Here is a 55,566-nt window from a genome sequence, read left to right on the forward strand (position 1 = left end):
TTAGGTGTAACGATAGGGCCGACCGGCCTTCAGCATCTCGGCGTTGTAACGCTTGAAGATGTCGACAACTTTCGCTTTGGTCTCGGACTCAGCTGCAACTTCGTCCCAGAACTTCACGGCAGCTTCCTCAACGGTCACCCATTCTTCGTCCGGGATAGAGGTCAATTGCATCTTCGTGCCGTTGACGCGCAGGTTGGCCTCACCACCCCAATACCACCACTGACGGTAGTAATGTGACTGATCACAGCAGACCTTGAACAGGGTCTGCAGGTCTTCGGGCAGTTCGTTCCAGCGATCCATGTTGGCAAAGAAGTGACCCGCCCAGGCGCCCGACACGTTGTTGGTCAGGAAATAGTTGGTCACATCGGCCCAGCCAACAGTGTAGTCTTCGGTGATGCCCGACCAAGCGATGCCATCCAGTTCGCCCGTTTGAACTGCAACCTCGATGTCTTCCCACGGCAGGGTGACCGGCACGACGCCAAACTGTGACAGGAAGCGACCCGCAGTCGGGAATGTGAAGATGCGCTTGCCCTTCATATCCGCCAGCGAGTTGATCGGATCTTTGGTCGCAAAGTGGCATGGGTCCCATGCACCGGCGCTGATGTGCTTGACGCCGACCTTGGAATATTCTTCGTCCCAGATCTCGTTCAGGCCCCACTGGTTGAACAGCACGGGCACGTCCAGTGAATACCGCGAAGCGAATGGGAAATAGCCGCCGAACACGGTGACTTCGGTCGGTGATGCCATCGAGTCATCGTCCGACTGAACCGCGTCGATGGTGCCTTTCTGCATCGCGCGGAACAGCTCACCCGTCGGTACCAGCTGATCAGCATAGAACAGCTCGATCTGCATCCGGTCACCGGCGATCTGGTTGAACATCTTGATCGCAGGATCAATTACATGCTCAGCTAGCGCAGGACCTGCATAGGTCTGCATCCGCCATGTGATCGTGTTCTGCGCCAAGGCAGGCGTCGCCAGTGGTGCGGCAGCAACGCCAACCCCAGCGGTTTTCAGAAACTTACGTCTTGTCGTCATGTCAATTCCTCTCCGTTAAAGTTTCTGTGCCCGTTCACCGAGCATTCTTGTTAATTTCCATAGACATACCCGGGCAACCACAGTGCGATTTCCGGGAAAATCATGATGATTGTCAGCGCCAGCACCATCACCGCGACAAAAGGAAAGATCGAGCCATAGATGTCCCGCAGGGTGATCTCGGGCGGGGCCATCGCGCGCATCAGGAACAGGTTGTACCCGAAGGGCGGCGTCATATAAGCGATCTGAGTCGTGATCGTATAAAGCACCCCGTACCAGATCAGATCAAAGCCCAACTCGCCGACCAGCGGGACATACAGCGGTGCCACGATGACCAGCATTGCCGTGTCATCCAGGAACGTGCCCATGACGATAAAGCTCAGCTGCATCAGGATCAGGATCATCCAGGGCGACAAGCCAAGTTGATCGGTGAACAGATTGTCGATGGCTTTCACCGCGCCGAGACCGTCAAATACGGCCCCAAAGCCCAGCGCGGCCAGAATGATCCACATGAACATGCAGGAAATGGCCAACGTCTGCTTGGTGCAGTCTTCGAAAATCTTCCAGGTCATGCGGCGCTTGATGACGGACACAGCCAGAGCGGTCAGCGCTCCGATCGCCGAGCTTTCGACCAGTGACGTCCAGCCATTCACAAACGGCACCATCATGGCCGCAAAGATGATCAGCGGCAGCGCCCCTGCCCCCAGAAGCCGGATCTTCTCGGCCCGCGGCACCTCATGCGCGTCTTCCATTGCGGGTCCCAGCTCGGGCTGAATGCGGCAGCGGATCCAGATGTAGAGAATGAACATCGCAGCCATCAGCAGACCCGGGATAATCCCCGCCAGCCACAGTTGCCCAACAGGCTGGCGCGCGATCATCGCATAGAGGACCAGAACGACCGAGGGAGGAACCAGAATACCAAGACTGGACCCGGCCTGAATGACCCCGGTCACCATCGTCTTGTCGTAGCCGCGCCGAAGCAGTTCCGGCAGCGCAATGGTCGCGCCAATGGCCATACCTGCAACGCTCAGGCCATTCATGGCCGAGACCAGCACCATAAGACCGATGGTGCCGATGGCCAGACCACCATTGATAGGCCCCATCCAGACGTGGAACATCTTATACAAGTCATCCGCCAGCCGGCTTTCGCTGAGCACATACCCCATGAAAATAAACATCGGCAGCGTCAGCAGCGGATACCATTTCATTAGCTTCATCGCGGCCGAGAACGTAATGTCCTGCCCGCCTGTGCCCCAAAGCGCCAGCGCGGCAATGGTAGCCACCGCGCCAATCGCGCCAAAGACGCGCTGACCTGTGAACAACATCAGCATCATCAACGCGAACATGAAGATGGCGATATATTCCTGGCTCATGCCCGCACGACCCCGATTTCCTGCCCGTTGATCCGGGCTATGTCTTTGAAGAATTCCGATATCGCCTGCAGCAGCATCAGGAAGAAGCCGAACACCATGATGGTTTTTACTGGCCAGATATAAGGCCGCCACGCCGTTGATGAGCGTTCAAGCCGCCCGATTTCCTCTGTGCCTGTCAGAAGGCCAATGAAGTAGGAAACCGGTTCATCGCCCCAATAGCCAAGGCTGTAGGCCGTTGACCCGAGCCCACCGTAAAACAAGACGCCCAGGTAGAAGATCAGCAGCAGCACCGTGAAGGCATCAAACCACGCTTTCCGGTGTGGGCTCCAGTTGTGATAAAACAGGTCCATACGTACGTTCGATCCCAACTGGATCGAATACGGTCCGCCCATAATGTAATAGGTCACCATCGCGAACTGCGCCATTTCCAGCGTCCAATGCGATGGCACGAAAAACGTCTTCGAGATCGAGGACCACAGCAGGATGCCCATCATCACGAACAGGCCCCACATCATGACCCGTCCGATCCGGTAGTTGACCGCATCGACGATCCGGACATATGACGCCATCGCTTTGATCACGCCGCGCCCCCTTTCTGAAACTCTGCAAGGGTCCGCGCGATCCATGACGCCAGACAGTCGGCCATCGCCTCTTGCTGCTCGGGCGTTTGTATCAGGTCATTACGGATCTCGATCATGACGTTCAACAGCCCGTTCGGCAGCGCCTGCGCGTCAAGGGTATGAGCAACTCCGTCCGCCGCCGAATACGGCTCATTCAAGCGAGTCTCATAGGGTTGGTCGGCGGGTGCTGTCATCATCATTGCCTGGGCGAACCGGTCGTCCGTCCCGTGTAATATGCCCAGTTCCACCTCACGCGTCTGACCATGATAGACTGGTGTAAAGCTGTGGACCGTGACCATAAGTTCAAGCGTATCCCCGTTTTGAGAGATTAGTTCAGACAGCGCCCTGCTGAAGGGCCGGTAGATGCTCTCAATCCTGCTTTCGCGCTCTTCCTCGGACAGATCGACATTCGCTGGGATTTGATAGTCCTCGCTGCGCGCCGGCATGGCCCCTGCGGCTTCAGGAGGGCGATTGCAGTCATAGACCAGCCGGGACACCCCGCCATACACCAGCGGTGCCGACAGGCGTGCCGCCATCAGCTTGGCCACGGCCAATGCCCCCGGATCCCACGCGATGTGGCTTTGCAGCGCGTCCACGGGCAATCCCATATCCCCCAAAAACGCGGGAACGCGGCTGGACGCGTGTTCGCAGACCAGCATTACCGAAAGGGGACCATCTACTGTGTCCGTGTGAACGACTGTTCCGAAGTCCAAAATACCGCCTTGCGATTCCAATTAAGATGCGTGTGGAAAAATTTCCACAAGAGACCTTAACCTGTCAATATTTTTCCTGTATAAATTTCACCACTCTTGATCTTGCTGAAAAATTATTCACACTAAGATCGAAAAGATGCAGGAGGAACGCCGCGTGCGGGTGACGGACAGGCTGCTGGCCCACAAAGACAAGATGACCCCATCCGAGCGTCAACTGGTCAGTGTATTGCTGGACGACTACCCCATGGCCGGCCTTGGCAGCATCACCGAGCTGGCCAGCACCGCCTCAGTTTCGACCACGACCGTCGCACGAATGCTGCAGAAAACCGGCTTTGACGGCTATCCGCAGTTTCAGGCCGCCCTTCGGGGTGAGGTGAAAGAGATGATCTCGGGGCCGGTCGCCAAGCGTGACCTGTGGCAGAACGACCTGCCCGAAGAACACATCCTGAACCGGTATTCCCAACAGACTCTCGCCAATCAGAAACGCACGATTGATGAGGTTGACCCCGGTGAATTCGACAGCTTCTGCAATCTGTTATGTGACCCCAACAGGCGCATTTTCATTACCGGCGGCCGCATCACCGGTACGCTGGCCCAATACTTGTACCTGCACCTGCAGATGATCCGCCCGGATGTCCGACTACTGCCCGTTGCGGCATCGTGGACGCATGACTTGCTGGACATACGCAAAGATGATGTGCTGGTGACGCTGGATGTTCGCCGATATGAAAACGCGTCACTGCTGATCGGCCAGCTGTGCCATGAACGTGAGGCTGAAATTGTTCTGTTCACCGATCAGTGGCGCTCACCCATTCATCGGCTGGCCAAACACACCTTTGCTGCGCGCATTGCCGTGCCGTCCGCGTGGGACTCCATGGCAGCCATTCTGGTTTTGATGGAATGCGTCATCGCCGAAGTACAAGAACGGCTGTGGGATTCGGTTAAAGAGCGCACGGATGAGCTGGAACAAGCTTTTGACCGCACCAAACTGTTCCGGAAATTCGGTCAAAGCTCGGGCTCATAACGGCTTTTTACCACCCAAACAGAACAACTGAGCGTGAGGAGTGTTGCCAGCCGCATGGCAGGCCGTCACTTTGAAGGCATGAGTTTCGTGACCCAGAACCAACTGCCGCTTTTGATCCTGTTCTTTCTGATTGGATCGATTGGCACCGCCTTTCTTTTCCGTAAACCCGCCGGGCATCGTGCCTGGAAACTCGCGGACCTCGTCTGGGTTGTGCTGGGTGGCGTTGGCGCGCTGGTCGCGGTTTTGGCCGGGCTTTACACTTCGGATAGCTCGCGACTGGACCGCCAGATAGACGTCGCTTACGCCGCCGGGCTGGCCTTTGACCGCGATGCCGCGCGATTCCGGCTGCGGTTTTGCGACCCGGCCTTTGATCCAGATACTGCCATTCTGTGCGAAAAGGTTGAATTCCTGTCGGCCTCAACCGCCAGCAATGCCGACCTGCCATTGTTCATCGCAGTCACAAATGAGGTCGCGCCACTGCAGGGGCTGCATTTTTTGTTTGGCAGTCAGGCAAAAGACGAACAGGACGAAATGCGCGCAATGGCCGACAAGGCTGATGCGTTCAACATCGATCAGTTCCTAGTCTTTACCACTCTGGACGACATAACACAGGCCGCGATCGACAACATGCGCCGCAAGGTTCCCGCGATTGCCGGAGACTATCTGATCCTGGCGCAAAGCTATGATGATCTGGTGGAACAGGTCGGCAAGTTGAAGGACGAATGGGAATACCTGCAAGACAATGCGCATATACTTGTACTGCAGATCATCGCGTTATGTCTGGTCAGTTTCGCGGCGCCGTTCCGTCTGGGCAAATCTGTGGTCGAGCTGCGCGCGTCGCTCAGCGCCGATAGTCCTGCGCCAGCTTCGCAGGATCTGCCCCCAGAAAATACCGCGTCAGAGTCCACAGGTTCCGCCCTCCCCGACACAACCAGCCCGCACGCTCATAGCGATCCGCGCTCGTAACTGCCCGGCTGGGCAGCAAAGTGATGCCGCGCAAACTGCGGACCAAAGCGACGTCCTCCATCAAGGGTTGATCAGGAAAGCCCCCCGCCTTTCGATACATCTCACTCGGGACCAACAGGCCCTGATCGCCATATGGCAGGCCAAAAAGACGACTGCGCAGATTGGCCCAACCCGCCACCCATGCCGGCGCAAAGCCTGACGCCCGAAACGCCAAGCGAAAAGCAGCCGGGGTTCCGGTGAAAAGATGGTCGCCTACAACCTTACCCCACCCCGCTTGCAAAACCGTGTCGGCATGCAAAACAAGCAGCCAGTCCCCTTTGGCTGCGGCGCATCCTCGGGCCAATTGCCCCCCGCGCGAAGGTGGCCCGGTCACGATCTCAGCCCCGGCCTCATCTGCAATCTTTAAAGTCTGATCGGCCGACCCTCCGTCCGAGACGATCAATTCGCGGATCAGCCCCGCATGCAGGCCCTCCATCAAGGCCGCAAGGGTCGCGGGAAGGTTCCCGTCCGAATTCAGGGTCGGGATAACGATGCTAATCGGCGCAGGCACGGCGGAAACCCTCTGGTCATGGCAGCGGAAACCCCTATATCACGAGGTCCGAGGAAAAGACGAGGACAACCCAGATGCCCAACCGCCGTATATTGCGCCTGAGCGGCTCGGACACCGACAGCTTTCTTCAAGGGTTGATCACCAACGACATCGCAGGGTTGGACAATGGGCTGGTCTACGCCGCCCTGCTGACCCCACAAGGCAAATACCTGGCGGACTTCTTTCTGAAGCGCGAGGGTGACGCGGTTTTGCTGGATGTTGCCGAAGGCCTTGCCGATGGATTTGCCAAACGGTTGGGCATGTACAAGCTGCGTGCAGATGTCAGCATCGAAGACAGCGGCCTGAACCTGCAGCGCGGCACTGGCCCTGCGCCCGAAGGTGCCCTGCCCGACCCAAGGCACCCGGATATGGGCTGGCGGGCCTTTACAGCGGGTGCGGAAAGCGACGACGGTACAGATTGGGATGAAATCCGCGTGCGACACTGCATTCCGGAAACTGGAATCGAACTGACACCCGAAAGCTATATCCTTGAGGCCGGGTTCGAGGCGCTAAACGGCGTGGACTTCAAGAAAGGCTGTTATGTCGGGCAAGAGGTCACCGCGCGGATGAAACACAAGACTGAACTGCGCAAGGGTCTGCGCAGCGTTAGCGTCGCTGGGTCTGCGGCGGTTGGAACTGCGATTACTTCCGGCGGAAAACCGGCGGGTACATTGTTCACCCAATCCAATGGCCGCGGGATCGCCTATTTGCGATTGGACCGCGTGGGTGACGACATGCAGGCCGGTGACGCCACCATACAGTTGGACACTTGACGTGTTGCCGAACCGGCACGGCTGAGCAACCGACTGATTTGGTTTGGTTTGAACATAGCCAAGCGCGCTGTCACACTGGTTTGAATTCAGCAATCCGGATGCACGTATGTTCCAGCTATACAGGGCAATCTGGCGCGCCAGCGCCGGGCGGCAGATCATCCTTATCGTTCTGTCCATCGCAATCGCGGGTCTGGCTGCAGTTCCGCTGGAGTTTCAGCGCGACATCATCAACCACCTGACCTCTGCCGACGTAACTACGGACAAGCTGATCTACCTGGGTGCTGGAATGATGTCCGTCATCCTACTCAGCCTCGCCCTAAAGTGGCTTTTGAGTTATCGCGCAGGAACGTTGGGCGAAGATCTGATCCGCATGATCCGCCAAAGGCTGCTGCTGCGTGCCTCAGATATCAATGTCTCGGGCGAAACGATGCGCAAGGGCACGATGACCACGGCGATTTCAGCCGAGGCAGAAGAGCTGGGGAAATTCGCGGGCGGCGCTTTCTCGGACCCGGTCGTTCAGATCGGCACGTTGATCAGTGTGATCGGCTATATCTCGTCAACACAACCGGGGCTGGGCATGATCGCCTTTTCGATGATCGTGCCGCAGATCATCATCGTGCTGGTATCCCAACGCAAGGTGAATGTATTTGTCGCCGAACGTGTCCGGATATTACGCGGAGCCAACGATAAGCTGAATGTCGAGCGGATCAACGAAATCGCGCGCGAGGTTGAGGCGCAGTTCGACGAGATCTACGAAACACGGCGCAAGATGTTCATCTGGAAGCTTTCGGCCAAGTTTCTACTGAGCGTCATAAACGGAGCCGGAACCGTCGGCGTCCTGATGTTGGGCGGCTATTTGGTTCTGAACGGGAAAACGGATGTCGGCACTGTGGTCGCCGCCACAAGCGGTCTCAGCCGCATTCAGGGCCCCACGGCATTCCTGATCGCCTTTTACCGGCAGGTCAGCGCCAATCGCATTAAGTATGAACTGATGCTTGAACTGTTTGGCCCCAACCCCGAACGGTATCGCCAAATCAGACGGGGCAGCTGACAAATAAACCGCGCGGCACGGGTCCACGCGGTTTTTCTTTACTCTGGCAAACGCGTGGTTAGGCGCGTTCGGAATAATCCATGGTTTCGGTGTTCACCACGATCATCTCATCCTGACCGACGAATGGCGGCACCATGACTTTGACACCGTTGTCCAGAATGGCCGGCTTGAACGAATTCGCGGCGGTTTGACCTTTGACCACAGGCTCGGTCTCAACGATCTTGCAGGTCACTTTCTGAGGCACCGTGGCGTTCAGAGCTTCGCTTTCATAAAATTCGACGACAATTGTCATGCCGTCCTGCAGAAACGGGCGGCGTTCGCCCAGCAGTTCCGCAGGCAATTCGATCTGCTCATATGTCTCGGAATCCATGAAAACCAGCATGCCGTCAGATTCGTACAGAAACTGCTGATCTTTCTGCTCAAGACGCACGCGTTCCACTTTGTCAGCCGAGCGGAACCGCTCGTTCAATTTCGAACCATTGCGCAGATTGCGCAGTTCGACCTGTGCAAAAGCGCCGCCTTTACCGGGCTTTACGTGGTCAACTTTGACTGCAGCCCATAGCCCGCCGTTATGCTCAAGCACATTTCCGGGGCGAATTTCGTTCCCATTTATCTTGGGCATGACTTAAATCCTTCACAAACGGTTGATGCGTCAGTTCCCGCTCCTATATCTGGCGGGAACACACCTGACAAGATGACGAGACTTAGTGCTGCACCTGCAGCAAGCTATGCAAATGACGCAACGCAACTATGCATTTTAAGTGTATCCGAATCGCACTTAATCGGTCATAAGAACCGTCACGCCGAAAATGCAAGAGCAAGAACAACAAGGAAGACGAGATGAGAGATTTCGTTGACGGCACTGCCTTTAACAACGAGCAAGGCAATCGTGCACGCAAACTTTTCGCGGCTGTCGTACTGGCTGCGCTGGATGACGCTATTGCCGATGACAAAAAATATGGCAATGGTCCGGAACAAATCGCCCGCTGGGCGCGTTCTCGTGATGGTCGCGAGGTCCTGTCCTGCGCGGGTATCGACCCGAATGAGCGCGTTGTTGGCGGACTGATGGAGTTCGTTGGACGTGGTGTGCGCACCTCGGTTGCGCTGTCGCGTGAAGAAAGCGAACGTCGCAACGCGGCCCAACAAGCAGAAGCCGCCTGATCCAAGGTGACTTTCGCATGAAAAAGCGCGCTCCCTAGCTGGGAGCGCGCTTTTCTTATTCTTATGCCATCAATCAAAAGAACAACAGCCACTGCCGCGCGACCCACAGTTCGGCCATCAGCAGCAGGGCAAAGAACGCTTTCGCCCAGATGGACAAGCCGCGACGCCACAAAATGGCGTAACACGTGACACAAAGCACGGCCGAAATTGGCGCCACCCATAAGGCGTGATGCGAGCTGTCCCAATAGCTGACGGGGCTGTGAAACACCCAATCGCTGATTGGCCAAAACTGTGGCCGCCCGTCCCCGGCATGCAACAGAAAATCCATCGAAAGATGCAGCAACCCGGCGGACGTCCCAACGGTCCAAACCTTCCAGCGCATCCATACCCCGACAAGCAAGGCACCCCCCCAAAGGACAAAGGAATTGTCGATAGCAAACACGGTCTGCCAGCCGTCGGAAAAATAAAGCTGGTCGAAGACCACGCTTGCGGGAATCCCAAGTACGTAAAGGGACGTGCCCGCCATCAGGTAAAGCGACAGGTCCGGCAATAGCGAACCCAACAGAGCCGCCCACAGGATACGTCCCTGGGCTGGGCGGGCAAAGGCGGCAGCTCCGATCAAAAGATGCGCTGGCGTGTTCAACTTTGGCTTTTCCTTTGCCCGCAAATCAGGTCATCTGCGCGTCAACATAGGAGACAGGCCATGGTTCGGTCCATCATGATTCAGGGCACCGGCAGCAATGTCGGGAAATCGGTTCTAGTGGCCGGTCTGGCGCGGGCTTTCACCCGGCGCGGGTTACGTGTTGCACCGTTCAAACCACAGAACATGTCGAACAATGCCGCCGTCACCGAAAATGGCGGCGAGATAGGGCGCGCACAGGCTTTGCAAGCGCTGGCGGCGGGGCGTGCGACGCATACAGACATGAACCCGATTCTGCTGAAGCCGGAAACCGACACTGGTGCTCAGATCATCGTACAAGGCCAACGCGCAGGCACGATGAAAGCGGGCGATTACCGCAAGGATAAATCCAAACTGCTGGGCGCAGCGCTTGAAAGCTTTGACCGCTTGTGCAGCGACGCGGATCTTGTCCTGATCGAAGGCGCGGGCAGCCCGGCCGAAGTCAACCTGCGCAAGGGTGACATCGCCAATATGGGATTTGCGCGCGCTGCAGGCGTACCCGTTATTCTGGTGGGTGACATTCACCGCGGGGGTGTCATTGCCCAGATCGTAGGCACCCAGGCGGTATTGGATGCAGGTGATCTTGATATGATCCGGGGTTTTGCCGTCAATCGGTTCAAGGGCGACGTATCCCTTTTCGATGATGGTCGCGATGAAATCGCTGCGCGTACCGGATGGCCCTGTCTGGGCGTCGTTCCCTGGTTCCATGATGCGTGGAAACTGCCAGCCGAGGATATGATGGATATCCGGTCCCACTCTGGCGGGGCCTGCAAGGTGGTTGTTCCGCAGTTAGAACGCATGGCAAATTTTGACGACCTCGACCCTTTGTCTGCCGAACCCGGTGTCTCGGTCGAGATCGTGCCAGCAGGACGCCCCCTGCCCGGTGATGCCGATTTGGTACTGCTGCCCGGCAGCAAATCCACCATTGGCGATCTGGCTTATTTCCGGGCTCAGGGCTGGGATATCGACCTATATGCCCATGTCCGCCGGGGCGGCCATGTTCTGGGCCTGTGCGGCGGCTATCAAATGCTGGGCAAGACAATCGCTGATCCGGATGGCGTCGACGGACAACCGGGAACTGTTGAAGCGTTAGGCCTGCTGGATGTTGAGACCGTGATGGCAGGGAAGAAACAGGTAACGCTCACTTCGGCCCGCGCCCTTAACGGAGGAGAACCGGTGTTGGGCTACGAAATCCACATGGGCCGTACCGAAGGCCCTGATTGCGCCCGCGCTTGGCTAGAGGTCGAGGGGCGACCAGAAGGTGCTGCAAACGCCTCTGGTCGTATCCGCGGTAGTTACCTGCACGGTATCTTCAGTTCGGACGCATTCCGCGCGACTTACCTGTCGCGATTGGGCGTGACCTCGGACCTGGCCTATGAAGACGGGGTCGAAGATACGTTGAACGCGCTGGCCGACCACCTTGAACAAAATATGGATCTGGACCGCCTTCTGGCGCTTGCAGAAACGCCCAAAAGCGTCTGAGTGTTACTCGAGGTCCTGCTCGGCCAGGGCTTTGTAGATTTCGCGCCGGACCATCTTACGGACGTTGCGGGTGATACGTTCGCCCAAAACACCCTGCAATTCTTCACGGACAACCTCAGCGATCATTTTGCGCAATGCGTCTTCGCTAATACCAGCTATCGCTGAATCTTCCGCTGCTGCTTCGACTGGGTGAACAGGTGGTGCGGTGATCACCTCGGGGTCGCGAACGAAAGTTGCCTTGGTCGTCGCGACAGCTTCTTTGGCCTTTGCCTGAGTGGGTTCGGCTTTCTTTCCCTCGGTATCCGTAAATTCTTTGCGCGCGCTGAATTCAAGGGCCTTCGCCGGAGTACCGGAGTACTCGTCTTCGCTTTCGCCATCCGGCTCCCACTGGTCCTCAGTGCGTGCAATCGCCGCTTCTAGGGCTTCGATCTTTGCGCTCAGACTGTTGGTCGGGTTTTTGGGCGGCTCTGGCGCGGCCTGTTCTTTGTTGGCGGGGTCTTCACGATTAACGATGTCGCACGCGCGCAGAAGCATCGGCTTGACCGACGCGTCGGCCGTGTAGCCTGCTTTGACCTCTGCTTCATTCTCCGGGCCGTCCTGAATGCTGGACGTTCCGCCGACTCGCAATGCATCGGTAAGTACCAATCGCCCGGGCTTGCGGGCGATTGAAGGCGCCGACTCCGAGGTTTGCTCACCTCTTTCACCGACTAGCCGTTTGATCGAGGACAGCACGTCCTCTACTCTGCCGTTCACGACTTTTTCCGTCATTGTTCTCTACCGCTCTATCCTCAGGATTGAGTGTAGCCAAACAAACCGGTCGTCACAACAGATAGTATTGGCCCTTAGTCGCGACGCAACGCTTTGAGAACGCGATCCAGGTCCTTGCTTTGTCTGCTGACCTGAGCCGGCGCTTTCTTGACCAGGTTATAGTACAGCGTCGGATCATAGATCTGCACGGCCAGTCCCAAACGTTCGGCGGTCAACAGGCCCTGTGCCTGCACTAACTGGTATGCGGCCCGCGATCGCTCGATCCGCGATGCAACCTCGGCCAGTTGCGCGTCCAGCAAATCCTGCTGTGCGTTCAGAACATCCAGCGTGGTCCGGGCACCCAAAGTAGCTTCTTCGCGGATACCATCAAATGCCACCTGCGATGCGCGCACCCGTTCGGTCGACGCCCGCAAACTTGCTGACGCGGCTTGGAAACGGGCGTAGGCATCTGTCACACCCTGAGTGATATCTTTCTGCACATTCAACAGGTTGGCGCGCGATGCATCCCGTGTAGCCATGGCGCGGCGCACGCTTGCGGCCAAACGGCCACCAGCGTAAATCGGCTGACTGAAGTTCAGCGAAACACTGCCGTCTTCGATATTGTCATCGTTGTCATAGGTCTCAGTGATACCGGCGTCGGCGTTCAGGCTGACATTCGGACCCAGGTTGGCGCGCTGTTGCGCAACGATCAGGTCGAAGGCACGCACCTGATGCTGTGCCGAAAGAATGGCGGGGTGGTTTCGCTGCGCCAGGCTGACGGCCTGCGGTTCCGAGCTTGGCAGATTTGGCAGGCTCGGTTGACCAGCTGTGCGTCCGGGCGATTTGCCAACGGCATTCACGTATTCCGCCCGCGCCGTGTCGAGGTTACCGCGTGCAACGGCCAGATCAGCTTGCGAGCTTGCAAGCTGGGCTTGTGACAGCGCAACGTCCGTACGCGTGACTTCGCCAACATCAAACCGGTCCTGCGATGCGCGCAGTTCCTCGGCCGATACATCGACGTTGTTCAGGCGAATCTGTACGGTTTCTTCCTGCAGCAGCACTTCGAGATACGCATTGGCACCGCGGAACAAAACCTGCTGTTCGATATCAACAAGGGTCTGCCTGGTCGACAGCACCGTTTCTTGCGCCGATTGCTTGCCCAAAACAGCGGCCCCACCATCGTAGAGCAGTTGGCTGAGGGTCAGCCCCGTAAAGAAGTTGTTCGGGTCGGTTCTTGTCACCACATCGCTGACGTTGCGACGGTTATAGTTGCTGCTAATCGCGACCGTCCAGTTGATGATCGGTCGAAGCGCTGACAATGCAATTGCCACGTCTTCGTCCGCCGCACGCAACAATGCGCGGTTCTGTTCCAGCAACCCGCTGGTATTGTACGCGCCAATGAATGCGTCAGTAATATTGTCGGCCCAAACGGCCCGTCCCGGTACAAAGCTAAGTGCGACCCCCGCAGTCAGCGCCAGCGCCTTGACCAGCTTTCCTCCCGCCATAGAACTCATAACGAAATCCTCTCAAATCAAAATTACGCTGCTCTGCCGACAGTTTGCGCGTTTGTGTTCAACTAATCAAGGCGGCAGAACAATCCGCCATAAAACTATAGCGAAAATACACGGTCCGTGGAAAATGCCTGCAAAATCGGTGCATTGGCATTAAACGCGTCCCGCCAAGTCACCCGATCCCCAGATTTATGGCCGATACGGACGATCCCCAGTGCACCTTGGACAAAAAGGCACGCAATTCGCCCATGGTCCTTAAGCTGCGCGATCAACGCATCCGGAACCTGTTCCACACCACCCTGGATCATAATCACGTCATAGGGCCCATGTTCGGGGGCACCTTGTTCAAGAGGGCCGACATGGACAATCGCATTGTCAGCCTCCGCCTCCATCAGGATAGACTGAGATTCGGCCGCCAGATTTTCATCTTCCTCCACGGCAACAACCAGCTGTGCCATGCGCGCGGCGACTGCCGTCGAATACCCCAAGGCCGGAGCAATATCCAAAACCGACTCGTCGTTCGAAATGTTCAATATGTCCAGAATCTTAGCTAGGGTCCGCGGCTCCAACATACAGCGCCCATCACCCAGTTCGATCAATCCCTCGACATATGCCGCTTCGCGCTTCGCGTCCGGCACGAAATTCTCGCGCTTGACGGTCAGCATCGCGTCTATGATGGGAAACTTCGTGACATCAGAAGGACGTATCTGCGTATCGACCATCGTCCGGCGGCGGGCTGCGAAATCTGTCATTGGATCGCTCATCTTGCTCCCTTGGGTGATTGAGTTCTGCCACATCCTTGAAAAACCGGCAACGGCCCAGACACGGAAACTTTCCAATCTTCACAAGATACAACGTCGCAACCAAAGACTAAGTTGGCACCCGGCCCTGAAATTTGCGCTCCCCCCTCTGGACGCTCCTGTCGAAAGCTGCTAAAACGCCGATCACACCACGGCAAGTATTTGATTTTACTTGAAAAGGCGAGTTGGCGGAGTGGTGACGCAGCGGATTGCAAATCCGTGTACACCGGTTCGATTCCGGTACTCGCCTCCATTTATTTCCAAGCACTTAGCTTTCTGCGCTGCTTTCGCAATTTCGGACGCCTAAAGTTCAGTATCAGATGCATGTTGCGATTGCGGGTCCAGCGATTCCATTTACACAACCGCACTACTTGATTGCCAAACTGAGAAGTGCTGAATCATCTGCGACGGCCGGGCTGAATTGCGCCTCGCTGCGTGATCGGATCGCATCGGATGCCGCTGACTGACTTCGGCAAGTCGCTTTTCTGACGTAGCGGGTTTTCAAACCCCAGTCGTGCTTGACAAGCCCCCTGCTCGTGCCGCATGTCGCATGCGTTGGTGTCCATCCCCGGATGGATGAAAAGGGAATGTGCCAGCGGTTATTCCGCCAAGCACAGCCGCCCCCGCGACCGTGACCGGAGAGGGTGCCCAAAGCCACTGGCCTAATAGGCCGGGAAGGCGGGACATCCGACAGAGGCCCGCCTCTGACATCCGCAAGCCGGGAGACCTGCCAGCACCCGAAGTTGAAACCGGGCGGGGTGTTCCGGTGTCGGGTCCATGTGCAGACGCGTGGCCCGCATGAAACCCCGTCCCCCGTATAAAGGATGAGGGGGATGAGAGACGTGACCGAGACCGCACCAGTCGAGTTGCTGGTCTGCACGACATGTCGCCGTGGGTTACCTATCGAAGATGACGCCCAGCGACCCGGCACTTTGCTGCATAAAGCACTTGAACAGGCTGGCTTGCCGGACGGCGTCGACCTGAAACCGGTGGAATGTCTGTCGAACTGTGATCAGGGATGCTCGATCGTTTTGCGTGGCGGCCCATCCCGATGGATCTTCGTTTATGAAAACCTCGACGAGACCGACCATGTCGAGACCATCGTTGAAGGCGTCACCAAGTATCTGGCCGCTGAAGACGGTCTGGTGAAATGGCGCGAACGCCCCGAACATTTCCGCAAAAACTGTGCGGCCCGCATTCCCCCGATTGGAGCCCTGAAATGAGCAACCTTGAAAAACTCCCCGTCACTGTGATCACCGGCTTTCTGGGCTCGGGCAAAACCACGCTGGTAAAGCACCTGATGCAGAATCCGCAGGGCAAGCGCCTGGCCGTTATCGTCAACGAATTTGGTGATGTGGGTGTGGATGGCGATATCCTGAAATCCTGCGCCATTCCGGATTGCCCGGCGGAAAACATCATGGAACTTGCCAATGGCTGCATCTGCTGCACCGTAGCCGATGATTTCATCCCGACCATTGAGGCGCTGATGGCGCTGGAGCCGCGCCCCGATCACATCCTGATCGAAACGTCCGGTCTTGCCCTGCCCAAACCGCTGCTCAAGGCGTTTGATTGGCCCGATATCCGCTCGAAAATCACCGTTGATGGTGTGATCGCTCTGGCGGACGCCGAGGCCGTCGCCGCTGGGCGTTTCGCACCAAATGTCGAAGCCGTGGACGCCCAGCGCCTGGCTGACGACTCGATCGACCACGAAACGCCTCTGTCCGAGGTGTTTGAGGACCAGATCTCGTGCGCCGACATCATCCTGCTGACAAAACCCGATCTGGCCGGTCCGGAAGGCGTTGCCAAAGCCAAACAGGTCATCGCGACTGAGGCTCCGCGCCCGCTGCCCGTGGTTGAGGTTGCCGAAGGCGCCGTTGACGTGCGTGTCGTGCTGGGCCTCGAAGCCGCCGCCGAGGATGACATGGACGCGCGCCCGTCGCATCACGACGGCCACCACGACCACGAACACGACGATTTCGAAAGCATCATCGTCGAGTTGCCCGAACAGACCGACCCGGCGGAACTGGTCGCCAATATCGAACGTCTGGCCAATGATCTGAACATTCTGCGCGTCAAAGGCTATGCCGCCGTTCAGGGCAAACCGATGCGTCTGCTGGTGCAGGCCGTTGGTGCCCGCGTACGTCACCAGTATGACCGGCCGTGGGAGCCCGGCGAAGAGCGCCGCTCGCGCCTGGTGGTCATTGCCGAGCATGACGACATCAATGAGGCCGCAATCCGCGATATCCTCGTGGGTGTGACCGAGGCCGCCGAGTAAGCCATGCACGTCGTCTTCCGCGAAAGCCACGGGTTAGAAGAGACCGAAACCCCGACCGATCTGGGTCAGAGCCCGGCGGATCTGGTGGTGCTGTCCTTTTCGGACAGCGACCTTGGCGCTTTCGCGGCAGGATGGCATCGCGGTGGCGGGTCCGAAGGTCGCATGCCGACGATGCGATTGGCCAATCTGACCGCGTTGAAACACCCGCTGTCTGTCGACACTTATGTCGAGCAAACGCTCGAGGGCGCCAAGGGCATTCTGATCCGTTTGATCGGCGGCGTCCCTTACTGGTCCTATGGCTTGCAGCAAGTTCTGGCGCTGGCACAGGCTAAAGGCATCGCGCTGGCCGTCCTACCCGCCGACGGGCGCGAGGATACTCGGCTGGATGGCTACTCCACCCTGCCCGTCTCGACCCTGCGGCGGCTTGCGCATCTCTGTGACACCGGCGGTGAAGTCGCGGCGCAAGCGGCTCTTGCCCAGATGGCGCTTGCGGCGGGTCTCTATGCCGGACCCGTGATGGGGGCCAAGACCCTGCCCGAATGCGGTGCATGGTGCCCGGATCGCGGCGTCATCCCGGCGGATAAAGCGTTCACCACCGACGCAAAGCGTATCTTGGTAACGTTCTACCGGGCTTACCTTACCTCGGCGGACACCGCCCCGGTCGCAACCTTGATCCGCAGCCTGCGCGCACGCGGGTTTGAGGCCGTCGGTCTGTTCGCTCCCTCGCTGAAAGCCCCGCTTGCCGCCGATTGGCTGCGCGAAAATGTCGTGGCGCTGAACCCGGCGGCGATCATTAATGCCACCTCTTTCTCGGGCAAGGGCGCATCCGGCACCTCTCCACTGGACGCCGCCAATGTGCCGGTGTTTCAGGTTGCTCTGGCCACCTCACGCCGCCAGGCTTGGGCCGAGGCGGAACGCGGTCTTTCGCCCGCTGATCTAGCGATGCATGTCGTCCTGCCCGAAGTGGACGGTCGGATCTCGGCAGGCATCGCCTCTTTCAAGGAACCGGGCAAGCGTGACCCGCATCTGGAGTATTCCCGTTTTGCCCACCGGGCCGAACCGGAACGGATCGAGGCTATCGTCGACAGGGTCACCGGCTGGTTGAACCTGAACGACAAGCCCAAAGGGGATCAGGTCCCCGCCTTGGTGCTGTCCACCTATCCCGGCAAAGACTGGCAGATGGCCCATGCGGTGGGCCTCGATGCTTTGGCCTCGGCCGAGGCGATGCTGGCCGACCTGCAGGGCGAAGGGTATGACACCGCTCCTGCCCAGCCGATTTCTGATACGTTGTTGGACGCGCGGATTACGTGGTCGCTTGGCGAATATCTTACTGCGCTGGCAGACTTGCCGGAACAACTGCGCGCAGGCCTCGAAACCGTCTGGGGCAAGCCCGAGGATGATCCGGCCTTTGCAGATGGCGCGTTCCACTTCACCGCCCTGCGCCGCGGCAAGGCGCTGGTCGCGTTGCAACCTGAACGCGGCACGCCCGAGTTGCGTGATGACGATTATCATGACCTGTCGCGTACCCCGCGCCACAGCTACGTGGCCTTCTACCTTTGGCTGCGCAAAGATCTTGGTGCGGATGCACTGATCCATATCGGCGCGCACGGTACGCTGGAATGGCTGCCAGGCAAATCTGTGGCGCTGTCCAACGAATGCTGGCCCGAGGTACTGATCGGCGATCTACCTGTCATCTACCCCTTCATCGTCAACGACCCTGGCGAGGCCGCGCAGGCCAAGCGCCGGATCGGGGCGGTCACACTCGGCCATATCCCACCGCCAATGAAGGAAAGCGGTACCCCGGATCGGATGGTTCGGCTGGAATCGCTGCTGGATGAGTTTTCGAATGCCGACGGGCTGGACCCCAAGCGCCGCGATCGCCTGCAAGAAGATATTCGGGACGAAGCGCAAGCCATCGGGCTGGAGAACGACCTCGGTCTCGATCAGGCCACCTGCATCGCCGAGGCGATCACCCGAATCGATCGTTTCGTTTGTGACATCAAGGAAAGCCAGTTCGGAGACGGGCTGCATATCTTTGGACGTGTGCCCGAAGCCACTGCCAATTTTGACACGGCTCCTTCTACCCATGCCGAACGCACGGCATTGATCGACGCGCTAGCAGGCAAACGGATCGAGGCAGGCCCGTCCGGGTCCCCCTACCGCGGACGGTCAGACGTCCTGCCCACCGGGCGCAATCTGTATACCACCGATCCGCGCTCAGTCCCCACCCGTGCGGCCTATACCCAAGGCGTAAAGCTGGCTGAAGAATTGGTGCGGCGACACCTGCAGGAAGAGGGCGATTATCCCAAGGGGCTGATCGTTGATCTCTGGGGTTCAGCCACGATGCGCACGGCGGGCGAAGAGTTTGCCATGGCGCTGCACTTGCTGGGCGTCAAACCCGTTTGGGACAAAGGGTCCGAGCGGGTGTCGGGCATCGAAGTGCTACCCATCACTGACCTCAGTCGCCCACGTCTGGACGTGACCTTGCGCGTCTCAGGCCTGTTCCGTGATGTGTTCCCGACCCTTTCAGCGCTTTATGGTCAAGCTGTTCGCGCGTTGTCGGATCGCGACGAAGCCCCGGACTGGAACCCATATGCCGGGCAGGCCCCGGCAGCGCGCGTCTTTGGTCCGGCACCGGGCAGCTATGGCGTGAACATGACCCAGCTGTCCGAAATCTATACGGATGAGGCCCGCGCGCAGGCGGGTGAAGCATGGCTTGAGGCCAGCTCTTTCGCTTTGGAAGGCGAACACATCACACAGGACATGGACGGCATTACCCAACGGGTCACGAATGCCGACAGTTTCGTGCACCTGCAGGATCTGACCGAAACCGATCTGCTGTTGGCCAATGACTACGCGACGCATGAGGCCGGTTTCGCCGCCGCCAAGACAGTCACCGGTGGCACTGCGAAGCTATACCATCTGGACAACACCAACCCGGATAACCCGCGCGCCCGAACGCTGCCTGAAGAAATCAGCCGTGTCGTTCACGCCCGTGCCGCCAACCCGAACTGGATCGCAGGCATGCAAAGGCATGGCTTCCGGGGCGCTGCGGAAATAGCGGCGACGCTGGATCACATGGCCTCTTTCGCCCATCTGTCAGGCACGGTCGCGCCGCATCTGTTCGACCTCTATCACGACGCCACTTTGGGCGACGCCGAGGTCGACGCATTTTTGCAAGAGGCCAACCCGCGCGCGTATCAGGCGATGCAGGACAGGTTCCGCGCGTTGTTGGACGCGGGCCTTTGGAACACCCGCCGCAACTCAATCCGGGCCGATCTGGAGGGGCTGGGATGAGCGCCCCGGTCGTTCAGGGTTGGTGCCCCGGCGCGCATCGGCCGATGATGTCGGGCGATGGACTGGTGGTTCGGGTGCGCCCGCGTCTGGCCCGTTTGAGCGCCGAACAAACACGTGGTCTTTGTGAGTTGGCCGAGCGATTTGGCAATGGCACGATCGACCTGACCAACCGCGCCAATTTACAGCTGCGCGGGGTAAAAGAAGACGATCATCAAGCGTTGCTGGCCGAGCTGGCCGCGCTGAACCTTTTGGACGCTGAGCCGGGTATTGAAGTGCGCCGCAATATCTTGGTGTCGCCCCTGTACCGATCAGGTGACCGAACTGCGCGGCTGACCCAGGAACTGATCGACCGGCTGGAGGAATTGCCGACGCTGCCCGCCAAATTCGGCTTTGCCATCGACACTGGCCCCAAGCGCCTGTTGGCGGCGGATTCGGCCGATATCCGGGTCGAGGCAGGCATTGATGGCCTCATCCTGCGCGCCGACGGGGCCATGACCGGCTGCCGAGTCACAGAAACCAACGCGATTAACCGCCTTATCGCTCTGGCCGAATGGTTTTCTAAGCGTTTCACGCCGGAAACCCGCCGCATGGCGCGGGTGGTCGCGACGCAGGAATTGCCTGCGGAATGGCAAGGCAGCGCGCCCGGTGACATCGGCGCACCCCCGCAACCCGGCGAGTGCGATCTGGGTGCGCTTTACGGGGCCGCGTTCGGGCAATTGCCTGCGCGGCAGCTCTTAGACCTTGTTATGAACAGCGGAGCCACTGCCCTGCGCGTCACTCCGTGGCGACTGATCCTGCTGGAAGGTGGGGCGGCGATACAAGCACCGGACTTTGTCATAGATGGCACCGACCCGCTGATGACAACCGACGCCTGCCCCGGCGCACCGTTCTGCCCGCAAGCACAGGTGGAAACCCGCGAAGTAGCCCGCGTCTTAGCCGCCCAAATCCCAGGAAGTTTGCATGTATCCGGTTGCGCCAAAGGCTGTGCCCGTATGGGTCCGGCAAATGTCACACTGGTCGGCAACGACGGACGATTTGATCTTGTCAAAAACGGTCGCGCGGGGGATGAGCCCTCCCAACGCGGGCTGACACCCGAAACACTTATGACTATGGACCTCACCTGATGCCCTATGAATACGAAACCGACGGCGCAGCGATCTATAAGCAAAGCTTTGCCACAATCCGGTCCGAGGCCGATCTGGCGCGTTTTGACGCTGATGAAGAGCAGGTTGCGGTTCGCATGATCCACGCCGCCGGAATGGTCGGTCTGGAAGAATTCGTACATTTTTCACCTGGTTTCGTGCCAGCCGCACGGACCGCGTTGGAGAATGGCGCGCCTATCCTGTGCGACGCCCGGATGGTCAGCGAAGGCGTGACCCGGTTCCGCCTTCCCGCCGAAAACCCGGTGATCTGCACCCTGTATGACGAGCGCGTGCGCCCGTTGGCAGCTGAGATGAGCAACACCCGCTCTGCCGCCGCGCTGGAGCTGTGGCGCCCGCATCTGGAAGGCGCTCTGGTCGCTATCGGCAATGCGCCGACCGCGCTATTTCACCTGCTGAATATGCTGGAAGACCCCGACTGCCCGCGCCCGGCCGCCATCATCGGCTGCCCGGTGGGCTTTGTCGGTGCCGTCGAATCCAAGGACGCATTGTGGGAGGCCCAGCCTGTACCATCTTGCATCGTCAAAGGCCGTCTGGGCGGCAGCGCCATCACCGTCGCCGCAATCAACGCCATTGCGAGCCGCACCGAATGAGCGTCGGCAAGATATACGGCGTAGGCCTTGGTCCCGGTGATCCGGACCTGATGAGCGTGCGGGCCGACCGCCTGCTCCGCAATGCACGTCACGTCGCGTTCTTTCGCAAGCCTGGTCGCAGCGGTCAGGCACGCAAGATCGTCAATGGGATGATCCCGGACAGCGCAGTTGAGTTTCCCATGGAATACCCTGTCACTACGGAAATTCCGCTGGCTGATCCGCGCTATAACGAACTGCTCTCGGCCTTTTACAAAGACTGCGCCGCGCATCTCAAAGCCCTATCGGATCAGGGTGAGGATGTGGTGGTTCTGTGTGAGGGTGATCCGTTTTTCTATGGGTCTTTCATGCATCTTTACAGCCGCTTGCGCGATCAGGCTGATGTAGAGGTCGTGCCAGCCATTACCGGCATGTCCGGCGCATGGACAGCAACGGGTAACCCGATCACCTGGGGCGATGATGTGCTGACAGTACTGGTCGGCACCCTGCCCGAAGAAGATCTGGCAATTCGCATGGCGCAGACCGACGCGTTGGTTGTCATGAAAATCGGACGCAATATCGACAAGGTGAAGCGCGCGCTAAAAACAGCCGGTCTGTATGACCGCGCATGGATCGTCGAGTTTGCACAGATGCCGAACCAGGTGGTGACGAAACTGTCAGAGGCATGCGAAAAGGTTACGCCCTATTTCTCGATCATCATCGTGCATGGTCAGGGACGGCGGCCATGAGCGGTTGGGTCAAGATTGCGGGCCTGGGGCCTGGTAACGAAGATCTCGTAACCCCCGAGGTTTCAGCTGCGTTGACGGATGCCACGGACGTGGTCGGGTACATCCCCTATGTCGCGCGCGTGGCCGAGCTCCCTGGTTTGACGCTGCATGCCAGCGACAACCGGGTCGAGATCGACCGATCCCAACACGCATTGCAGATGGCGGCTGAGGGGAAACGGGTGGTCGTCGTATCTTCTGGCGACCCCGGTGTGTTCGCCATGGCGGCGGCCGTGTTCGAAGCCCTAGAGAACGGTCCCTCCGAGTGGCGTAACATTCCCATAGATGTCCTACCCGGCATAACAGCGATGCTGGCGGCATCCGCGCGGGCCGGGGCACCGCTGGGTCATGATTTCTGTGCCATCAACCTCAGCGACAATCTGAAACCCTGGTCGCTGGTTGAAAAACGTCTTCGCCTAGCAGCGCAGGCGGATTTCGCGATGGCGTTTTATAACCCGCGCTCGAAATCCCGCCCGGAAGGCTTTGTAAAAACACTGGAAATCCTACGCGAAGAATGCGAGCCCGAGCGCCTGATCCTGTTCGCGCGTGCCGTATCCCGCGCGGATGAGGCGATCCGGATTTCAACACTGGCCGAGGCGACGCCTGACATGGCTGACATGCAAACCGTCGTCATTGTCGGGTCATCCCTGACGCGCGTCATCAACCGTGACAGCGCGCCGATCGTCTATACCCCGAGGTTCACCCCGGAATGAGCCAACCAGTCCAGAACCTGCGTCACGTTCGACAATTCGGTCCTTTGCGGAAGGGTCGGCCTGTCGATCATCAGCACCGGTACGCCCAGAGCGCGCGCGGCATCCAGCTTTGCGCGTGCACCGTTGCCGCCAGAGTTCTTGGACACAACCAGTTCAATTCCATGCTGCAGCATCAGCGCCCGGTCCCCTGCTTCAGTGAAAGGTCCGCGCGACACGATCGCCTCGCAATCGGGCAGCGGCAGTGCATCCGGTTCATCCACCAGCCTCAGCAAGAAGTGATGTTGGGGCTGAGCCGCGAAATCTTCAAGATGCAGGCGGCCAACGGCCAGAAAAACGCGCCGTTTTGGACCGCTCAAGGCGGTAACCGCCGCGCCTATATCAGAAACGTGCTGCCAACGATCTTCGTCCTGCGCGCACCATGCCGGGCGCGTCAAAGCGACCAGGGGCACCCCGGCCTCGCGACACGCAGAAATGGCGTTTGTGCTCATTTGCGCGGCAAAGGGATGGGTGGCATCGACTACATGAGTGATCGCGTGGTCCGTCAGGTAACGGGTCAGGCCTTCGACGCCGCCGAACCCTCCAACACGCACTGGCAGGGGCTGCGGTCTTGGATTGTCTACCCGACCGGCATAGGAATAGGTTGCCGGGATGCCCTGATCGGCCAAGGTTTTGGCCAGTGCATTGGCCTCGGTCGTGCCACCAAGGATCAGGAGGTTGGTCATGCATGAAGCTCCGTGGCTAAGCGTTTTGGGCTTGGGCGAAGATGGACTGGATGGCCTGTCACCCGCAAGTCGTCAAGTACTGGAGCGTGCCGAAATCATCATGGGCCCGCCGCGCCATTTGTCACTGATCCCCGACACAGGCGCACAGCGCGTAGATTGGCCCGTGCCTTTTACCGACGGCCTGCCGATCCTGACCGGGTTTCGCGGACACCCAACGGTTGTTCTGGCCTCGGGCGATCCGTTCTGGTTCGGCGCGGGCTCGGTAATCGCGCGCAACTTCGACGCCGGAGAATGGACCGCCCATCCGGGTCAGTCCACGTTCTCGCTGGCTGCGGCACGTCTGGGCTGGCCGTTGGAAAGCACGCAGACATTCGGTCTGCACGCCGCCCCGCTGACTCGTCTGCGCCCGCATCTTTCGCCTGGATTGCGCGCCATCCTGCTGCTGCGCAACGGCGCTGCGGTGGCCGAGCTTGCGACATATCTGAACGAAACTGGCTTTGCCGATACGCAATTGCATGTCATGGAAGCCCTTGGCGGCCCCCGCGAACGGTCGCGCAGCGTGTCGCTGACCGAAGCCCTGCTGGGCGGGTTCGACCATCCAGTCTGCGTTGGGCTTGAAGTTGCGGGTGAAGGAAAGGCGCTGCCCAAGGCCTCGGGTAAGCCGGATGATATCTTCGAGAATGATGGCCAGATCACCAAACGCCCCGTGCGGGCGCTGACCCTGTCGGCACTGGCCCCCAAGCGCGGCGAGCATCTGTGGGATATCGGCGGCGGCACCGGCTCGATCAGCATCGAGTGGCTGATGTGCGACTCGACCCTGACCGCAACCACGATCGAACCCCTCGAGGATCGCGCGGACCGCATTCGCCGAAATGCCGACACGTTAGGGCAAGACCGGCTGCAAGTTGTGCATGGCACAGCGCCAACCGCACTGGACGGCCTTGGGTTTCCGGATGTGGTATTCATCGGCGGCGGCCTGAGTACCGAATTGCTGAATTGGCTGCACGCCGCCCTGCCCGTCGGCACCAGGTTGGTCGCCAATGCTGTGACGCTGGAAAGCGAAGCCTTACTGGCGCAATGGCACGAAAAACTAGGCGGAGAACTTTTGCGTATCGAACTGGCGCAGGCTTCGGCACTGGGGCCTCGGCGTGGTTGGAAATCCGCATATCCGGTGGTGCAGTGGAGCGTAATCCTATGATCATCGCAGGTTTGGGGTTTTCATCAACTGCGACTGTGGACAGCCTGCGCGCTGTATTTGAGCGGGCCAGCGTTGGGCAAAACGTCGACGCGCTGGCCACTGTTGCCGACAAGGAAGGTCACGCCGCGCTGTCCGAGTTTGCCGCAGAGACCGCCCTGCCCCTGCATTTCATTGCTGCTGCCGATCTGGCGGGACAGCGCACTCTCACCTGCTCGAACCGCAGCCGTGCCACCTATGGCACCGGCAGCGTAGCCGAAGCATCCGCCCTTGCCGCTGCCGGAACAGGCGCGCGGCTGACCTCACCCAGACAGATTTCGGACGACCGGCTTGCAACCTGCGCCGTCGCCATCGGAGGACAAACATGACCGTTCATTTCATCGGCGCCGGACCCGGCGCTGCCGACCTTCTGACCCTGCGGGGGCGTGATATCATCGCGTCGTGCCCGGTGTGCCTGTATGCAGGATCGCTGGTGCCCGAAGAGATTCTGGCCCACTGCCCCGAGGGCGCAAAGATCATCAACACCGCGCCAATGGATCTGGATCAGATCATGGCCGAGATTGAGGCAGCGCATAAGGCTGGCAATGACATTGCACGTCTGCATTCCGGCGACCTGTCGGTTTGGTCGGCAATGGGTGAACAGATCCGGCGATTGAAGGAGATGGGCATTCCGGTCAGCGTGACCCCCGGTGTACCATCGTTCGCCGCAGCGGCTGCATCGCTGGGAACGGAACTGACCTTGCCCGGATTGGCGCAATCTGTGGTCCTGACCCGGACGCCCGGCCGCGCATCTTCAATGCCCGAAGGCGAAACTCTTGAGAACTTTGCCCGTACCGGCGCAACTCTGGCCATTCACCTGTCGATCGGAAATCTGGACAACGTGATCGCGGACCTTACCCCGGCCTATGGAGCAGACTGCCCAGTGGCAGTGGTATATCGCGCCAGCTGGCCGGACGAACGGATCATTCGCGCCACGTTGGCGACCCTGAAAGACGCACTGGACGAGAGTATCTCTCGCACCGCTCTGATCATGGTTGGCCCGGCACTTGCAGGCGAAGGCTTTGCCGAAAGCTGTCTCTATTCAAAAGATTACGACCGCCGGTACCGCCCGCAAAGCGCGGACAGTCCATGGTCAAGCTGGAGCCCCGAGAATGAATGACGGGATGACCAACCCTCCGGGGTTACTGATTTCTGCGCCGTCTTCCGGGACAGGCAAAACCACCGTCATGCTGGGTCTTCTGCGTGCGCTTGCCGAGGATGGCCTGACGGTGCAACCGTTCAAGAGCGGACCGGACTATATCGATCCAGCCTTTCACCGTGCCGCAGCCGGACGCGCCTCGTTCAACCTAGACAGCTGGGCGATGGCCGATCCGATGCTGAACGCGATTTCTGCCCAGGCCGAAGGCGCGGATATCGTCGTGGCCGAAGGTTCGATGGGCCTGTTCGACGGCGTTGCCAAGCCCGGAGAGCTTGGGCACGGATCAAGCGCGGAAACCGCGCAGCGTATGGGATGGCCTGTGGTCCTGGTGCTGGATGTGGGCGGTCAGGCCCAATCTGCGGCGGCCACTGCGCTGGGATTTCGGATGTACAATCCCGACCTGCCCTTTGCCGGTGTGATCCTGAACCGCTGCGCCAGCCCACGCCACGAACGCCTGACCCGGTTGGGTATGGAGCGAGCAGGATTGCCGGTTCTGGGCGTGTTGCCCCGGCGTGGAGATCTGACCCTGCCCGAGCGGCATCTTGGTTTGATTCAGGCGGTCGAGCACCCGGATCTGGAAAGCGCGATTGCCGGTTACGCCACATTCCTGCGCGAGCATGTGGATCTTGAGGCGATCAAGGCGGCGGCTTCCTCAGGCCCCAAGGGGCCATCGTCAGCCGCGCTGCCGCGGCCTCCGGCACAGCGGATCGCGCTTGCACGAGATGCGGCGTTTTCGTTCACCTACCCGCATTTGCTGGAAGGCTGGCGCGCGGCGGGGGCGGAAATCCTGCCGTTTTCACCGCTGGCAAATGAAGCCCCGGCTGCGGATGCCGATCTGGTCTGGTTGCCCGGTGGCTACCCTGAACTGCACGCGGGCACTTTGGCAGCTGCCGACGCATTCCTGAGCGGTCTGCGCAAACACGCGGAGACAAAGCCCGTTCATGGGGAATGCGGTGGGTATATGGCCTTGGGCGAAGCTCTGGTCGACAAGGAAGGGGGCCGGCATCAGATGGCAGGTCTGCTTGGGCTCGTGACCTCCTATGAGAAGCGAAAGTTCAATCTTGGGTATCGCAAGGCGCAATTGTTGGCCCCAATGGCAGGGTATGCCGCTGAAGCGACATTACGTGGCCATGAGTTTCATTATTCTTCGATCGTGGAACAACCCGATGCGCCTTTGGCCCGGGTGTTCGATGCTGAAGGGGTTGAGGGTCCACAAACCGGATCATTTCGGGGCAACGTGACCGGAACATTTTTTCATCTGATCGCAGAGGCGCAGGCATGAGCGGTTTCGTTTCGTTCATTGGCTCCGGTCCCGGGGATCCGGAACTGCTGACGCTTAAGGCCGTGGACCGGATGCAAAAGGCAGACGCAGTGCTGTTCGATGACCTCAGCAGTGGCCCAATCCTGAGCCATGCGCATCAGGACGCAGACCTTGTTGGCGTCGGCAAACGCGCCGGTCGCCCGTCACCGAAACAAGACCACGTCAGCCGCCTGTTGGTAGACTATGCCAAAACCGGTGCCCGCGTTGTGCGACTGAAATCCGGCGATGGCGGTCTGTTTGGACGTCTGGAAGAAGAACTGGTGGCGCTGCGCGAGGCCAGGATCGAATATGAGATTATCCCTGGCATCCCATCAGCGGTTGCCGCAGCAGCGGCGGCTGGCATTCCCCTGACGCGGCGACTCACGGCACGCCGCGTGCAATTCGTCACCGGCCACGATGTCAGTGGGGAGCTGCCCGATGATCTGAATTTGACCGCGCTTGCCGACCCAGATGCCACTACCGTTGTATTCATGGGCAAGCGCACATTTCCTTTGCTGGTCAAGATACTGAATGAACATGGCTTGCCGCTGGAAACACCGGCGCTGATGGCCGAATCCGTTTCGACCCCGGATCAGGTACTACTCCGATCCACGGTTGGTGAGTTGGCGGACAAGTTGGGCGCTGAGATCGGCACGGCCCCTGCCCTAATCCTTTACGGCCCGCTTGCAGAGACTGACGATGTTTGACCTGACCCTGATCGGTATTGGAACCGGCAATCCGGACCACCTGACGTTTCAAGGCGCTAGTGCCATTCGGGACGCAGACCTGATTCTGATCCCGCGCAAGGGCGAAAACAAGGCCGATCTGGCCGGGTTGCGGGAAGAGATTATCGCTCAGGTTAGCGATACCCCGCCACAGATCGCATATTTTGATATTCCCAAACGACGCGCCGATGATGGCTATCTGCGCGGCGTGGATGAATGGCACGATGCCATCGCTCTGCGGTGGCAGGAGGCGATCGCGGCGCATCGTGATGCAAAGCGGGTTGCCCTTTTGATCTGGGGCGATCCCTCGCTTTATGACAGTTCGCTGCGCATCGCCTCGCGGCTGCAACCCCAACCGGAGACGCGCGTAATCCCTGGTATCACTGCGCTTCAGGCGCTGACCGCGGCGCATGCGATACCGATTAACGATCTGGGCGCGCCGTATGTCGTGACCACCGGTCGGCGCATTCGCGATGAAGGCTGGCCGCTAAACGTTTCAAAAGTAGCTGTTATGCTGGACGGCGAGTGTTCATTTCAAAGCCTTGAGATGGTCGACTACGAAATCTGGTGGGGCGCTTATGTGGGGATGAAGGAAGAAATACTGATCCACGGTCCTTTGGCTGATATAGCGTTGCAGATTGTCGAAACGCGGGCAAAAGCGCGGGCGGATCATGGCTGGATCATGGACATTTATCTGCTGAAAAGGCGTGTGGACTGATCCGAAGGCAACTTCTGCGGCTGCTACCCACGGGATTGTGACTGCGCGAAATACGAGTTTCTGGCATCAATTTCGTACCCATACCCATGAGGACAGCACGATGAAGGCTATTTCGACCGTACTGTGTTTGCTGGCCCTTCCCGCGCTGGCGCAAGAACCGCTGCCGGGCTGGGCCGTTCACTTCACCGACAAAAGCTATGATGCTTTGGTCGCGGATACGAAGGCCGCTGTCAAAGAAAATGGTCTGATTGTTGTAACGCAGGCCGGGCCCACCAAGGCGGCGGCGGCCCGTGGCATCATTATTCCCGGAAACTTGGTAATCGGTGCCTTTAACAACGACTACGCGGTGCGGGTTCTGGAAACCTCGGTCAACGCAATGATCGAAGCGCCCATCCGATTCTACGTGACCGAGAATGCGGACGGCACGGCGACTTTGTCCTACAAAACCCCAAGCCACGTCTTTGCCCCCTATGCCCAGCAAGGCGGTGAGCCACTGCAAGAAATTGCGACGGAACTGGATGAAAAGTTTCAGGCAGTGGCGGAATCCGCAGTCAATTAGTCACACTGCCGTGAACCTGCTTGCGTCCGGACGCGTCCTCCGCAATCTGCAATGACGTATTATTTCGGAGCATAACTAATGCAGGACCTTTCGCCCCGCGCCGCGGACCTTTTGGCCCAAAGACTTTACGAGGCCGGATGCCGCCATGCCTTTGGTATGCCCGGTGGCGAGGTTCTGACGTTGGTGGATGCGCTGGAACAGGCGGGGATCACCTTTCACCTGACCAAGCACGAAAACGCCGCCGGATTCATGGCCGAAGCCGTGCATCACCGCGACGGCGCACCTGCTGTTCTGGTGGCGACGCTTGGCCCCGGCGCGATGAACGGGATCAACGTGGTCGCCAACGCCTTGCAGGACCGGGTGCCGATGATCGTGCTGACCGGTTGCGTCGATGCGGATGAAGCGCTGACTTATACCCATCAGGTTATGGATCACGCACAGGTCTATCGCTCGATCACCAAAGGAACCTTTAAACTGACGGCACAGGGCGCGGATATCGTGGCAGACAAGGCCGTATCGCTGGCCAACCAGCCGCGCCCCGGACCCGTGCATATCGATATTCCGATCTCGGTTGCGGATATGTGCGTATCCAGCGTCAAGAAGCGGCGACTGGTCAAGGCTGCCGCCGTCGCGCCCGAGGGCAATTGCCTGGAGAAAGCGCGCCGTTGGGTGGCTGACGCGGAACGTCCCATTGCGATTGTGGGGCTGGACGTGCTGTATGACGGATCGCGCAATGTTGTGCAGGCGTTTCTGGAACATTTCGGCATCCCCTTTGTAACCACCTACAAAGCCAAGGGAGTTGTGCCCGAAGATCACCCCCTTTGCCTTGGCGGGGCCGGATTGTCACCGCTGGCCGACAAACACCTTTTGCCGCTGGTTGAACAGGCCGATCTGGTCTTGTGCCTTGGCTACGACCCGATCGAGATGCGCCCCGGCTGGCGCGAGGTCTGGGACCCTGAAGAAAAGCGAGTCATCGACATCTCGGCTGTGGTCAATGACCACTATATGCATCAGGCCAGCCTGAATATGGTCGCCGATACGGGTGCCACGTTGGAGGCCATGGCAAAGGGCAACCCTGCCCGCGAAACGTGGCCGGACGGCGAACCCACACGGGTCAAAACCGCGCTGGCTGAGGCGTTCCCGACCGATGAGGAATGGGGCCCCGCCGCTGTCATCGCCGAAACCCGTGCAACCCTGCCTGCCGAAACACTGGCTACAGCCGACAGTGGCGCGCATCGTATCTTGCTGAGTCAGATGTGGGATTGTTCCGAGGAACGCGGACTGATCCAGTCCTCGGCGCTGTGTACCATGGGCTGCGCCGTGCCAATGGCGATTGGCCTGAAACTGGCCGAACCAAACCGCCCGGTTATCAGTTTTTCGGGCGACGCCGGGTTCCTGATGGTAGCCGGAGAGCTGTCGACTGCCGCCGAAATGGGCGGAAACCCGATCTTTCTTGTCTTTGTCGATGCCAGCCTTGCGCTGATCGAGCTGAAACAGCGCCAGCGCCAGATGGGCAACAGGGGCGTGGATTTCGACCATCACGACTTTGCAGCCATGGGCCGGGCGTTTGGCGGTAAAGGTCACACCGTTCGCAACCGCGAGGAACTGCGCAATGCCCTGAATGAGGCGATGAAAGCCAACTCATTCACCGTGATTGCCGCAGAAATTGACCGTGGGGGCTATGATGGCCGGATCTGAAGGACCGCTGAAGGGCGTCAAAATCCTGGACCTCAGTCGCATTTTGGCCGGACCGACCTGCACGCAGTTGCTGGGCGATCTGGGGGCCAGCGTGATCAAGATCGAAAACCCCGCGACCGGCGGGGATGACACCCGCCAATGGGGCCCTCCTTACGTCGAAGATGCGCAAGGCAACCGGTCCGATCTAAGCGCTTATTTCATGTCGGCCAACCGCAACAAGAAATCCGTGGCTATCGACATCACCACGACCGAGGGGCAATCTGAAATCAAACGGTTGGCCTCGCATGCGGACATTCTGATCGAGAACTTCAAACCCGGCGGATTGGCGAAATACGGTCTGGACTACGCCACGTTGTCGCAAGACTTTCCCAGCCTCGTCTATTGCTCGATATCGGGTTACGGCCAGACCGGGCCAAATGCGTCCAAGCCGGGTTATGACCTGATGGCACAGGGGTACGGCGGGATCATGTCGCTGACAGGCGAACCCGATGGCGCGCCGATGAAGGTGGGCGTGGGCATCGCCGATGTGATGTGCGGAATGTACGCAAGTGTCGGCATTCTGGCGGCCCTGCGCCACCGCGATCAGACCGGCGAAGGCCAGCAGATTGATCTGGCGCTGGTAGATGCGCAGATCGCGTGGCTGATCAACGAAGGTGCGAACTATCTGACCTCAGGCACCGTACCGCAACGGCGCGGTAACGGGCATCCGAACATCGTACCCTATGACGTTTATGACACCGCCGATGGCCACGTCATTCTGGCCGTCGGAAATGACAGTCAGTTCCGCCGGTTCTGCGAATTCATCGATCACCCCGATCTGGCGGATGATCCGCGTTTCGCCACCAACCCAGCTAGGCTGGAAAATCGTGACGCGTTAAACGCCGTGCTGCGTCCGGTGGTGAAGACCCATGCTTCAGAGACCATGATTGAGCAGCTCGAAGCCCGCAAGGTTCCGGTTGGTCCAGTACAGACTTTGGATCAGGTTTTTTCAACCGATCAGGTCGAAGCCCGCCAGATGCAGATCGCGATGCAGGCCGCACCGGGTGATGTTCAACTGATCGGGAATCCGCTGAAACTGTCGCGCACACCTGTAACATATCGGGCTGCTCCGCCCGTCTTTGGGGCCGATACGCAGGCCGTTTTGCGCGCTGAACACCCCTTTGGCGATTGAAACACTCTGCCCATTTCGGCGGCATGTTGCTGAAACATGCCATTGAATCGGCGGTTTTTTTCAATTTTTGCCCACACGGCATTTCACCAATTCGAGAGCAGGGCCGATACTGATACGACCCACCCAGAGTCTCTGCTACATCAGGTGATGTAGATATTCTCGATTGGATCGGAACATGAACATGAAGCAAGACGTTTTCGGACAGATGAACACCCTCAGCCACCCGGCAAGTGCCGAGGCCTGGGATGGTGTTCTGCTTGGGTTCATGGCCCATGCCGCCGTGACGCCGCAGCATCTTGGCAAAGTTCTGGAGCTTGAACCCGATTTTGCCCTGGGTCACGCAATCAAAGGCTTGTTCATGGTCCTGCTGGGCCGTCGCGAGATGATGCCGGTCGCCGTCGAAGCGATGGCAGCCGCCAACAGTGCCATGGAACGCCAGCCGGTCTCAGCGCGCGAGCGACTGTATGTCGAAGCGCTGGGTCTGTATCTGGCTGACCTGCCCACGCAAGCCATTCAAAAATTCGAAGAGATTCTGCGCGACCACCCACAAGACTCGCTGGCAATGAAACTCAGCCACGCGACGCGATTTGTACTTGGCGACGCGGAAGGCATGCGCCGGTCGATCGAGCGGGTTCTGCCGGCGTACGAACCCGATCATGCAGGTCGTGGGTATTTGCTGGGCTGTCATTCCTTTGCGTTGGAAGAAACCGGTGCCTACGAAAAGGCCGAAATCGCAGGTCGGCAGGCGCTGTGGATGGTGTCGGACGATGCCTGGGGTCTGCACGCCGTTGCACACGTGCATGAGATGACGGGCAACGCGCAGCTGGGCCTTGATTGGTTGGCAGGACGCGAAGAGGCTTGGACCCACTGCAACAACTTCCGCTATCACGTCTGGTGGCACAAGGCGCTGATGCATCTGGATCTGGGTCAGGTGGATCAGGTGATGGAGCTGTATGACAACTACATCCGTCAGGACAAAACCGACGACTACCGCGATATCTCGAACGCCACGTCCCTGCTGTCACGGCTTGAGCTTGAGGGCGTCAACGTGGGCAACCGCTGGGAAGAACTGGCGGATCTCAGTGCGGCGCGCACCGAAGACGGCTGTCTGATTTTTGCCGATCTTCACTACCTTCTTGCTCTGACTGGCGACAACCGGACAGAGGCGACAGGCAAAATGTTGCAGCGTATTCAAAAAGATGCGCAGCGCAATCAGGGGGACACCCCGATCCGCATGTCCGATCCGGGCATTGCGGCCGCCAAGGGGCTTGAAGCCTTTGGCGAAGGCCTTTACGGCGACGCCTTCGACTTTTTATCGAACGCCCGAGCAGGTATGCAACTGGCAGGTGGAAGCCACGCCCAACGTGATGTATTCGAGCGCATCACAATTGATTCCGGCCTGCGCGCCGGCCGTCTGGATGCTGTCGAGCGCATCCTGGATGACCGTCGCGCCAAAAGAGCCGGGGGCGAAGACAATTACGCTCTTGCGCGCCGCACATTGATCGATGCGGCACGCGACAACGGAGACGCACAAAGCGTCCCGGCTGAATAACAAAAACTAAGACCAAGAAGGACAGAATACGTATGGCGACAGTTTCGCCCGCTTCTGATTTTGCGCCAGTGGCTGCCTCTGCGGCGGCCCCTGCCCGCACGCGCGACCCGCGCCTGGATTTCTATCGCGGCATCGCGATGTTCATCATCCTAATCGCACATATCCCGAACGATCCATGGGCCAAGTGGATTCCCGCGCGGTTTGGATTCTCGGACGCGACCGAGATTTTTGTGTTCTGCTCGGGCATGGCGTCGGCGATTGCCTTTGGCGGAGCGTTCCTGCGCAAGGGGTGGTGGATTGGAACGGCCCGCGTGTCGTTCCGTATCTGGCAGGTCTACTGGGCGCATATCTGCCTGTTCTTCTTTGTCGCCATGTCAATGGCGGCGCTGGATCAATCAGGGCTGTTCGAAAAGACCTACGTTTCGTCTTTGAACCTGCAGCACTTCTTCAACGATCCTGCGCCTCAGATCGTGGGTTTGTTCACGCTGACCTATGTTCCGAACTATTTCGACATCCTGCCGATGTATCTGGTGGTTCTGGCAATGATGCCCATGTTTATGGGCCTCTACCGGTTCGGTTTCTGGGCCGTCGCTGGGACATCCGTCGCGATCTGGCTGGTCGCACAGACCGATATTCTGGACCTCCCAGCCGAACCGTGGTCTGATCGGCAGTGGTTCTTCAACCCCTTTGGCTGGCAACTGCTGTTCTTTACTGGTTTCGCCTTCATGCGCGGCTGGATACCTGCCCCCCCGGTATCGAAAACCATGATCTGGGCGGCAGCACTGTTCCTGATCTTCTCGATGCCCTTTGGTTCGTGGAAGGTATTCACATGGATCAACGCAGCGGCCCCCGATCTGGCTGACGAAATCCGCAAGGTCTGGCCCGTGACGAAAGAGTTCCGCGACAAAACCGATTTTGGCCTGTTCCGCTATCTGCATTTCCTGTCACTCGCCTATCTGGGCTGGGTTGTCGCCGGGGAACATGGGCATCACCTGATTGCAACCGGTCAGGGTACCGCGGCCAAAGTCTGGCAATTCCTGCTGACCGTCATCACCAAAGTTGGGCAACAATCATTGGCAGTGTTCGTATTTTCGATGGCTGCAGCACGACTTATCGGCGTCGGTCTGGACCTGAGTGGGCGGGATGTTGCCAGTGTTTTCGTCGCCAACATGATTGGCTTTGCGATGATCATCGGCGTGGCATACATGGCCGCTTGGTTTAAGTCACAACCTTGGAAGTCTAAGAAATGAATTTTACACGTCGCGCATTTCTGATCTCAACTTCGGCGCTTGCATTCGCGCCAGCAACTTTTGCCACGGGCGGTGAGGTCCCATTTGACCGCAATGTCGTCATTGAGATGGCCCGAGATCTGGCCAGCCGACCTTATGCGGAACGCGAGATGGTGCCGCAGGAATGGCAGGATCTGACGTACCAGCAATACCGCTCGATCCGGTTCCGGCTGGACCGCGCGCTTTGGTATGAAACGGAAACGCCTTTCAACGTCGATTTTTTCACACCAGGCCTGTACTTCCCGCGCACTGTTAAAGTTGAAACCGTTGAAAATGGAATGGCTACTCCGGTCGTGTTTGATCTGGAGATGTTCGACAAATCCGAGGACGTCCCGGAACTGCCAATCGACGACACGCTGGGCTTCTCCGGCCTGCGATTGCGCACCGAAATGCACCGTCCCGGCAAGACCGATGAGTTCTGCGTCTGGCAAGGAGCCAGCTATTTCCGCGCCATTGGCTTGCATGAGGTCTATGGCCTCTCCGCCCGTGGTCTGGCCCTGAAAACCGGCGACCCGGATGGAGAGGAATTCCCCGAATTCATCCGATTTTGGCTGGAACGCCCAAAACCCGGCCAGCGCGACATGGTCGTCCATGCGCTGATGGACAGCCCCAGCGTGACCGGTGCGTATCGGTTCAATGTCACCGCCGGTGCGGACTGTGTGATGGATATCGAAGCCACGCTGTTCCCACGCGAAGAGCTGACGCATGTGGGTATCGCCCCCGGCACGTCGATGTTCCTGTTCGATCAGACCAACCACAGCCGGTTCGACGACTTCCGCCCTGCCGTACACGACAGCGATGGTCTGTTGGTGCGCAACGGTGCTGGAGAGGTTCTGTGGCGGCCATTGGCGAACCCAACCCGCCTGCAGATTTCGTCGTTCGTCGACACCAACCCGCGCGGCTTTGGCCTGTTGCAGCGCAAGCGTGAGTTCTCGGATTACGCGGATCTTGAGGCGAATTATCACAAACGCCCCAGCCTGTGGGTCGAACCCGGTGCGGATTGGGGCAAAGGTGCGGTCACGCTGGTTGAAATTCCGGCGGATCAGGAAATCTACGATAACATCGTTGCCTACTGGCGCCCTGCCGAACCCTATACGGCTGGCAGCCAGGTCGACCTGTCCTATCGCCTGACCTGGGGGGATGAGCCCCAGCGCACACCGATGGCGCGCGTGATAAATACCGCGATGGGCGACAACACGTTTGGTGAAGGGCGTCTGGCCGTCATCGATTTTGAAGAAAGCGAGCTGTTCGACGACCCAGAGGCGATGACCATTTTCGTGGACTCGCCGCATGCCGAAACATCCGAAGGTGTGCTGCAGCGCAACCCCGATACAGGCGGTTTGCGGCTGGCGTTTTCGTTCGAGTCCGGCGACCGCGACCATGTCGAATTGCGCGCGCAGTTGCTGAAAGACAAACAGCCAGCCTCTGAGGTCTGGCTATACCGTTGGACCTCATGACCAGAGATCTTCATATCATGCCGCCCGAGACGCCTCTGGCCATGCCCGCGCAGGATTTCAGCGCAGGGTTTCGGGATGCACAGGTTCCTGATGCCAATCGTCCCTCGGCCGGGTTCTGGCGTGCGCTGGCGTTTTCGCCCGCAATGGCGGCGACGCTGGGACTGTTATGGGTGATGACGGACTGGTTCGACGCCGAAGGCATCAACCTGATCGAGGCCGTCCTTCTGGCACTGATTTCATTCAACTTCTTCTGGATTTCCTTCACGGTCTGCACCGTGTTGCTGGGCATGGTCTCCCTGTCCCGGCAGGAGCGTCCCGTACGTCAAGGTCGCGCCCAACCGTTGCGTGTCGCCCTTTTGATGCCGGTCTATAACGAGGTTCCCTGGAACGTGCTGGGCAATGCCCGGACCATGCTTGAAGATTTGCAGGCGCGCGGTGGGCAGCATCACTATGCCATGTTCATCCTCTCGGACACGCGCGACCCCGAGATCGCCGCACAGGAGCAAGCCAGTGTCGAGGCGCTGCGCACCACCCTCGCCCCCGGGCTGGAACTGTATTATCGCCGTCGCGAACAAAACACCGACCGCAAGGTTGGCAACATCGCTGACTGGGTCAGCCGCTGGGGTGCCGAGTGGGATGCGATGCTGGTTTTGGACGCAGACAGTCTGATGACCGGTCGCGCCATCGCCCGATTGACCGATGCGTTGGCGCGGGACCCGGGCGCTGGATTGATTCAGAGCTATCCTCAGCTGATCGGTGCGCAATCGGTCTTTGCGCGGATGCAGCAATTCGCCAATGGCGTCTATGGGATTGCTTTTGCCGAAGGGCTTGCGCGCTGGTGCGGGCAGGAAGGCAACTATTGGGGTCATAACGCCATTATCCGCACCCAAGCATTCGCCAATTGCGCGGGTTTGCCAAAACTGCGGGCATTGAACGGTCAGGAAAAACTGATCATGAGCCATGACTTCGTCGAGGCCGGTCTGTTGCGTCGGGCCGGTTGGGGTGTGCGGTTCCTGCCCCGCATTCGCGGGTCCTATGAAGAAACGCCGCCGACACTGATTGATCACGCCCTGCGCGATCGGCGCTGGTGTCAGGGCAATTTGCAGCACCTGAAACTGTTGGGCTCAGCCGGGTTCCAGTCGGTGTCACGGTTCCACATGTTCCACGGCGCAGTCGGATATCTGATGTCGCCGCTTTGGTTTGCGCTGCTGGTGATGTGGGCGCTGATCGGTCAGGGTGAGGATGCCTCGGTCCTGCATTATTTCAGCCCAGACAATCCACTGTTCCCGCAATGGCCTGAGATGACGGAAACCCGCCATGTGCTGATCATTCTGGTCATGTATGCGATGCTGCTTGCGCCAAAGGTGCTGGGTGTTCTGGCCCTGCCACTCAGCGGAGTGCGCTATGCCGAATTCGGTGGCGGGCGCAAATTCCTGACCTCATTCCTGGCCGAGGTTGTTCTGTCGATCCTCTACGCCCCTATTCTGATGGTGCAACAGATGATCGCCGTCATTCGCACCACCTTTGGTATCCAAAAGGGCTGGTCCCCTCAGGCGCGGGATGGCGGCAGCTATGGTCTGCGCACGCTGATCCTTTGCCACACGGTTGAAACGATCAGCGGCGTGGCCCTTAGCGTCGGTATCTTGTCCGGTCTTGTATCAGTCTGGTTGGCCCCGATTGCGATCAGCCTTGCCTTTGCGATTCCTTTGTCCGCGCTCAGTGGCGTATCCGCCGGAGCAGCCCGCCGTATGGTTGGAATGAAAGAGGACTATAACGAGCCCGCAATCACACGCTCGGCCCGTCGCTACAGGGATGAGCTGAAGAAGGTGATCGAGGGTAAGGGCGTGATGACTCCGGCCGAGTGATCACCCACCCGGCAGACCTTCGTACCAATCAACCATCATGTTGGCCCAGCCGTTGGGCACCATGTGACCGCCGGGAAACAGCGCAAATTCCAGCGCGCTGCCGTCGTCACATCCGCTCCAATATCGGCGCATGAAAGAGCCGGTGGTCGAGAACCCGCTGGGCTTGGTATCGACACATCCATTTGCAACGCGCCAAATCTCAAGTCCGGCAAAGATATCGCCCTGATGAAATCGGCCACCGCCCAACAAGCGCCCTTCCAGCGGCACCACGTTGTCCGTCCAGCCATGAGTGTGGAACATCCGAACCGGGCCATCGCAAGATTCAGGATCAGGGCGCCAGAACCCACCTGAAACGGGCACATAGGCCGAGAACGTATCGGGCGCGGCGCAGGCAAGGTAGTAGACCATGAACGCGCCCGCCGAGAACCCGCCCAGAACGACCCGGTCCGTATCCACGCCAAACCGATCCGCGGCATCCTCAACCGCCTCGGTCAAAAAGGCGGTTTCATCGCGTCCTTCCCAACCCGGAAAGAAGTTCCAGCTTTGTCGCCCGTTGCGCTCCGACCCTTCTGGCGCCATTACAGCGTAGCCGCGCGCTAGCAGCGGTTCCACCATGCCACGGTTTTTCAAAGTACCGGTGGCGGTGCCACCATAGCCGTGCAGAAACACCACCAGTGGCGGGTTCTCATCCTCGGGCAATTCGATATGGTATCCGCCTGAGGCGGTTTCGCACATACCCTCCAGATCGGCACAGGCGGCCAGCCCCGACTGCCCGACCAGCGCCAAACCCGTTGCCAGTGTTAATTCCCGGATCATACTGCACTCCTGTCGTAGTCGCGAACCGGCAATCCGGCGCGTACCCATCCCGGCCCAGCGGCCGACCCCAACATGCCTTCGGGCACATCAATAATATTCGTAAATCCTGCCTCGGTCAGCCGGTTGCTCAACCGCGCCGAACGCACGCCCCGCGCACAGATCAACGCAATTGCCGCGCCCTTGTCACCTTTGACGAGCTGCGTCAGAGCGGGAATGAAATCGTCACGGCGCATGTCCAAATATTTCGCGCCCTCTCCGATCCCGGTGGACTGCCACTCTTTCGGGGTGCGAATGTCCAGCAACAACACGTCCCCGGCCACGGCCTGCGTATGTGCATCCTGCACGCTAAGTTGCCGTCCCGAATAGTCAGGCGGAATAAGCCGGTATTCGCGTATCGCAAATCCCCCCGCCACTGCGGCACAGCCTCCAATCAAGATCCACCTGCGGGATCGGTTTAAGTTTCGGGCCACGTCGCACCCTCCTGACCTGACTCCGGGTTTCTATCACAGCGCAGATTTGGAATCCGCGCCGAATTTATCCTGGCAGTTCAAGTTCACGTCATTTTTGCAGGCAAAAGCCGCAGCCTCGCTGTGTTGGCGCGCGGCAAATGAGTTGTATTAGCTGGACAGTAAGAAAATTATCCTTACAAAATCAGTACTACTTGACCGCCCAGAACGGAGTATCGCACTTGTCCCTATTCCTCATCGCGGCCCTTCCTTTTCTCGGCGCTGTTTTTCCAGCTCTTCTGATCAGGGCAGGACGAAATGCAGCTGCTTCTGCTGCTGGGTTGACCACATTTCTGGCGCTGATGGGTCTGTTGATCCACATCCCGTCTGTGATGCGAGGCGACGTTGTAACTGCGCGGTTCGAGTGGATACCTGCCCTTGGGTTGAACGCGAATTTCATGCTGGATGGGTTGGGTTTCCTGTTTGCTCTGCTGATCCTTGGGATCGGGTTGCTGATCATCCTGTACGCACGGTTCTACCTGTCGCGCGAGGACCCGATGGGGCAGTTCTACACCTATCTTCTGCTGTTTCAGGGCGCGATGGTCGGGATTGTTCTGTCCGACAACATACTGCTTTTGCTTATCTTTTGGGAACTCACATCGCTTAGTTCCTTCCTGTTGATCGGATATTGGAAACACCTGCCCGAAGGACGTCAAGGTGCGCGGATGGCGCTTGCAGTGACCGGCTCTGGCGGGTTGGCAATGATCGCCGGGATGCTGATCCTGGGCAATATCGTCGGGTCTTATGACCTAAGCGTAATTTTGCAGAACAAAGAGCTGATCCAGGCGTCACCCTATTACCTGCCCGCGTTGATCCTGATCCTGCTAGGTTGCTTTACCAAGTCGGCGCAATTCCCATTCCATTTCTGGCTGCCCCACGCCATGGCGGCCCCGACACCGGTCTCTGCCTACCTGCACTCGGCCACCATGGTGAAGGCCGGGTTGTTCCTGATGGCCCGGATGTGGCCCGTTTTGGCCGGCACCGACGCTTGGTTCTACATTGTTGCCACAACTGGACTTATCACCATGCTGATGGGCGCGGTGATCGCTCTGTTCAAGGATGACCTCAAGGCCCTTCTGGCGTTTTCGACCGTGTCGCATCTGGGGTTGGTCACCATGTTGCTGGGCTTTGGCACAAAGATCGCCGCCGTAGCCGCGATATTTCACATCATCAACCACGCCACGTTCAAGGCTGCGCTGTTCATGACCGCAGGGATCGTGGATCACGAAACTGGTACGCGGGATATCAAGCGGCTGGGTGGGTTACGCCACCTGATGCCGATCACCTTTACAATTGGCACAATCGCTGCACTGTCGATGGCGGGCATACCGCCCTTGAACGGGTTTCTGTCCAAGGAAATGATGCTGGAAGAGACCGTTCACACCACATGGCTGCACTCTCATTACCTTGTACCGGGTCTGGCATTGTTGGCGGCGCTGTTTTCAGCAGCCTATTCCTTCCGGTTTGTCAGCCACGTGTTCCTAGGTCCGGAGCGTCATGATTACCCGGCCCATCCGCATGATCCGCCAGTTGGTCTTTGGCTGGCTCCTGCCTTCCTTGCCGTGCTGGTGGTACTGATCGGACTGAACTCTGCCGCCATCGTGGGCCCATTGGTCGCTGTTGTATCCAGCGCGGTCATTGGCGGTGAGAAGTTGCCCTATTACTCGCTGAAACTGTGGCACGGCTTCACACCCGCCCTCTATATGTCCGTGGTCGCGACACTGGGCGGTCTGTTCCTGCTGAGCTTGCATCGGCATGAAGAGAGAATCTGGAATGCCCTGCCACGCCCCGAGGCCAAGGTGATCTTTGACACTGTGATCGGCGTGCTGACAAAACTCAGTCGGTTGATCACCGATACTTTGCATAACGGCGTCCTCAGCCGTTACGCGATCATTATGATCGGTTTCACCCTCGCGCTGGGTTATTATGCCTATACAACCGGCACGATTGGCCCCGAAACGCGAGAGGCGCTGCCCATTCAGATTATTCCGCTTATCGGATGGATCTGCCTTGTCGGTGCAACGCTGGCGATTATGTGGTTCCACCGCAATCGCCTGTTGTCGCTGGTGCTGATTGGTGTTGTCGGCCTGATCGTTTCGATGGCATTCAACTATCTGTCCGCCCCGGATCTGGCGCTGACGCAGATCTCGGTCGAAGTGGTCACGATGATCCTGCTGCTGCTGTCGCTGAATTTCCTGCCCACGGATACGCCCTGGGACAGCAGCGCCGCGCGCCGCTGGCGCGACGCGGCTATTTCAGTCGTGGCGGGCATTGGTTCGGGCGCGCTGATCTATGCGCTGCTGCTGCGGGATTTTGCCTTTCCGACGATTTCAGAATTCCATCTGGCGAATTCGTACAAAGGTGGTGGCGGCACCAATGTGGTCAACGTCATCCTCGTGGACTTCAGGGGCTTTGATACCTTTGGCGAAATCATCGTTCTGGGTATTGCCGCGCTTATCATCTTTGCCCTGACCGAGGCAGTTCTGGGCACCAATGTCCGCAGCTACCTGCTGAACCGGAAACCGCATTGGCCACAGTCGGGGGACTCGCATCCGTTGATGATGGTGGTCGTGACCCGAATGATGATGCCCATCGCGCTGATGGTCGGGGCTTATATCTTTTTCCGCGGCCACAATCAGCCGGGCGGAGGCTTCATCGCGGGCCTTGTCGTCGCGATCGCCTTCCTGATGCAATACATGGCCAGCGGTTATACTTGGGCCATCGAACGCCAGAGGTTCTACTACCATGGCTCCATCGGCTGGGGCGTGCTGATTGCCGCCGCTACTGGTCTGGGTGCGTGGTTTAACGATCGTCCGTTCCTGACCAGCGATTTTGGTTATATTCACTGGCCACCGCTGGAAGAGTTCGAATGGGCCACCGCCATCCTGTTCGACACCGGCGTCTTCCTGGCTGTTCTGGGGGCGGTGATGCTGGCGCTGGACAGCCTGTCCAGGTTCGCGTGGCAACCGGGCATGGCGCAGGAATTCCCGATGGATATCAACCCATTGCGGGATAATCCGCCGCAAGAAGAAGAAAACAAGGAGCAGGTCTGATGGAAGCGCTCGTAGCCTCTGCCGTTGGCGTCATGACTGCTGCCGGGATATTCCTGATCCTGCGCCGCCGGACCTTCCCTGTCATTCTGGGTCTGTCTCTGCTGACTTACGCCGTGAACGTGTTCCTGTTCGCAACGGGCCGATTGGCTTTGGACGCGCCTGCCGTTTTGAACAAATACAAAGAGGTGCCCTATACCGATCCGCTGCCGCAGGCTTTGGTGCTGACGGCCATCGTGATCTCGTTCGGAATGACCGCTGTGATTGTGATGATCGCACTCAGCGCCTACCTGTCCTCCAAGGATGACCATATCGACATGAACGCCCATGACAGCGTTGACGCGCCGGGAGAAGACGCATGAACCATTGGATCGTTGCTCCAATCGTCCTGCCCGCGATCCTGGCCCCGTTCATCATTATGGTCCTGCGCTTTCACCTGGACCTGCAGCGCATCTTTTCGGTCGCTGGGGTGGTGGCCCTAATTGGTATTGCCCTGACTATCACCGCACAGGCTGCAGGTGGCGATATTCAGGTCTATGAACTGGGCAACTGGCCTGCGCCCTTTGGCATCGTTCTGGTGTTGGACCGGCTATCGGCCATGATGGTGCTTCTGACTGCACTGTTGGCTTTGCCGATCGTGCTTTATGCTATCGCCTCAGGCTGGGACGACCGGGGCAAACATTTTCACGCCCTGTTCCACTTTCAACTGATGGGTGTCTGTGGCGCATTCCTGACCGGTGATGCCTTTAACCTGTTCGTGTTCTTCGAAGTTCTGTTGATCGCGTCCTATGGCCTGATGACGCATGGGGGCGGTGCAGTACGGCTGAAAGCCGGGGTGCAATATGTGGCCTATAACCTGCTGGGGTCCACCCTGTTCCTGTTTGCTTTAGGCACGCTTTATGCTGTGACCGGAACGTTGAACATGGCCGACTTGGCCGTGCGGGTGGCCGAATTGCCTGCAGATGACACCGCCCTGATGCGGGTTGGTGCGGTTTTACTGCTGCTGGTGTTTTGCATCAAGGCCGCTGTCTTGCCGCTGCACTTCTGGCTACCGGCGAGCTACGCCAGTGCACCCATGCCAGTGGCCGCCCTGTTTGCGATCATGACCAAGGTCGGCGCCTACTCGATACTGCGGATGTACACGCTGGGCTTCGGCCCAGAGGTTGAGGCTACGCAGGGCCTTGTTGGCGCTTGGTTACAACCCGCCGCTTTGGTGACGCTGGCTGTTGGTGCCATCGGTATTCTGGGCACACAGCATATTGCGCGTATGGTGGCGTTCTGTGCCATCACCTCGATGGGAACACTGCTGATCGCGATCTCGCTGTTCACGGAAACGGCCACAGCAGCGGCACTGTATTACGTGTATCATTCGACCCTGGCCACAGCGCTTATGTTCCTGGTTGCCGATCTGGTGATGGAACGCCGGGGCGGCGCGATTGCCCCAACTGCACCAATGCCGCAAACGGGTCTGATATCGGCTCTGTTCTTTGTGGGTGCAATTGCACTGGCGGGCATGCCGCCGCTATCGGGTTTTGTCGGCAAGTTGCTGGTGCTGGACGCCGCACGGGACGCACCGGATGCAAACGCCATCTGGGCCGTAATCCTGATCGGTTCCTTCGTCACCATTGTTGGCCTTGCCCGAGCGGGCTCGTTGATCTTCTGGAAAAGCCATGATGCCCAGCACAACACGGAAATGGACCCAGAAAACGAAGAAGAAACACCGCCCGCGCCTGCGCCCGAGCCCAACCCCGGGCTGGCTTTCACCGCCGTATGCGCAATGGCGATCGGTCTTGTGCTGCTGACTCTGTTTGCGGGACCTGCGCTGGAGTATACCAATAAAACGGCCGAGCAATTGTTCACACCTGAGAACTACATCGCAGCCGTATTGGGAGGCGACACATGATCAGACTTCTGCACCGAATATTTCCGCACCCGCATCTGACGTTCCTGCTGACCATCGTGTGGGTCCTGCTGGCCAATAACTTGACGCTGAATTCTCTGGTTTTTGGCCTGATCCTGGGCATCATCATTCCCTTCATCACACAGCCCTACTGGCCTGATCGCCCTAAGCTGCGCAACTGGCCCATGGTCGTTGAATACATCCTGGTTGTGCTTTGGGACATCGTGATCGCGAACATCACCGTTGCCCGGATTATCCTGTATAAACGCGACGCAGATCGTCAGCCGGCCTGGATCTCGATCCCGCTGGAATTGCGCACACCTGAAGCTATCACAGTGCTGGCGGGTACGATCACCATGACCCCCGGAACCGTCAGCAGCGATCTGTCCGCACAGGGGCATAATCTTCTGGTGCATTGTCTAGATGCCCCCGATCCTGATGCCGTGCGCGACCAGATCAAAAGCCGCTATGAGCGTCGCCTGAAGGAGATTTTCGAATGATCGACATTGCAATCGCCTTTGCATTCGCCTGCTTTGGCGCAGCCATCATGATGTGCCTTTGGCGGATCATTACCGCGGACGGCGTCGGCACCCGCGTTCTGGCGCTGGATACGATGGTCATCAACACGATCGCGCTGTTGATCCTCTATGGTCTGACTCTGGGAACCGAAGTGTTCTTCGAATCCGCCATGATCATCGCCATGCTGGGCTTTGTCTCAACGGTTGCCTACGCGCGCTTCATGCTGCGTGGCAATATCATCGAGTGAGGGTGGAATGGGTTTCATCGTAGAACTTCTGATCGCCTTCTTCCTGGTCATCTCAGGCATCTTCGGCTTTGTCGGGTCCTACGGTATGATCAAGCTGAAAGATCCTATGTCGCGCCTGCACGCACCCACTAAGGCGACGACCCTGGGCGTGGGTGGCGTGTTGCTGGCATCGATCTGCCACTCGGTTCTGATCGAACAGCACTTGTCGCTGCACGAGCTTCTGATCACTCTGTTCCTGTTCCTGACCGCGCCGATCACGGCCCTGTTCATTGCCAAATGGCACATTCACCGTCATGAAAAGCCCAGCGATCTGCCAGATGCGGGCGAGGATGAACTTTGGGCCACGCACGCTGTTGAGCAGGTCGAAGACGTCCCTGACCACAGCAAGTCCTGAGTTTGATGCACCACCCACCGCTGCCCTTAACCCGCGATCTGGTTCTAATTGGCGGGGGCCACACACATGCTTTGTTGCTGCGCAAGTGGGGCATGAACCCCCTGCCCGGCGCACGGGTGACGGTGATCAACCCCGGTCCCACGGCGCCATATTCGGGGATGCTGCCGGGCTTTGTCGCCGGGCACTACGCACGTCAGGACCTGAACATAGATCTGGTCAAACTAGCCCGCTTTGCCGGCGCGCGGATCATTCTGGGCGCGGTTTCCAGCATCGACCCAGACCGGCGCGAGGTTCATGTGCCAGACCGTCCTCCGGTGGCGTTTGACGTGGCTTCAGTCAATGTGGGGATTACATCGGACATGCCAGCCCTGCCCGGCTTTGACCAGCATGCCGTTCCCGCCAAACCGCTGGGTCCGTTTGCTGCCAGATGGGCAGAGTACCTGGAAGGATCAGGTGATGCCACGGTCGCGGTGATTGGCGGCGGGGTCGCCGGGGCTGAGCTTATCCTGGCTATGGCCTTTGCCTTGCGCACCAAGGGACGCACCGCGCACCTGACCTTGATTGACAGCGCACATGCCCTGACGGCGACCCACCCCAAGTCCGCGCAGACCATTCGCAAAGCGATGGCTGATCTGGGCATCGAAGTGATCGAACGGGCATCTGTTTCGCACATCGCTCAGGATCACGTCGCGCTAGAGGATGGCCGCCAAATCCCGGCCAGCTTTGTGACCGGCGCAGCCGGTGCAAAACCGTATGACTGGATCGCGAATACAGGGCTGGATCTTCAGGATGGCTTCATCCGCGTCAACGCTCAATTGCAGTCCAGCGACCCTGCCGTTTTTGCGGCGGGTGATTGCGCACATCTGACCGAAAACCCTCGCCCCAAAGCCGGAGTTTACGCAGTGCGCGAGGCACCCGTATTGTACCAAAACCTAAGGGCCGCCTTAGGGTCAGGTGCCATGCGGCGGTATGAGCCGCAAAAGGATTACCTCAAACTCATATCACTAGGCGGCAAGTCTGCATTGGGGGAGCGGCTGGGGACCTCGTTCAGCGGGCCGTTGATGTGGAAATGGAAAAACCACATCGACCAGAGTTTTATGGACAAGTTTCGCAACCTGCCGCAGATGAAGCCTCCGTCCTTGCCCCGCCATCACGCGGCCGGTTTGACCGAAGCCTTGGACGACAAACCCATGTGCGGCGGCTGCGGTGCCAAGGTCGGGCGCGGCGCGTTGCAATCCGCGCTTGCCGATCTGCCAGCCCCAGTTCGTGCGGATGTGACACCACTGCCCGGCGATGATGCTGCCCTGTTACAGACCGGGGGTGCCCGGCAGGTCATGACCTCGGACCATCTGCGCGGCTTAGTGGACGATCCCGCCTTAATGACTCGCATTGCAGCGGTTCACGCGCTCGGGGATATCTGGGCTATGGGAGCCCGCCCACAAGCCGCTACGGCAACGATCATCCTGCCCCGCATGTCGCCAACCCTTCAGCGTCGCACCATGGCCGAGATTATGACCACGGCCAGCGACGTCATCCGTGACGCCGGGGCCGAGATTGTCGGCGGCCACAGCTCGATGGGTGACGAGATGACGATCGGGTTCACCCTGACCGGTCTGTGCGACGCCGACCCGATCACACTGACCGGCGCCAGAATCGGGGATGCCCTGATCCTGACCAAACCGTTGGGCAGCGGCGTTCTGATGGCGGCAGAGATGGCCGGCGCAGCAAAAGGCGAATGGGTTGCGGCAGGCGTTGCACACATGGTGCAGCCACAAGGCCGGGCTTCGGAAGTATTGGCAGATGCACATGCGATGACCGATGTAACGGGATTTGGTCTGGCGGGGCACCTGCTGGGCATGACCGAGGCCTCGGGTTGTGGTGCCACCCTGGATTTGGAGGCAGTTCCGGTAATGGATGGCGCGCTGGAACTGGCCGCGCAGGGCATCCGGTCAACCTTATTCGAAGACAATCGCGCGATTACGCCCGAATTACCGACGGGCGGCAAAGCGGACCTGCTGTATGATCCTCAGACGGCCGGAGGCTTGCTGGCCGCGGTACCAGCAGATCAAGAGCAGATGATCTGCGAAGCTTTGCGCGAAGCGGGATATCCTGCCGTAATCATTGGGCACATGACCGATGCACCGGGGCTTCGGGTTCAAACCTGATCCAGGATGGCTTCGATCTGCGCTGCTGTTGCAGACAAGCCAGCATGATCCAACGCCGACGCATGGATGTTCGCGATAACGTCTGATCTGCGCACTCGGGCAGATTTGGCATATGCAGGATCATAGTGCTGCTCGATCAATGCCTGAGTCAGTGCGCGTTTGTCACCAGCGTCAATCATGTCCAGCCAACCGTCCACCACGTCATGCCCGCGGTGGAACCGCAGCGGGGAAAGGCGGTCGCGCAGGCGGTCAGAGTCCGACAGAACGTCATCATAGGCGGATACCAAGTAGTCCGAACGCGCCTGAACGGAGGCTGTTATCTGGATGCGCGGGGCTTGGCGCAAAGCCGCCCAAAGCGTCGGCGGCAGGATCAGAGACCCGATTTTGGACGACTCCGCCTCGACCACCACGGGGCGCGACATGTCCAGACGGCACAGCACAGACGATAGGGCAGACTCGAACGCCTTTTGGCTGGGTTGTCCACCGGGCATATCACCCAGCAAGGACCCACGGTGGTTGGCCAGCCCTTCCAGATCCAGAACCTGAACGCCGCGAGCAGCAAGATGCACTAATAGTTCGGTCTTCGCCGTGCCGGTATATCCGTCCAGCGCGATCAGGCGATGCGGCAGCGGGTCATCATAAAGATACCGCTTCACCAAGCGGCGATAGGTGCGATAGCCACCCTCGACCACTTCGGCGCGCCAGCCGATCTGTTGCAGCATCCATGTGAACGAGCCCGATCTTTGCCCACCGCGCCAGCAATACACCAAAGGTCGCCATGCTCCTTCATGATGGGACAGGCTGTTCTCGATGTGATTGGCCGCATTCCGAAACACCAGCGCGGCCCCCAGTTTGCGCGCCAAAAATGGGCTTTCCTGAACATAGATCGTGCCGACACGGGCGCGTTCCTCGTTGTCCAAAACGGGAAGGCTGGTGGCACCAGGCAGATGGTCCTCGGCAAATTCCGCCGGGCTGCGCACGTCGATCACCGTGTCAAATTCATGCGCATATAGATCGGGCAAACTGTCGAATTTCAGAACCATGTCAGAGGTCTATCCCGCAAAGCCGTGAATGAAAAGGCAGGGCTAAATTTCGATCGGTTCAATCAATTCCGGCCCGCTGGCGCGGTTCGAATTCACGGTCGGGCTGACGCGATGATAGCTGAGGACATCTTCGTCCCCCGGCTGCATCAGACGCGCGGCCCCCTTTCCGGCCTCCCCCAGCCACAGCGGCCAGTCATCGGGTTCCAGAATCAAAGGCATGCGATGATGGATCGCGCTGAGGTGACGGTTGGCCGGCGTCGTGACGATGGCGCAGGTGCCCTGCCGCGCATCTTCAGGCCCCCAATCCTGCCAAACACCGGCAAAGGCAATCGGTGCGTTGTCTTGACGGAAGATGTACCATGGCAACCTGTCGCCTTGTTCCGTCTTGGTCCATTCATAGAACCCCGTCGCGGCGATCAGGCAGCGGCGTTCGCGGCATGCAGCGCGAAAGGCGGGCTTTTCGGCAAGCGTTTCCGCCCGCGCGTTGATCAACAGAGGTCCTGCGTTTTCGCCCTTGTACCAATGGGGCAAAAAACCCCAGCGCAGCGGATCAAGCGTGCGCCCGTTTTCGCCCGCGCGCACCACATGCACCTGATTGGTCGGGCAGACGTTGAAATTCGGCACCGCTGGCAAAGTGTTAGCCGGGCGGGCCGAAAAAAGCTGCGCCATTGCATCGTTGGGAAGTGTTACGGCAAACCGTCCGCACATAGGCCTTGTCCCTTTTTCAGAAATTGTAGGTTAATGTCGCCCGCGCCGATACCGAGTGGAACACCATCAAGCCGTTTCTGACCATAAGACTGAAAAGGCCGCGTCAAACGCGGCCTTTTGGTTTGTTTATCGAAACAGATTTACTTCTGCTTGATCCGCCCATCCAGATAAGGCGTGTAGGGCGCGTTTTCGGCAAGATATTCTGCCGTTACATCGGCCAGATCGGGGCCAAAGTCATAGGCGTTTTTGTCGTCACCCGAGAACATCTTGTAGCCGTCACCGCCATTGCGGACGTAGTTGTTGGTGACCACCAGATAAGTCGCGGCCGGATCGATGGGAACAAACCCGTCTCCGTCGGCAACCATGACCTCAGCGATACGCCCTTCGTTCGGCGCAACGGCCGGGTCCCAGGTGAAGGTCAGGCCAGCAACCTGCGGAAAGCGGCCTTTGACCTCTTCCACCTGGCTGACGCCGTTTTCCAGCGCATCGATGACGCCCTGGCCGCTGATCTCGAAGGTCGACAGCGTGTTCTGGAACGGCAGCACGGTCAGCACTTCGCCCATGGTCACGTCGCCCGGATCGATCGAAGCCCGCAGACCGCCCGAGTTGGCAATCGCAATCTTAACGCCCTGATCCGCGACGCGTGCCAACATTGCGTCGGCCACAAGGTTGCCCATCTGGCATTCCTGAACACGGCAAATAGCGCGGTCGCCTTCGATGGCATCGGCAGAGTTTGCAACCACTTTGTTGCGGATTTCATCCAATGGCACGGCCAGCTCGGCAATACGATCCAAAGCGGCCTGATCCTCGGTGACTGTGTTGTCCATGATCAGCGGCTCGCCAGCAGCCTCGACCACGTTGCCGTCATCGTCAAAGGTCACATTCAGCTCACCCAGAAATTTGCCGTAGGCATAGGCCTGAACGATCTGCACGCCGTTTACCACGGTCGGGTACGGGCCGGCGGCCTTGTCCGAGGTGTTCGACAGGTATGTGTTCGAGTGGCCACCTACGATCACGTCAACTCCGGTGGTTTCCTGCGCAACGCGCTGATCCACACCGTAGCCCGAGTGGCTGAGAACGATGATCTTGTTGACGCCTTCACCGGTCAGCTTATCCACCTCAGCCTGAACCGCAGGCACCGGGTCCGAGAACGAGATATTCGGACCGGGCGAGGCAAGCTCATCAGTGTCGATAGGTGTCAGGCCGATCAGGCCGATCTTTTCGCCGCCAACTTCGATTACGGTCGATTTCTTGATCTTGTCGGTCAGCAACTCTTCGTCCGCAACATCCGCATTGGACATTAGAACCGGGAAATCGACCGAGTCGATAAAGCCGCGCAGAACCTCGGGGCCGTCGTCGAATTCGTGGTTACCCACCGTCATCGCGTTGTAGCCCAGCTTGTTCATGAACTCGGCCGCGACCTTGCCCTTGTAATAAGTATAGAACAGCGATCCCTGAAACTGGTCTCCGCCATCAACCAGAATCGAGTTTTCGGCACGGCCACGTGCCTCCTCGACTGCAGTGACCAAGCGCGCGGAACCGCCAAAGCACTTGCCTTCGGCATTGTCTTCATCACCGCAACCGCTGTCGTATTTGTTGATCGGCTCAAAACGCGAGTGGAAATCGTTGGTGTGCAGAATCGTCAGTTTGTACTCGGCAAATGCCATGCCTGCGGTCAGGCTGAGCACCGCAGCAGATGTCAAAAGACGGGTGAGCATAGTTTAACTCCCTATTGTTAATTGCGGAGATGTTGCGACGCGCAACGCCGAGAGTCAAAGGGGGAAATCCGGCTTGATTCTACCCGTGGCCCGGTGCATCACGACCGCATGCTGATTTACAAAATTTTTCGGGCCGATGAATGGGCCACGTTACAGGCACAAGGCGCATCAGACGGGGCGCCGATTGATGTCTCTGACGGATATGTTCATTTCTCGACTGCCAAGCAGGCGGCAGAAACAGCCGCCAAACATTTTGCCGGGGTCGAAGGGCTGACCCTGCTGGCGTGTGACGCCGATGCGATGGACGACGACCTGAAATGGGAGGTTTCGCGCGGTGGCGCGCTTTTCCCGCATCTTTATCGGCAGATCAAAATGACCGATGTTGTCTGGTCGCGCGCCCTGCCTTTTGATGGAACCGCTCACCAATTTCCCAAGGATATGGAATGACCAATTTTGTCGATCCGGACCGCGCCCAGTTTGAGGCCTTCAAGGACCTTGATCGGGACCACCCGATCGAGATGCTGAACTTGGTGAAGTTCCGCGACGCTGCTGAGTATCCCGCAGGGCACAAACTCGTGGATGCCGGGCTGACCGGCGCGCAGGCTTACGGCAAGTACGGCTCGGAAACCGCTCCGATCATAGCGCGCCTTGGCGCTTCGATCCTGTGGCGCGGCTTGTTTCAGACGACACTGATCGGCCCGCAAAACGAAAACTGGGACGCAGTTTTCATCGCTCGCTATCCCACAGCGCACGCGTTTCTGGAAATGGTGACGGACCCGGTTTACCAAATGGCCGTGGTGCACCGCCAAGCCGCCGTCGAAACCTCGCGCCTTATACGATGCGCCCCTACCGCTGGCGGAGAGGTATTCGGATGAAACTGGCTGAAAAACTGGGGCTGGCAGCCCTGCACCGCATGGATCCTGAGACAGCTCACGGATTATCGATCAAGGCGCTAAAGGCCGGATTGGCCCCTGCGCCGGGTCCAGTGACCTCCAGTCGGTTGCGCACCGAAGTGGCGGGATTGGACCTGCCGAATCCCGTTGGCCTGGCCGCAGGATTCGACAAGAATGGTGAGGTTCTTGCGCCTTTGTCCCGCGCAGGGTTCGGGTTTATTGAGGTCGGTGCCGTGACCCCGCGCCCGCAGCCTGGCAACCCGAAACCACGCCTGTTCCGCCTGACCCAGGACATGGCCGCCATCAACCGGTTCGGGTTCAACAACGAAGGCATGGAGGTCATGGCCCGCCGTCTGGCTGACCGCCCAAAGGACGCGGTGATTGGCCTGAACCTGGGTGCCAACAAAGACAGCGACGACCGCCCCGGCGATTTTGCCAAGGTCCTGGCCCATTGCGCCGCGCATCTGGATTTTGCCACGGTCAACGTCTCATCCCCGAATACGGAAAAACTGCGTGATCTTCAGGGCAAGGCGGCCCTGAGTGCGTTGCTAAGCGGCGTGATTGAGACGCGCAACGCACTGCCCCGCCCCTTGCCAATCTTCCTGAAGATTGCTCCGGATCTGACCGAAGGCGAATTGCAAGACATCGCCGATGTGGCCCGCGAAACCGGCGTGGATGCGGTGATTGCCACCAACACAACCCTGTCACGCGATGGTCTGCGCAGTGCCTACAAGGGTGAAGCAGGCGGTCTGTCCGGCGCACCGTTATTCCAGAAATCGACCCGCGTTCTGGCACGACTTAGCCAGTTGACCGACGGGCAAATCCCGTTGATTGGCGTTGGCGGGATCGGGACGGCAAAGCAGGCTTACGCCAAGATCTGCGCCGGGGCTTCGGCTTTGCAGTTCTATACGGCCATGGTCTATGGCGGCATTTCACTGGCCGCAGAAATAGCCGAAGGTCTGGATGAACTGCTGGCGCAAGACGGGTTCACTTCGGTCGCAGAGGCCGTTGGCAGCAAAAGAGAGGACTGGCTGTGATTGAATATTGGCATAACCCGCGCTGTTCAAAATCCCGCACAGGTCTGGCTTTGCTGGAAGAAAAAGGTGCGACCGTCAAGGTTCGCAAATATCTGGAGGTTGCGCCGTCGGCTGATGAGCTGCGCGCGGTGTTGTCCCAATTGGGAATTCCGGCCATCGAGATGATGCGGACAGGCGAAAAGCGGTTCAAGGAACTGGGCCTGTCAAAAACAACGCCCGATGATGACCTGATCCAGGCTATGGCGGAAAACCCCATCCTGATCGAGCGTCCTCTGGCCATTGTCGGCGACAAGGCCGCGATTGGTCGTCCGCCCGAAAACCTGCTGTCGCTGCTTTAAGCGATCTGCGCTTCCAGCTTGGGATAACGCCATCCCAATGTGACCCCGCGCACGATGTTCAGGACCATCAGCGCGGCCCAAAGCCCATGGTTGCCGAACGTCGGCACCAACAGGAACAGGGCCACTACATATATCGCGACGGACTGGATCATCGCCTGCCGCATGGCGCGCGTCCAGGTCGCCCCGATATAGATGCCGTCGAACATCCAGCTGGCTACGCCGATCACCGGCGCAAGGGCCGCCCAGAGCAGGAATTCGCGCGCGGCAATCCGTACTTCCGGTGAGGTTGACATCAGATCAATGAGGGATGGTCCGGTTAGAAAAAACACAAGACCCAGGGCAAACGCACCTCCGACGCCCCATTGCGACGCCATGATCGACGCGCGCCGTACCTGGGCCCGATCACGCGCGCCGACCGCACTGCCCACCAGCGCCTCGGCAGAGAAGGCGAAACCGTCCAAGGCAAAGGCTGTGATCTCAAGAAATTGCAGCAGCACCTGATTTGCCGCCAGATTGACGTCCCCCAGATCGGAACCAACAAACAAAAAAGTGGTAAATGCACCGGTCAAAAGCACCGAACGCACCATGATGTCGCCGTTCACCTGCATCATTCGGCGCAGACGCACGGGGTCAAAGATCCTGGGCCAATCGCGCCACTGATTTCCAGCGAAAGCGTCGTGGCACAACCAGAGACCAAGCGCCAACCCGGTCCATTCGGCGATCAGCGTCGCGATGGCGACACCTTCGACGCCCCAGCCAAGGCCAAGAACAAACCAGAGATCCAGAACGATGTTCAGCCCGTTCATCCAGATCTGCAAAACGAACACACCCTTGGTGCGCTCTACCGCGATCAGCCAACCTGTCACGGCAAAAAGCGCGATCGTAGCCGGAGCTCCCCAGATACGGATCTCCAGATAGGCGCGGGTCAGCGACTCGACCTCGGGACTGGCTGGAGACAGGGCGAACGCCCCCCAGAACAACCAGACCTGCGTCAGTATAAAGAACAGACCCGCCGCGCCGCCCAGCAACAGCCCGCGCATCAGCAAGGCTCCGGTTTCCGCCGTGTCCCCTGCACCACGTGCCTGGGCAGCAAGACCGGTTGTCCCCATACGCAGGAACCCGAACACCCAGTAGATGGTCGCTAGAATAACGGCTCCCATGCCGACCGCACCGATTGGGGCCGCCTGACCCAACTGCCCCACGACACCAGTATCCACCGCCCCCAGAATTGGCACCGTCGCATTGGACAATACGATCGGCGCTGCAATCCGGAGCACCCGCTTATGCGTAATGGGTGCCGAAGCGTCCTGCATAGCTTTCTATTTTCCGTCGGTAGTGGGCCGCGGCATCAGGAAATGCCCCGAAGCCTGTGCAAAGAGCTTCGCGTGATTGTCCTGCCAGGCCTCGACCCTGACAGAGGCATAGCGACGCCCGGCCCGACTGATGAACGCGCGCGCATAAGC

At 59.0% G+C, this 55,566-nt stretch carries 54 protein-coding genes, 1 tRNA gene, 1 pseudogene and 1 riboswitch (1 of these 57 running past the window's edge); of the genes and pseudogenes, 38 read left to right on the forward strand and 18 right to left on the reverse strand.

What is annotated here, in order from left to right; all coding sequences use genetic code 11:
• Genes AC2FJE_RS13500 through AC2FJE_RS13515 form a run of 4 tightly spaced genes read right to left on the reverse strand, consistent with a single transcriptional unit; the run spans position 1 to position 3,738 of the window.
• Complete coding sequence (locus AC2FJE_RS13500; protein WP_058274157.1) at positions 1-1,035, reverse strand: TRAP transporter substrate-binding protein; 1,035 nt, start codon at positions 1,033-1,035, stop codon at positions 1-3.
• Positions 1,036-1,085: 50 nt separating this feature from the next.
• A complete protein-coding gene (locus tag AC2FJE_RS13505; RefSeq protein WP_282169226.1) occupies positions 1,086-2,405 on the reverse strand; it encodes a TRAP transporter large permease in 1,320 nt (439 codons plus the stop codon).
• Complete coding sequence (locus AC2FJE_RS13510) at positions 2,402-2,986, reverse strand: TRAP transporter small permease subunit (protein ID WP_496754631.1); 585 nt, start codon at positions 2,984-2,986, stop codon at positions 2,402-2,404. Before AC2FJE_RS13510 ends, AC2FJE_RS13505 begins: the two co-directional genes overlap by 4 nt.
• A complete protein-coding gene (locus AC2FJE_RS13515; protein WP_496761047.1) occupies positions 2,983-3,738 on the reverse strand; it encodes an N-formylglutamate amidohydrolase in 756 nt (251 codons plus the stop codon). Before AC2FJE_RS13515 ends, AC2FJE_RS13510 begins: the two co-directional genes overlap by 4 nt.
• 136 nt (positions 3,739-3,874) lie before the next feature.
• Here AC2FJE_RS13515 and AC2FJE_RS13520 point away from each other — a divergent pair, with 136 nt between their 5' ends.
• Positions 3,875-4,762, forward strand: a complete 888-nt coding sequence (locus AC2FJE_RS13520; protein ID WP_108860251.1) for a MurR/RpiR family transcriptional regulator — start codon at positions 3,875-3,877, stop codon at positions 4,760-4,762.
• Positions 4,763-4,840: 78 nt separating this feature from the next.
• Positions 4,841-5,596 (forward strand): annotated as a pseudogene (locus AC2FJE_RS13525) (hypothetical protein); the annotation flags it as partial.
• Positions 5,597-5,603: 7 nt separating this feature from the next.
• Here the strand turns inward: AC2FJE_RS13525 and AC2FJE_RS13530 are convergent.
• Positions 5,604-6,278: a TIGR04283 family arsenosugar biosynthesis glycosyltransferase gene (locus AC2FJE_RS13530; protein WP_496754634.1), complete on the reverse strand. Its 675-nt coding sequence runs from the start codon at positions 6,276-6,278 to the stop codon at positions 5,604-5,606.
• Positions 6,279-6,352: 74 nt separating this feature from the next.
• On the opposite strand from AC2FJE_RS13530, the gene ygfZ reads away from it, so the two are divergent.
• Positions 6,353-7,090, forward strand: coding sequence for a CAF17-like 4Fe-4S cluster assembly/insertion protein YgfZ (gene ygfZ, locus AC2FJE_RS13535; RefSeq protein ID WP_496754636.1), 738 nt, complete (start codon positions 6,353-6,355; stop codon positions 7,088-7,090).
• A 106-nt stretch (positions 7,091-7,196) separates the two neighbouring features.
• Positions 7,197-8,141: an ABC transporter transmembrane domain-containing protein gene (locus AC2FJE_RS13540; RefSeq protein ID WP_282169222.1), complete on the forward strand. Its 945-nt coding sequence runs from the start codon at positions 7,197-7,199 to the stop codon at positions 8,139-8,141.
• Between the two features lie 58 nt (positions 8,142-8,199).
• On the opposite strand, the gene efp is transcribed toward AC2FJE_RS13540, so the two are convergent.
• Complete coding sequence (gene efp / locus AC2FJE_RS13545; protein ID WP_058274164.1) at positions 8,200-8,763, reverse strand: elongation factor P; 564 nt, start codon at positions 8,761-8,763, stop codon at positions 8,200-8,202.
• Between the two features lie 218 nt (positions 8,764-8,981).
• Between efp and AC2FJE_RS13550 the strand changes: the two genes are divergently transcribed.
• Entirely contained in the window at positions 8,982-9,302 is a 321-nt protein-coding gene (locus tag AC2FJE_RS13550; RefSeq protein ID WP_008757056.1) for a DUF6280 family protein, read from the forward strand.
• 73 nt (positions 9,303-9,375) lie between these two features.
• Here AC2FJE_RS13550 and AC2FJE_RS13555 read toward each other — a convergent pair whose 3' ends face one another.
• A complete protein-coding gene (locus AC2FJE_RS13555) occupies positions 9,376-9,945 on the reverse strand; it encodes a cobalamin biosynthesis protein CobQ (protein ID WP_496754639.1) in 570 nt (189 codons plus the stop codon).
• Between the two features lie 60 nt (positions 9,946-10,005).
• Here AC2FJE_RS13555 and AC2FJE_RS13560 point away from each other — a divergent pair, with 60 nt between their 5' ends.
• Positions 10,006-11,463, forward strand: a complete 1,458-nt coding sequence (locus tag AC2FJE_RS13560; RefSeq protein ID WP_496754641.1) for a cobyric acid synthase — start codon at positions 10,006-10,008, stop codon at positions 11,461-11,463.
• Between the two features lie 3 nt (positions 11,464-11,466).
• Here AC2FJE_RS13560 and AC2FJE_RS13565 read toward each other — a convergent pair whose 3' ends face one another.
• The 3 genes from AC2FJE_RS13565 to AC2FJE_RS13575 form a co-directional block, all read right to left on the reverse strand.
• The gene (locus tag AC2FJE_RS13565; protein WP_496754643.1) at positions 11,467-12,231 is read right to left on the reverse strand and encodes a hypothetical protein; all 765 of its coding nucleotides are present in this window, start codon (positions 12,229-12,231) and stop codon (positions 11,467-11,469) included.
• A gap of 74 nt (positions 12,232-12,305) precedes the next feature.
• Complete coding sequence (locus tag AC2FJE_RS13570) at positions 12,306-13,724, reverse strand: TolC family outer membrane protein (RefSeq protein ID WP_282119905.1); 1,419 nt, start codon at positions 13,722-13,724, stop codon at positions 12,306-12,308.
• Between the two features lie 95 nt (positions 13,725-13,819).
• The gene (locus tag AC2FJE_RS13575; protein ID WP_496754786.1) at positions 13,820-14,473 is read right to left on the reverse strand and encodes a protein-L-isoaspartate O-methyltransferase family protein; all 654 of its coding nucleotides are present in this window, start codon (positions 14,471-14,473) and stop codon (positions 13,820-13,822) included.
• Between the two features lie 227 nt (positions 14,474-14,700).
• On the opposite strand from AC2FJE_RS13575, the gene AC2FJE_RS13580 reads away from it, so the two are divergent.
• The 8 genes from AC2FJE_RS13580 to cobJ all read left to right on the forward strand — a co-directional run bounded on the left by AC2FJE_RS13580 (position 14,701) and on the right by cobJ (position 23,320).
• A tRNA-Cys gene (locus AC2FJE_RS13580) sits at positions 14,701-14,774 on the forward strand.
• Positions 14,775-15,060: 286 nt separating this feature from the next.
• A riboswitch (cobalamin riboswitch) is annotated at positions 15,061-15,270 on the forward strand.
• 84 nt (positions 15,271-15,354) lie between these two features.
• Positions 15,355-15,744 (forward strand): DUF1636 family protein, encoded by a 390-nt coding sequence (locus AC2FJE_RS13585; protein WP_496754670.1) that lies wholly within the window; start codon positions 15,355-15,357, stop codon positions 15,742-15,744.
• Positions 15,741-16,796, forward strand: a complete 1,056-nt coding sequence (gene cobW, locus AC2FJE_RS13590) for a cobalamin biosynthesis protein CobW (RefSeq protein WP_058274173.1) — start codon at positions 15,741-15,743, stop codon at positions 16,794-16,796. Before AC2FJE_RS13585 ends, cobW begins: the two co-directional genes overlap by 4 nt.
• Positions 16,797-16,799: 3 nt before the next feature.
• On the forward strand, positions 16,800-20,093 hold the full coding sequence (gene cobN, locus AC2FJE_RS13595) for a cobaltochelatase subunit CobN (protein ID WP_496761048.1): 3,294 nt from the start codon (positions 16,800-16,802) through the stop codon (positions 20,091-20,093).
• Positions 20,090-21,217: a ferredoxin-like domain-containing protein gene (locus AC2FJE_RS13600; RefSeq protein ID WP_496754674.1), complete on the forward strand. Its 1,128-nt coding sequence runs from the start codon at positions 20,090-20,092 to the stop codon at positions 21,215-21,217. Before cobN ends, AC2FJE_RS13600 begins: the two co-directional genes overlap by 4 nt.
• A complete protein-coding gene (locus AC2FJE_RS13605; RefSeq protein ID WP_496761049.1) occupies positions 21,217-21,846 on the forward strand; it encodes a precorrin-8X methylmutase in 630 nt (209 codons plus the stop codon). The genes AC2FJE_RS13600 and AC2FJE_RS13605 overlap by 1 nt, the downstream gene beginning before the upstream one ends.
• On the forward strand, positions 21,843-22,571 hold the full coding sequence (locus AC2FJE_RS13610) for a precorrin-2 C(20)-methyltransferase (RefSeq protein ID WP_496754677.1): 729 nt from the start codon (positions 21,843-21,845) through the stop codon (positions 22,569-22,571). The genes AC2FJE_RS13605 and AC2FJE_RS13610 overlap by 4 nt, the downstream gene beginning before the upstream one ends.
• Complete coding sequence (gene cobJ / locus AC2FJE_RS13615) at positions 22,568-23,320, forward strand: precorrin-3B C(17)-methyltransferase (RefSeq protein WP_496761050.1); 753 nt, start codon at positions 22,568-22,570, stop codon at positions 23,318-23,320. The genes AC2FJE_RS13610 and cobJ overlap by 4 nt, the downstream gene beginning before the upstream one ends.
• On the opposite strand, the gene AC2FJE_RS13620 is transcribed toward cobJ, so the two are convergent.
• Entirely contained in the window at positions 23,293-24,042 is a 750-nt protein-coding gene (locus tag AC2FJE_RS13620) for a cobalt-precorrin-6A reductase (RefSeq protein WP_496761051.1), read from the reverse strand. The genes cobJ and AC2FJE_RS13620 overlap by 28 nt on opposite strands.
• Between AC2FJE_RS13620 and cbiE the strand changes: the two genes are divergently transcribed.
• From cbiE to mdoH, 13 genes are all read left to right on the forward strand, one after another.
• Positions 24,041-25,240 (forward strand): precorrin-6y C5,15-methyltransferase (decarboxylating) subunit CbiE, encoded by a 1,200-nt coding sequence (cbiE, locus tag AC2FJE_RS13625; protein WP_496761052.1) that lies wholly within the window; start codon positions 24,041-24,043, stop codon positions 25,238-25,240. The two genes, AC2FJE_RS13620 and cbiE, sit on opposite strands and share 2 nt — an antisense overlap.
• Complete coding sequence (locus tag AC2FJE_RS13630) at positions 25,237-25,605, forward strand: cobalamin biosynthesis protein (protein WP_109313944.1); 369 nt, start codon at positions 25,237-25,239, stop codon at positions 25,603-25,605. The genes cbiE and AC2FJE_RS13630 overlap by 4 nt, the downstream gene beginning before the upstream one ends.
• Complete coding sequence (cobM, locus tag AC2FJE_RS13635) at positions 25,602-26,396, forward strand: precorrin-4 C(11)-methyltransferase (protein ID WP_058274182.1); 795 nt, start codon at positions 25,602-25,604, stop codon at positions 26,394-26,396. Before AC2FJE_RS13630 ends, cobM begins: the two co-directional genes overlap by 4 nt.
• Positions 26,389-27,717 (forward strand): cobyrinic acid a,c-diamide synthase CobB, encoded by a 1,329-nt coding sequence (locus AC2FJE_RS13640; RefSeq protein ID WP_496697018.1) that lies wholly within the window; start codon positions 26,389-26,391, stop codon positions 27,715-27,717. The genes cobM and AC2FJE_RS13640 overlap by 8 nt, the downstream gene beginning before the upstream one ends.
• Entirely contained in the window at positions 27,714-28,442 is a 729-nt protein-coding gene (gene cobA / locus AC2FJE_RS13645; RefSeq protein WP_496754686.1) for a uroporphyrinogen-III C-methyltransferase, read from the forward strand. The genes AC2FJE_RS13640 and cobA overlap by 4 nt, the downstream gene beginning before the upstream one ends.
• A complete protein-coding gene (gene cobF, locus AC2FJE_RS13650; RefSeq protein WP_496761053.1) occupies positions 28,435-29,178 on the forward strand; it encodes a precorrin-6A synthase (deacetylating) in 744 nt (247 codons plus the stop codon). Before cobA ends, cobF begins: the two co-directional genes overlap by 8 nt.
• 100 nt (positions 29,179-29,278) lie before the next feature.
• A complete protein-coding gene (locus AC2FJE_RS13655; RefSeq protein ID WP_109313949.1) occupies positions 29,279-29,737 on the forward strand; it encodes a DUF302 domain-containing protein in 459 nt (152 codons plus the stop codon).
• Between the two features lie 78 nt (positions 29,738-29,815).
• Complete coding sequence (locus AC2FJE_RS13660; protein ID WP_496754690.1) at positions 29,816-31,435, forward strand: thiamine pyrophosphate-binding protein; 1,620 nt, start codon at positions 29,816-29,818, stop codon at positions 31,433-31,435.
• The gene (locus tag AC2FJE_RS13665; RefSeq protein WP_496705007.1) at positions 31,422-32,606 is read left to right on the forward strand and encodes a CaiB/BaiF CoA transferase family protein; all 1,185 of its coding nucleotides are present in this window, start codon (positions 31,422-31,424) and stop codon (positions 32,604-32,606) included. The genes AC2FJE_RS13660 and AC2FJE_RS13665 overlap by 14 nt, the downstream gene beginning before the upstream one ends.
• 181 nt (positions 32,607-32,787) lie before the next feature.
• Positions 32,788-34,158 (forward strand): tetratricopeptide repeat protein, encoded by a 1,371-nt coding sequence (locus AC2FJE_RS13670; protein ID WP_496705005.1) that lies wholly within the window; start codon positions 32,788-32,790, stop codon positions 34,156-34,158.
• A 32-nt stretch (positions 34,159-34,190) separates the two neighbouring features.
• The gene (locus tag AC2FJE_RS13675; RefSeq protein WP_496754693.1) at positions 34,191-35,408 is read left to right on the forward strand and encodes an OpgC family protein; all 1,218 of its coding nucleotides are present in this window, start codon (positions 34,191-34,193) and stop codon (positions 35,406-35,408) included.
• Positions 35,405-36,904, forward strand: coding sequence for an OpgD/OpgG family glucan biosynthesis protein (locus tag AC2FJE_RS13680; RefSeq protein WP_496754695.1), 1,500 nt, complete (start codon positions 35,405-35,407; stop codon positions 36,902-36,904). The genes AC2FJE_RS13675 and AC2FJE_RS13680 overlap by 4 nt, the downstream gene beginning before the upstream one ends.
• The gene (mdoH, locus tag AC2FJE_RS13685; RefSeq protein ID WP_496754698.1) at positions 36,901-38,769 is read left to right on the forward strand and encodes a glucans biosynthesis glucosyltransferase MdoH; all 1,869 of its coding nucleotides are present in this window, start codon (positions 36,901-36,903) and stop codon (positions 38,767-38,769) included. Before AC2FJE_RS13680 ends, mdoH begins: the two co-directional genes overlap by 4 nt.
• On the opposite strand, the gene AC2FJE_RS13690 is transcribed toward mdoH, so the two are convergent.
• Both AC2FJE_RS13690 and AC2FJE_RS13695 read right to left on the reverse strand, forming a co-directional pair.
• A complete protein-coding gene (locus AC2FJE_RS13690; RefSeq protein ID WP_282169203.1) occupies positions 38,770-39,585 on the reverse strand; it encodes a CE1 family esterase in 816 nt (271 codons plus the stop codon).
• Positions 39,582-40,055 (reverse strand): rhodanese-like domain-containing protein, encoded by a 474-nt coding sequence (locus tag AC2FJE_RS13695; protein ID WP_496754700.1) that lies wholly within the window; start codon positions 40,053-40,055, stop codon positions 39,582-39,584. Before AC2FJE_RS13695 ends, AC2FJE_RS13690 begins: the two co-directional genes overlap by 4 nt.
• A gap of 218 nt (positions 40,056-40,273) precedes the next feature.
• Here AC2FJE_RS13695 and AC2FJE_RS13700 point away from each other — a divergent pair, with 218 nt between their 5' ends.
• From AC2FJE_RS13700 to selD, 7 genes are read left to right on the forward strand one after another with little or no spacing between them, the layout of a single operon-like run.
• Positions 40,274-43,144: a monovalent cation/H+ antiporter subunit A gene (locus AC2FJE_RS13700; RefSeq protein WP_496754702.1), complete on the forward strand. Its 2,871-nt coding sequence runs from the start codon at positions 40,274-40,276 to the stop codon at positions 43,142-43,144.
• Entirely contained in the window at positions 43,144-43,503 is a 360-nt protein-coding gene (locus AC2FJE_RS13705) for a Na+/H+ antiporter subunit C (RefSeq protein ID WP_108860216.1), read from the forward strand. The genes AC2FJE_RS13700 and AC2FJE_RS13705 overlap by 1 nt, the downstream gene beginning before the upstream one ends.
• On the forward strand, positions 43,500-45,044 hold the full coding sequence (locus AC2FJE_RS13710) for a monovalent cation/H+ antiporter subunit D (protein WP_496754704.1): 1,545 nt from the start codon (positions 43,500-43,502) through the stop codon (positions 45,042-45,044). Before AC2FJE_RS13705 ends, AC2FJE_RS13710 begins: the two co-directional genes overlap by 4 nt.
• On the forward strand, positions 45,041-45,541 hold the full coding sequence (locus tag AC2FJE_RS13715; protein WP_496754706.1) for a Na+/H+ antiporter subunit E: 501 nt from the start codon (positions 45,041-45,043) through the stop codon (positions 45,539-45,541). The genes AC2FJE_RS13710 and AC2FJE_RS13715 overlap by 4 nt, the downstream gene beginning before the upstream one ends.
• Positions 45,538-45,807, forward strand: a complete 270-nt coding sequence (locus AC2FJE_RS13720; RefSeq protein WP_058274196.1) for a K+/H+ antiporter subunit F — start codon at positions 45,538-45,540, stop codon at positions 45,805-45,807. The genes AC2FJE_RS13715 and AC2FJE_RS13720 overlap by 4 nt, the downstream gene beginning before the upstream one ends.
• 7 nt (positions 45,808-45,814) lie before the next feature.
• On the forward strand, positions 45,815-46,201 hold the full coding sequence (locus tag AC2FJE_RS13725; RefSeq protein WP_108860214.1) for a Na+/H+ antiporter subunit G: 387 nt from the start codon (positions 45,815-45,817) through the stop codon (positions 46,199-46,201).
• A 5-nt stretch (positions 46,202-46,206) separates the two neighbouring features.
• Positions 46,207-48,366, forward strand: coding sequence for a selenide, water dikinase SelD (selD, locus tag AC2FJE_RS13730; RefSeq protein WP_496761054.1), 2,160 nt, complete (start codon positions 46,207-46,209; stop codon positions 48,364-48,366).
• Here the strand turns inward: selD and mnmH are convergent.
• From mnmH to AC2FJE_RS13745, 3 genes are all read right to left on the reverse strand, one after another.
• Positions 48,357-49,409 carry a tRNA 2-selenouridine(34) synthase MnmH gene (gene mnmH / locus AC2FJE_RS13735; RefSeq protein ID WP_496754710.1) on the reverse strand — a complete coding sequence of 351 codons (1,053 nt, stop codon included), beginning with the start codon at positions 49,407-49,409 and terminating at the stop codon, positions 48,357-48,359. The genes selD and mnmH overlap by 10 nt on opposite strands.
• A gap of 42 nt (positions 49,410-49,451) precedes the next feature.
• Positions 49,452-50,117, reverse strand: a complete 666-nt coding sequence (locus tag AC2FJE_RS13740; RefSeq protein WP_496761055.1) for an SOS response-associated peptidase — start codon at positions 50,115-50,117, stop codon at positions 49,452-49,454.
• 140 nt (positions 50,118-50,257) lie between these two features.
• The gene (locus AC2FJE_RS13745) at positions 50,258-51,835 is read right to left on the reverse strand and encodes a bifunctional metallophosphatase/5'-nucleotidase (protein ID WP_496697051.1); all 1,578 of its coding nucleotides are present in this window, start codon (positions 51,833-51,835) and stop codon (positions 50,258-50,260) included.
• 108 nt (positions 51,836-51,943) lie between these two features.
• Between AC2FJE_RS13745 and AC2FJE_RS13750 the strand changes: the two genes are divergently transcribed.
• From AC2FJE_RS13750 to arsC, 4 genes are read left to right on the forward strand one after another with little or no spacing between them, the layout of a single operon-like run.
• A complete protein-coding gene (locus AC2FJE_RS13750) occupies positions 51,944-52,282 on the forward strand; it encodes a DUF952 domain-containing protein (protein WP_496761056.1) in 339 nt (112 codons plus the stop codon).
• A complete protein-coding gene (locus AC2FJE_RS13755; protein ID WP_496761057.1) occupies positions 52,279-52,710 on the forward strand; it encodes a DUF1330 domain-containing protein in 432 nt (143 codons plus the stop codon). The genes AC2FJE_RS13750 and AC2FJE_RS13755 overlap by 4 nt, the downstream gene beginning before the upstream one ends.
• Positions 52,707-53,765 (forward strand): quinone-dependent dihydroorotate dehydrogenase, encoded by a 1,059-nt coding sequence (locus tag AC2FJE_RS13760; protein WP_496761058.1) that lies wholly within the window; start codon positions 52,707-52,709, stop codon positions 53,763-53,765. The genes AC2FJE_RS13755 and AC2FJE_RS13760 overlap by 4 nt, the downstream gene beginning before the upstream one ends.
• Positions 53,762-54,103, forward strand: coding sequence for an arsenate reductase (glutaredoxin) (arsC, locus tag AC2FJE_RS13765; protein ID WP_496754721.1), 342 nt, complete (start codon positions 53,762-53,764; stop codon positions 54,101-54,103). Before AC2FJE_RS13760 ends, arsC begins: the two co-directional genes overlap by 4 nt.
• Here arsC and AC2FJE_RS13770 read toward each other — a convergent pair.
• Positions 54,100-55,416, reverse strand: a complete 1,317-nt coding sequence (locus AC2FJE_RS13770) for an MATE family efflux transporter (protein ID WP_496754723.1) — start codon at positions 55,414-55,416, stop codon at positions 54,100-54,102. The genes arsC and AC2FJE_RS13770 overlap by 4 nt on opposite strands.
• Before the next feature lie 6 nt (positions 55,417-55,422).
• Positions 55,423-55,566: the end of a PaaI family thioesterase gene (locus tag AC2FJE_RS13775; protein ID WP_282169191.1), read on the reverse strand. Its footprint extends 375 nt past the window's final position; the window shows 144 of its 519 coding nt (coding positions 376-519); its start codon lies beyond the right edge, outside the window; it ends in the stop codon at positions 55,423-55,425.

It is taken from the genome of Ruegeria sp. CDSC002 (genome assembly GCF_059610905.1).

Bases quoted from the DNA above. Each gene is read 5' to 3' on its own strand.
- AC2FJE_RS13500 (WP_058274157.1), bottom strand. From the start codon at position 1,035: ATGACGACAAGACGTAAGTTTCTGAAAACCGCTGGGGTTGGCGTTGCT.
- AC2FJE_RS13505 (WP_282169226.1), bottom strand. From the start codon at position 2,405: ATGAGCCAGGAATATATCGCCATCTTCATGTTCGCGTTGATGATGCTG.
- AC2FJE_RS13520 (WP_108860251.1), top strand. From the start codon at position 3,875: ATGCAGGAGGAACGCCGCGTGCGGGTGACGGACAGGCTGCTGGCCCAC.
- ygfZ (WP_496754636.1), top strand. From the start codon at position 6,353: ATGCCCAACCGCCGTATATTGCGCCTGAGCGGCTCGGACACCGACAGC.
- AC2FJE_RS13540 (WP_282169222.1), top strand. From the start codon at position 7,197: ATGTTCCAGCTATACAGGGCAATCTGGCGCGCCAGCGCCGGGCGGCAG.
- efp (WP_058274164.1), bottom strand. From the start codon at position 8,763: ATGCCCAAGATAAATGGGAACGAAATTCGCCCCGGAAATGTGCTTGAG.
- AC2FJE_RS13550 (WP_008757056.1), top strand. From the start codon at position 8,982: ATGAGAGATTTCGTTGACGGCACTGCCTTTAACAACGAGCAAGGCAAT.
- AC2FJE_RS13560 (WP_496754641.1), top strand. From the start codon at position 10,006: ATGGTTCGGTCCATCATGATTCAGGGCACCGGCAGCAATGTCGGGAAA.
- AC2FJE_RS13565 (WP_496754643.1), bottom strand. From the start codon at position 12,231: ATGACGGAAAAAGTCGTGAACGGCAGAGTAGAGGACGTGCTGTCCTCG.
- AC2FJE_RS13570 (WP_282119905.1), bottom strand. From the start codon at position 13,724: ATGAGTTCTATGGCGGGAGGAAAGCTGGTCAAGGCGCTGGCGCTGACT.
- AC2FJE_RS13575 (WP_496754786.1), bottom strand. From the start codon at position 14,473: ATGACAGATTTCGCAGCCCGCCGCCGGACGATGGTCGATACGCAGATA.
- AC2FJE_RS13585 (WP_496754670.1), top strand. From the start codon at position 15,355: ATGAGAGACGTGACCGAGACCGCACCAGTCGAGTTGCTGGTCTGCACG.
- cobW (WP_058274173.1), top strand. From the start codon at position 15,741: ATGAGCAACCTTGAAAAACTCCCCGTCACTGTGATCACCGGCTTTCTG.
- cobN (WP_496761048.1), top strand. From the start codon at position 16,800: ATGCACGTCGTCTTCCGCGAAAGCCACGGGTTAGAAGAGACCGAAACC.
- AC2FJE_RS13600 (WP_496754674.1), top strand. From the start codon at position 20,090: ATGAGCGCCCCGGTCGTTCAGGGTTGGTGCCCCGGCGCGCATCGGCCG.
- AC2FJE_RS13605 (WP_496761049.1), top strand. From the start codon at position 21,217: ATGCCCTATGAATACGAAACCGACGGCGCAGCGATCTATAAGCAAAGC.
- AC2FJE_RS13610 (WP_496754677.1), top strand. From the start codon at position 21,843: ATGAGCGTCGGCAAGATATACGGCGTAGGCCTTGGTCCCGGTGATCCG.
- cobJ (WP_496761050.1), top strand. From the start codon at position 22,568: ATGAGCGGTTGGGTCAAGATTGCGGGCCTGGGGCCTGGTAACGAAGAT.
- cbiE (WP_496761052.1), top strand. From the start codon at position 24,041: ATGCATGAAGCTCCGTGGCTAAGCGTTTTGGGCTTGGGCGAAGATGGA.
- AC2FJE_RS13620 (WP_496761051.1), bottom strand. From the start codon at position 24,042: ATGACCAACCTCCTGATCCTTGGTGGCACGACCGAGGCCAATGCACTG.
- AC2FJE_RS13630 (WP_109313944.1), top strand. From the start codon at position 25,237: ATGATCATCGCAGGTTTGGGGTTTTCATCAACTGCGACTGTGGACAGC.
- cobM (WP_058274182.1), top strand. From the start codon at position 25,602: ATGACCGTTCATTTCATCGGCGCCGGACCCGGCGCTGCCGACCTTCTG.
- AC2FJE_RS13640 (WP_496697018.1), top strand. From the start codon at position 26,389: ATGAATGACGGGATGACCAACCCTCCGGGGTTACTGATTTCTGCGCCG.
- cobA (WP_496754686.1), top strand. From the start codon at position 27,714: ATGAGCGGTTTCGTTTCGTTCATTGGCTCCGGTCCCGGGGATCCGGAA.
- cobF (WP_496761053.1), top strand. From the start codon at position 28,435: ATGTTTGACCTGACCCTGATCGGTATTGGAACCGGCAATCCGGACCAC.
- AC2FJE_RS13655 (WP_109313949.1), top strand. From the start codon at position 29,279: ATGAAGGCTATTTCGACCGTACTGTGTTTGCTGGCCCTTCCCGCGCTG.
- AC2FJE_RS13660 (WP_496754690.1), top strand. From the start codon at position 29,816: ATGCAGGACCTTTCGCCCCGCGCCGCGGACCTTTTGGCCCAAAGACTT.
- AC2FJE_RS13665 (WP_496705007.1), top strand. From the start codon at position 31,422: ATGGCCGGATCTGAAGGACCGCTGAAGGGCGTCAAAATCCTGGACCTC.
- AC2FJE_RS13670 (WP_496705005.1), top strand. From the start codon at position 32,788: ATGAAGCAAGACGTTTTCGGACAGATGAACACCCTCAGCCACCCGGCA.
- AC2FJE_RS13675 (WP_496754693.1), top strand. From the start codon at position 34,191: ATGGCGACAGTTTCGCCCGCTTCTGATTTTGCGCCAGTGGCTGCCTCT.
- AC2FJE_RS13680 (WP_496754695.1), top strand. From the start codon at position 35,405: ATGAATTTTACACGTCGCGCATTTCTGATCTCAACTTCGGCGCTTGCA.
- mdoH (WP_496754698.1), top strand. From the start codon at position 36,901: ATGACCAGAGATCTTCATATCATGCCGCCCGAGACGCCTCTGGCCATG.
- AC2FJE_RS13690 (WP_282169203.1), bottom strand. From the start codon at position 39,585: ATGATCCGGGAATTAACACTGGCAACGGGTTTGGCGCTGGTCGGGCAG.
- AC2FJE_RS13705 (WP_108860216.1), top strand. From the start codon at position 43,144: ATGGAAGCGCTCGTAGCCTCTGCCGTTGGCGTCATGACTGCTGCCGGG.
- AC2FJE_RS13710 (WP_496754704.1), top strand. From the start codon at position 43,500: ATGAACCATTGGATCGTTGCTCCAATCGTCCTGCCCGCGATCCTGGCC.
- AC2FJE_RS13715 (WP_496754706.1), top strand. From the start codon at position 45,041: ATGATCAGACTTCTGCACCGAATATTTCCGCACCCGCATCTGACGTTC.
- AC2FJE_RS13720 (WP_058274196.1), top strand. From the start codon at position 45,538: ATGATCGACATTGCAATCGCCTTTGCATTCGCCTGCTTTGGCGCAGCC.
- AC2FJE_RS13725 (WP_108860214.1), top strand. From the start codon at position 45,815: ATGGGTTTCATCGTAGAACTTCTGATCGCCTTCTTCCTGGTCATCTCA.
- selD (WP_496761054.1), top strand. From the start codon at position 46,207: ATGCACCACCCACCGCTGCCCTTAACCCGCGATCTGGTTCTAATTGGC.
- mnmH (WP_496754710.1), bottom strand. From the start codon at position 49,409: ATGGTTCTGAAATTCGACAGTTTGCCCGATCTATATGCGCATGAATTT.
- AC2FJE_RS13740 (WP_496761055.1), bottom strand. From the start codon at position 50,117: ATGTGCGGACGGTTTGCCGTAACACTTCCCAACGATGCAATGGCGCAG.
- AC2FJE_RS13745 (WP_496697051.1), bottom strand. From the start codon at position 51,835: ATGCTCACCCGTCTTTTGACATCTGCTGCGGTGCTCAGCCTGACCGCA.
- AC2FJE_RS13750 (WP_496761056.1), top strand. From the start codon at position 51,944: ATGCTGATTTACAAAATTTTTCGGGCCGATGAATGGGCCACGTTACAG.
- AC2FJE_RS13755 (WP_496761057.1), top strand. From the start codon at position 52,279: ATGACCAATTTTGTCGATCCGGACCGCGCCCAGTTTGAGGCCTTCAAG.
- AC2FJE_RS13760 (WP_496761058.1), top strand. From the start codon at position 52,707: ATGAAACTGGCTGAAAAACTGGGGCTGGCAGCCCTGCACCGCATGGAT.
- AC2FJE_RS13770 (WP_496754723.1), bottom strand. From the start codon at position 55,416: ATGCAGGACGCTTCGGCACCCATTACGCATAAGCGGGTGCTCCGGATT.